This is a genomic window from Aeromonas sp. Y289-2 (assembly GCF_027705925.1).
GTDB classification, from domain to species: Bacteria; Pseudomonadota; Gammaproteobacteria; order Enterobacterales; family Aeromonadaceae; genus Aeromonas; species Aeromonas veronii.
In genome coordinates this window covers 1-57,671 of sequence record NZ_JAPDCH010000003.1, presented here as the reverse complement: position 1 = coordinate 57,671, position 57,671 = coordinate 1, and the positions used below count along the sequence as shown (strand labels likewise).

Annotated in this window: 49 protein-coding genes and 2 rRNA genes (1 of these 51 running past the window's edge); 13 read left to right on the top strand and 38 right to left on the bottom strand. The window is 60.2% G+C overall.

Features of this window, described 5'->3' with window-relative positions; all coding sequences use genetic code 11:
• The 3 genes from OKC43_RS06680 to trhA all read right to left on the bottom strand — a co-directional run.
• Positions 1–5,211 carry the 5' portion of a retention module-containing protein gene (locus OKC43_RS06680; RefSeq protein ID WP_270658873.1) on the bottom strand. The gene continues 2,049 nt to the left of window position 1, outside the view, so only the first 5,211 of its 7,260 coding nucleotides appear in the window; its start codon is at positions 5,209–5,211; the stop codon falls past the left edge of the window.
• A gap of 231 nt (positions 5,212–5,442) precedes the next feature.
• Entirely contained in the window at positions 5,443–7,104 is a 1,662-nt protein-coding gene (locus OKC43_RS06675; protein WP_005335335.1) for a putative transporter, read from the bottom strand.
• 127 nt (positions 7,105–7,231) lie between these two features.
• Positions 7,232–7,867, bottom strand: a complete 636-nt coding sequence (gene trhA / locus OKC43_RS06670; RefSeq protein ID WP_005335337.1) for a PAQR family membrane homeostasis protein TrhA — start codon at positions 7,865–7,867, stop codon at positions 7,232–7,234.
• Positions 7,868–8,042: 175 nt separating this feature from the next.
• On the opposite strand from trhA, the gene OKC43_RS06665 reads away from it, so the two are divergent.
• The 3 genes from OKC43_RS06665 to OKC43_RS06655 all read left to right on the top strand — a co-directional run bounded on the left by OKC43_RS06665 (position 8,043) and on the right by OKC43_RS06655 (position 10,541).
• On the top strand, positions 8,043–9,566 hold the full coding sequence (locus tag OKC43_RS06665; protein WP_236272809.1) for an aminotransferase class V-fold PLP-dependent enzyme: 1,524 nt from the start codon (positions 8,043–8,045) through the stop codon (positions 9,564–9,566).
• A gap of 90 nt (positions 9,567–9,656) precedes the next feature.
• Positions 9,657–10,220, top strand: coding sequence for a septation protein A (locus OKC43_RS06660; protein WP_064335576.1), 564 nt, complete (start codon positions 9,657–9,659; stop codon positions 10,218–10,220).
• Between the two features lie 24 nt (positions 10,221–10,244).
• Positions 10,245–10,541, top strand: coding sequence for a YciI family protein (locus OKC43_RS06655; protein ID WP_219264470.1), 297 nt, complete (start codon positions 10,245–10,247; stop codon positions 10,539–10,541).
• 87 nt (positions 10,542–10,628) lie between these two features.
• On the opposite strand, the gene cysQ is transcribed toward OKC43_RS06655, so the two are convergent.
• From cysQ to rpoE, 11 genes are all read right to left on the bottom strand, one after another.
• Positions 10,629–11,396: a 3'(2'),5'-bisphosphate nucleotidase CysQ gene (gene cysQ, locus OKC43_RS06650; RefSeq protein WP_409010839.1), complete on the bottom strand. Its 768-nt coding sequence runs from the start codon at positions 11,394–11,396 to the stop codon at positions 10,629–10,631.
• Positions 11,397–11,598: 202 nt separating this feature from the next.
• On the bottom strand, positions 11,599–12,336 hold the full coding sequence (gene pdxJ, locus OKC43_RS06645; protein ID WP_236272808.1) for a pyridoxine 5'-phosphate synthase: 738 nt from the start codon (positions 12,334–12,336) through the stop codon (positions 11,599–11,601).
• Between the two features lie 84 nt (positions 12,337–12,420).
• The gene (gene recO / locus OKC43_RS06640; protein WP_236272807.1) at positions 12,421–13,131 is read right to left on the bottom strand and encodes a DNA repair protein RecO; all 711 of its coding nucleotides are present in this window, start codon (positions 13,129–13,131) and stop codon (positions 12,421–12,423) included.
• Positions 13,132–14,031 carry a GTPase Era gene (gene era, locus OKC43_RS06635; protein WP_005335393.1) on the bottom strand — a complete coding sequence of 300 codons (900 nt, stop codon included), beginning with the start codon at positions 14,029–14,031 and terminating at the stop codon, positions 13,132–13,134.
• A complete protein-coding gene (gene rnc / locus OKC43_RS06630; protein ID WP_005335394.1) occupies positions 14,028–14,699 on the bottom strand; it encodes a ribonuclease III in 672 nt (223 codons plus the stop codon). Before rnc ends, era begins: the two co-directional genes overlap by 4 nt.
• Positions 14,700–15,623, bottom strand: a complete 924-nt coding sequence (lepB, locus tag OKC43_RS06625) for a signal peptidase I (RefSeq protein ID WP_005335395.1) — start codon at positions 15,621–15,623, stop codon at positions 14,700–14,702.
• A gap of 3 nt (positions 15,624–15,626) precedes the next feature.
• Positions 15,627–17,420 carry a translation elongation factor 4 gene (gene lepA / locus OKC43_RS06620; protein ID WP_005335396.1) on the bottom strand — a complete coding sequence of 598 codons (1,794 nt, stop codon included), beginning with the start codon at positions 17,418–17,420 and terminating at the stop codon, positions 15,627–15,629.
• A gap of 116 nt (positions 17,421–17,536) precedes the next feature.
• The gene (locus OKC43_RS06615; RefSeq protein WP_236272811.1) at positions 17,537–17,998 is read right to left on the bottom strand and encodes a SoxR reducing system RseC family protein; all 462 of its coding nucleotides are present in this window, start codon (positions 17,996–17,998) and stop codon (positions 17,537–17,539) included.
• Positions 17,999–18,091: 93 nt separating this feature from the next.
• A complete protein-coding gene (locus tag OKC43_RS06610; RefSeq protein ID WP_005335407.1) occupies positions 18,092–19,072 on the bottom strand; it encodes a MucB/RseB C-terminal domain-containing protein in 981 nt (326 codons plus the stop codon).
• A 21-nt stretch (positions 19,073–19,093) separates the two neighbouring features.
• A complete protein-coding gene (locus OKC43_RS06605) occupies positions 19,094–19,696 on the bottom strand; it encodes an RseA family anti-sigma factor (RefSeq protein WP_184237587.1) in 603 nt (200 codons plus the stop codon).
• A gap of 22 nt (positions 19,697–19,718) precedes the next feature.
• Positions 19,719–20,300 carry an RNA polymerase sigma factor RpoE gene (gene rpoE, locus OKC43_RS06600; RefSeq protein WP_005335411.1) on the bottom strand — a complete coding sequence of 194 codons (582 nt, stop codon included), beginning with the start codon at positions 20,298–20,300 and terminating at the stop codon, positions 19,719–19,721.
• 182 nt (positions 20,301–20,482) lie between these two features.
• Between rpoE and nadB the strand changes: the two genes are divergently transcribed.
• Positions 20,483–22,090, top strand: a complete 1,608-nt coding sequence (gene nadB / locus OKC43_RS06595) for an L-aspartate oxidase (protein WP_005335413.1) — start codon at positions 20,483–20,485, stop codon at positions 22,088–22,090.
• A 155-nt stretch (positions 22,091–22,245) separates the two neighbouring features.
• Here the strand turns inward: nadB and OKC43_RS06590 are convergent, their stop codons facing one another.
• Both OKC43_RS06590 and OKC43_RS06585 read right to left on the bottom strand, forming a co-directional pair.
• On the bottom strand, positions 22,246–22,638 hold the full coding sequence (locus tag OKC43_RS06590; RefSeq protein WP_236272795.1) for a protein YgfX: 393 nt from the start codon (positions 22,636–22,638) through the stop codon (positions 22,246–22,248).
• Between the two features lie 19 nt (positions 22,639–22,657).
• Positions 22,658–22,927, bottom strand: a complete 270-nt coding sequence (locus tag OKC43_RS06585) for an FAD assembly factor SdhE (RefSeq protein WP_113739619.1) — start codon at positions 22,925–22,927, stop codon at positions 22,658–22,660.
• Between the two features lie 111 nt (positions 22,928–23,038).
• On the opposite strand from OKC43_RS06585, the gene ygfZ reads away from it, so the two are divergent.
• Complete coding sequence (gene ygfZ / locus OKC43_RS06580; RefSeq protein ID WP_236272794.1) at positions 23,039–23,947, top strand: tRNA-modifying protein YgfZ; 909 nt, start codon at positions 23,039–23,041, stop codon at positions 23,945–23,947.
• 6 nt (positions 23,948–23,953) lie between these two features.
• Here the strand turns inward: ygfZ and OKC43_RS06575 are convergent, their stop codons facing one another.
• Entirely contained in the window at positions 23,954–24,835 is an 882-nt protein-coding gene (locus tag OKC43_RS06575) for a LysR family transcriptional regulator (RefSeq protein WP_236272793.1), read from the bottom strand.
• A 125-nt stretch (positions 24,836–24,960) separates the two neighbouring features.
• Between OKC43_RS06575 and OKC43_RS06570 the strand changes: the two genes are divergently transcribed.
• Positions 24,961–25,407 (top strand): PACE efflux transporter, encoded by a 447-nt coding sequence (locus tag OKC43_RS06570; RefSeq protein WP_160881322.1) that lies wholly within the window; start codon positions 24,961–24,963, stop codon positions 25,405–25,407.
• 162 nt (positions 25,408–25,569) lie between these two features.
• Here the strand turns inward: OKC43_RS06570 and OKC43_RS06565 are convergent, their stop codons facing one another.
• A complete protein-coding gene (locus OKC43_RS06565; protein ID WP_005362699.1) occupies positions 25,570–25,926 on the bottom strand; it encodes a hypothetical protein in 357 nt (118 codons plus the stop codon).
• 244 nt (positions 25,927–26,170) lie between these two features.
• Between OKC43_RS06565 and cutA the strand changes: the two genes are divergently transcribed.
• The 4 genes from cutA (at position 26,171) to OKC43_RS06545 (ending at position 29,249) form a co-directional block, all read left to right on the top strand.
• Entirely contained in the window at positions 26,171–26,488 is a 318-nt protein-coding gene (gene cutA / locus OKC43_RS06560; RefSeq protein WP_236272792.1) for a divalent-cation tolerance protein CutA, read from the top strand.
• The gene (locus tag OKC43_RS06555) at positions 26,485–28,284 is read left to right on the top strand and encodes a protein-disulfide reductase DsbD (protein ID WP_236272791.1); all 1,800 of its coding nucleotides are present in this window, start codon (positions 26,485–26,487) and stop codon (positions 28,282–28,284) included. Before cutA ends, OKC43_RS06555 begins: the two co-directional genes overlap by 4 nt.
• Positions 28,274–28,765 carry a GNAT family N-acetyltransferase gene (locus tag OKC43_RS06550; protein ID WP_236272790.1) on the top strand — a complete coding sequence of 164 codons (492 nt, stop codon included), beginning with the start codon at positions 28,274–28,276 and terminating at the stop codon, positions 28,763–28,765. The genes OKC43_RS06555 and OKC43_RS06550 overlap by 11 nt, the downstream gene beginning before the upstream one ends.
• A 70-nt stretch (positions 28,766–28,835) precedes the next feature.
• The gene (locus tag OKC43_RS06545; RefSeq protein WP_236272789.1) at positions 28,836–29,249 is read left to right on the top strand and encodes a hypothetical protein; all 414 of its coding nucleotides are present in this window, start codon (positions 28,836–28,838) and stop codon (positions 29,247–29,249) included.
• A gap of 54 nt (positions 29,250–29,303) precedes the next feature.
• Here OKC43_RS06545 and OKC43_RS06540 read toward each other — a convergent pair whose 3' ends face one another.
• From OKC43_RS06540 to OKC43_RS06490, 11 genes are all read right to left on the bottom strand, one after another.
• A complete protein-coding gene (locus tag OKC43_RS06540) occupies positions 29,304–29,891 on the bottom strand; it encodes a hypothetical protein (RefSeq protein ID WP_236272788.1) in 588 nt (195 codons plus the stop codon).
• A 239-nt stretch (positions 29,892–30,130) separates the two neighbouring features.
• Complete coding sequence (locus OKC43_RS06535; RefSeq protein WP_236272787.1) at positions 30,131–31,435, bottom strand: NAD(P)/FAD-dependent oxidoreductase; 1,305 nt, start codon at positions 31,433–31,435, stop codon at positions 30,131–30,133.
• Positions 31,436–31,594: 159 nt separating this feature from the next.
• Positions 31,595–32,674 carry a class II fructose-bisphosphate aldolase gene (fbaA, locus tag OKC43_RS06530; RefSeq protein ID WP_236272786.1) on the bottom strand — a complete coding sequence of 360 codons (1,080 nt, stop codon included), beginning with the start codon at positions 32,672–32,674 and terminating at the stop codon, positions 31,595–31,597.
• A 115-nt stretch (positions 32,675–32,789) separates the two neighbouring features.
• Positions 32,790–33,953, bottom strand: a complete 1,164-nt coding sequence (locus OKC43_RS06525; RefSeq protein WP_005340965.1) for a phosphoglycerate kinase — start codon at positions 33,951–33,953, stop codon at positions 32,790–32,792.
• A gap of 61 nt (positions 33,954–34,014) precedes the next feature.
• The gene (gene epd, locus OKC43_RS06520) at positions 34,015–35,025 is read right to left on the bottom strand and encodes an erythrose-4-phosphate dehydrogenase (protein WP_005335438.1); all 1,011 of its coding nucleotides are present in this window, start codon (positions 35,023–35,025) and stop codon (positions 34,015–34,017) included.
• A 60-nt stretch (positions 35,026–35,085) separates the two neighbouring features.
• On the bottom strand, positions 35,086–36,015 hold the full coding sequence (locus OKC43_RS06515; protein WP_236272785.1) for an ROK family protein: 930 nt from the start codon (positions 36,013–36,015) through the stop codon (positions 35,086–35,088).
• Between the two features lie 112 nt (positions 36,016–36,127).
• Complete coding sequence (gene hemE, locus OKC43_RS06510; RefSeq protein ID WP_236272784.1) at positions 36,128–37,195, bottom strand: uroporphyrinogen decarboxylase; 1,068 nt, start codon at positions 37,193–37,195, stop codon at positions 36,128–36,130.
• A gap of 170 nt (positions 37,196–37,365) precedes the next feature.
• Complete coding sequence (gene nudC, locus OKC43_RS06505; RefSeq protein WP_236272783.1) at positions 37,366–38,145, bottom strand: NAD(+) diphosphatase; 780 nt, start codon at positions 38,143–38,145, stop codon at positions 37,366–37,368.
• A 221-nt stretch (positions 38,146–38,366) separates the two neighbouring features.
• A complete protein-coding gene (putA, locus tag OKC43_RS06500; protein WP_216949216.1) occupies positions 38,367–41,531 on the bottom strand; it encodes a bifunctional proline dehydrogenase/L-glutamate gamma-semialdehyde dehydrogenase PutA in 3,165 nt (1,054 codons plus the stop codon).
• 314 nt (positions 41,532–41,845) lie between these two features.
• Complete coding sequence (locus tag OKC43_RS06495; RefSeq protein ID WP_005335443.1) at positions 41,846–42,451, bottom strand: TIGR04211 family SH3 domain-containing protein; 606 nt, start codon at positions 42,449–42,451, stop codon at positions 41,846–41,848.
• Between the two features lie 146 nt (positions 42,452–42,597).
• Positions 42,598–43,350, bottom strand: coding sequence for a potassium channel family protein (locus OKC43_RS06490; protein ID WP_005354446.1), 753 nt, complete (start codon positions 43,348–43,350; stop codon positions 42,598–42,600).
• 101 nt (positions 43,351–43,451) lie between these two features.
• Here OKC43_RS06490 and OKC43_RS06485 point away from each other — a divergent pair, with 101 nt between their 5' ends.
• The 3 genes from OKC43_RS06485 to glnE all read left to right on the top strand — a co-directional run bounded on the left by OKC43_RS06485 (position 43,452) and on the right by glnE (position 48,265).
• A complete protein-coding gene (locus tag OKC43_RS06485; protein ID WP_005335445.1) occupies positions 43,452–44,702 on the top strand; it encodes a methyl-accepting chemotaxis protein in 1,251 nt (416 codons plus the stop codon).
• Between the two features lie 83 nt (positions 44,703–44,785).
• Positions 44,786–45,232 carry a GNAT family N-acetyltransferase gene (locus tag OKC43_RS06480; protein WP_139461845.1) on the top strand — a complete coding sequence of 149 codons (447 nt, stop codon included), beginning with the start codon at positions 44,786–44,788 and terminating at the stop codon, positions 45,230–45,232.
• Positions 45,233–45,391: 159 nt separating this feature from the next.
• Positions 45,392–48,265 (top strand): bifunctional [glutamate--ammonia ligase]-adenylyl-L-tyrosine phosphorylase/[glutamate--ammonia-ligase] adenylyltransferase, encoded by a 2,874-nt coding sequence (glnE, locus tag OKC43_RS06475; protein WP_270658851.1) that lies wholly within the window; start codon positions 45,392–45,394, stop codon positions 48,263–48,265.
• 88 nt (positions 48,266–48,353) lie between these two features.
• Here glnE and OKC43_RS06470 read toward each other — a convergent pair whose 3' ends face one another.
• The 9 genes from OKC43_RS06470 to OKC43_RS06430 all read right to left on the bottom strand — a co-directional run.
• Entirely contained in the window at positions 48,354–48,884 is a 531-nt protein-coding gene (locus OKC43_RS06470) for a GNAT family N-acetyltransferase (protein WP_236272781.1), read from the bottom strand.
• Positions 48,885–48,979: 95 nt separating this feature from the next.
• Positions 48,980–51,181, bottom strand: coding sequence for a glycoside hydrolase (locus OKC43_RS06465; protein ID WP_236272780.1), 2,202 nt, complete (start codon positions 51,179–51,181; stop codon positions 48,980–48,982).
• A 108-nt stretch (positions 51,182–51,289) separates the two neighbouring features.
• Positions 51,290–52,054, bottom strand: a complete 765-nt coding sequence (locus OKC43_RS06460; RefSeq protein WP_236272779.1) for a DUF2861 family protein — start codon at positions 52,052–52,054, stop codon at positions 51,290–51,292.
• An 80-nt stretch (positions 52,055–52,134) separates the two neighbouring features.
• Complete coding sequence (locus OKC43_RS06455) at positions 52,135–52,782, bottom strand: response regulator transcription factor (RefSeq protein ID WP_139409979.1); 648 nt, start codon at positions 52,780–52,782, stop codon at positions 52,135–52,137.
• Entirely contained in the window at positions 52,779–54,161 is a 1,383-nt protein-coding gene (locus OKC43_RS06450; protein ID WP_236272778.1) for an ATP-binding protein, read from the bottom strand. Before OKC43_RS06450 ends, OKC43_RS06455 begins: the two co-directional genes overlap by 4 nt.
• Before the next feature lie 145 nt (positions 54,162–54,306).
• Positions 54,307–56,469: an AsmA family protein gene (locus OKC43_RS06445; RefSeq protein WP_236272777.1), complete on the bottom strand. Its 2,163-nt coding sequence runs from the start codon at positions 56,467–56,469 to the stop codon at positions 54,307–54,309.
• A 132-nt stretch (positions 56,470–56,601) separates the two neighbouring features.
• A complete protein-coding gene (locus OKC43_RS06440; protein ID WP_064341326.1) occupies positions 56,602–57,108 on the bottom strand; it encodes an NUDIX hydrolase in 507 nt (168 codons plus the stop codon).
• A 184-nt stretch (positions 57,109–57,292) separates the two neighbouring features.
• Positions 57,293–57,407, bottom strand: a 5S ribosomal RNA gene (rrf, locus tag OKC43_RS06435).
• 122 nt (positions 57,408–57,529) lie between these two features.
• Positions 57,530–57,671 (bottom strand): 23S ribosomal RNA (locus tag OKC43_RS06430); the annotation flags it as partial.

Genomic DNA, 57,671 nt, shown 5'->3' with positions numbered 1-57,671 from the left:
TTCACTGCCATCGCGATCACTCAGGGAAGCATTCACCTCTATGGGGTAATCAACAACTGTGGGTTGTACCAAGGTCAATTCACCTGTGCCTTGATTGACCTGGTAGATACCATCAGCAAACTGGACATACTCAATGTCGTGAAGTGCCTTGGTCACACCAACGCCATTCTCCTTCACATAAAAATTGAACCAACGATCATTAACCGAGTAACCACTCCCTTTCTGGATTGCGTAGTCAGCACGATTACCTGTCAACACAGCAATATCACTACCTGCGCCGCCATAAAGACCATCATTGCCCAAACCAGACACCAATACATCGTTGCCATCCTCTCCATACAAAGAGTCACCCTGCACCGAGTTATTGCCAACCAGAACGTCATTTCCCCCCTTGCCATACAACATATCTCCACCGCCATGGGAACTGACAATGTAGTCATTGCCTGCACCACCATTGAGACTTTCCTGCTGGGTAGATTTATCACTTTGCGAGTTGGCAATAGACAGCGTTTCCTTGTTAAAGGCACCGGCTTGGAACTGACTTGTCGTAATTGCCAGAGTGGGAAAATCTGGATAAGCGGAAATACCGTTACCCATCAGACTGACGTTGACCATGGGTCTATCTGCCACCGCATCAATATCGATCACCAGCTTGCCACTGTTGCTCAAGTTGGCACCATCGCTAATCTGGTAACCAACGCTGGCGTAATCACCCTGCAAGTTGCCGGTCACGATGCCATTGCCATTACTGGCATTAGCACTCGACTCATTGAGATCAGGTACGAAGCGGAGGTGGCCGCTATCGATCTCGGCGTAGGAAATAAGATCCCCCACCTTCACTGCAGTCCACTGACTGGCTGCGTTGAGGTACTCCAGCTTACCGCTCAACGGCAGGGTGTTGATCAGCACGCTCAGGTCAGAGGCGGCCTGATCATCGCTGGCACCAAACTGAGCCCACTTCAGCACCAGCGGCGTGTCTTCCTTGCCGGCACTGTAGCCACCCGTGGTCACCGGCGTACGATCGTTGTCGATGATGGTACCGGTTCCATTCTTGTCGCCCACTGTCACCAGCAGAGTCTCGTTAGTCTCAACCAGACGATCGTTCACTGTAGGCACAGTAACCGTGAAGCTGGTCACCCCGGCTGGTACGCTCACACTCTTGCCATCGGCGCTCAAAGTCACACCATGGCTAAATGTTGGTCTTCCCCAATCAGCGTTTGTTGCGGCATTCGTTCCTGTGCCGGCAATGGAGAAGCTGTACTGGGTCACCACATTGGTCGCACCGCTCAGGGTCACCACATGTTGCAGACTGGTACCTTCAAGCTCGCTGTCACTTGCTACATTTACCACCGCCGGTCGTACCAGCGGGTTGACCGCAAAGCTCCCTTGCGAGCCATCTTTATCGCGATCATATGCCATGAAGGTAAAGTCAATGTCGCCATCGTCCGGACGCTGCATCTCGGCATACTGGAAGAACTCCCATTTGCCAGTAGCAGGGGTGAACTCCAACTTGAAGACTAACTTGTTACTCTCATCATGCCCCAGCAGTGTATTGCTACCGCTATTGCTGATGGAGATACGAGACCCCGCGGCTGTCAATAAACCACGCTCAAAGTCTGTATCCTTGATGTCTAGCGCCATATGCCCTTTGCCATCCGCCCCCCATTGCGTTGCAACTGTACCCGAACCATAGGCAATCGCCTGCGGGGTAGAGGAGCCAAGGAACTCGATAGACTTGACGGTAAAGTCGCTGTTATCTGAGGTATTGGTGTTGCCGTTGTTAGTAGCCTTGATCACCATGGTGTCAAAACCGCCCTGCTGCACCTGGAAGTTCTGGTTGTACTCTCCACCTACCGCATCCGAGCTAAACTTCAGTGTGGAGATCAGTACTCCTCCGCGGTAAAACTCCACGACACCACTCTCCTTCTCGCCACCAAACATCTGGCTGAACTTGATATTGGCGCCATAGGCCACGGTCCCCGGATCGAGCTTGACGATCAGCTCCTCGGATGCAGACTTTCCATTCCCAAAGAGACGGAAATCCACTTCATTGGCGAGGTTGTGATAAGGACTATCACCACTGGCAACACCAAGCCCAGCCGTTGAAGCATTGACATCTGCAGCAATAAGAGTTGAATCGGTCGCCGACTTGAACCCTTGGGCAGTGATCTTGAACCCGTCCAGATCAAGCTCTCTCTGGTTTGTCGTTGCCGAGTATCGAGTCAAATCAAACAGGCCGGTCAATACATTCGGTATGTCTGTCTTGGCAACGGAGACCACTTCAGCATTCTCGGCAATCGGGGCATCATCTTCGACAGTAATCGTCAAAGGCTTAGTCACAGACAGAGTCCCATCAGAAACAGACACATTTATCTTGAGATCAAGGGTGTCTTCCTGGGTGGTATTAGCATGATCCAACGGCTGCTTCAGGGTCACTTCATAACCCCAGTCACCTTTGCTACTAGCAACTGGCGCTGTCAGCTTAACCTCAAGAACAACGTTGTCCTTGCTGCCGGCGTAGCCAATCAACGTTTTGCTGTCAGCATCCCAACTCCACTCGACCTTAACACCACCAGAATAAACTTGTTTATCACCATCATCGGTTGGCCATCCCAGTGAAACTGTCAAGTTGTTGCTGTCAACATCACCGACAGTAATCACTCCCTTGGCAACGATCTCATCAGTAGCATCTTTCTGGCCATCTTCACCCAATTCATCTTTCAGCCCACCAAGGAGACCTTCTTCGGAGACGACAACATCGTTGGAGATGTTCAGCGTCGGGGCGTCATTGGTGCCGGTGATGATGATGGTCACCGTGTGCGGTGTGCCATCGACACTCTGCACGGTGAAGGTCTCTTGCTTGGTCTCGCCTTTGCCCAGGTACTGCACCAGGCTGTTGTCGACGTTGTAGGTCCAGGTGCCGTCAGCCGTGATGCTCAGGCTGCCCAGTGCATCCGGACTCGCGGTGATGCTGGCCGCGTCGGTCTTGAACGCCACTTCATCCGCGCCGTCCACGTCGCTGATCTTCAGCTGGCCGCTGTCGCTCAGCAGGCCTGTGCTCGAGACGTTCAGGTCTTCGGTCACTTCACCCACAGCATCGCCGCTGATGATCGCCTTGTCGTTGGTGCCGGTGATGGTGATGGTCACGGTGTGCTCGGTGCCATCCACGGACTTGACCACGAAGGTCTCGACCTTGGTCTCACCCTCGCCCAGGTACTCCACCTTGCTGTTGTCAACGTTATAGGTCCAGACACCGCCCTCGGTGATGGTCAGGCTGCCCAGCGGGGCACCCTCGGTCGGGTGCGCCACCGCCGCCACATCGGTGCGGAAGGTGTTGTCGGCATCCTTACCGTCCACGTCCACGGCCGTCAGGGTACCGCTGTCACTCAGCACGATGTTGCCATTACCCTCGGTCACTTCACCCACAGCATCGCCGCTGATGATCGCCTTGTCGTTGGTGCCGGTGATGGTGATGGTCACGGTGTGCTCGGTGCCATCCACGGACTTGACCACGAAGGTCTCGACCTTGGTCTCACCCTCGCCCAGGTACTCCACCTTGCTGTTGTCAACGTTATAGGTCCAGACACCGCCCTCGGTGATGGTCAGGCTGCCCAGCGCGCCTTCGCTCGCCTTGATGCTGGCCGCGTCGGTCTTGAACGCCACCTCGTCAGCACCGTCCACGTCGGTCACGGTCAGCACGCCGGTATCGGTCAGTACATCTGGGCTGGCATCTTCAGTCACAGCGCCGATGTCGTCACCCGCGATGATGGCTGCATCATTAACGGGTGTAACAGTCCCAGTAACCCCACCTGTCGAGCTGTTCACGCCATCGGTAATAGTGTATTCAAAAGAGATATCACCGTTGAAATCAGGGGCCGGGGTAAAGATCAGCTGGCCATTGGCCAAGGTGAGGGAACCATTACTGATCGCTACAGTGCCGCCTTCGGCAATGGCTTGGCCGTTGATAGCAGTAATGGTGAGACGATCACCATCCGCGTCCGTGTCGTTGCCAAGCACATTGATGCTGATAGTACCGTCCTCTTCAACGGTGAACTGATCATCCACTGGCTGAGGCGCTGCATTAACAACACTGTTGTCGCTCCCCTTGGGCGAGGTGTTGCCCACAGGATCTGTCAAGGTAGCATCAACTGTGATCGGGCCATTGACAGGCAGATCCGTGGTGGGAATGGTCAAAGTAACCTGAGTACGGCCGATATCATCGGCTGTCAGAATCTTGCTGGAATCAGGCACTCCATCACCATTCCAGTCAACATCGAGACGATCACCGACCTTGGCATCACCCGGTAAACGGATAATGACACCCACTCCGGTTTCACGCTCATTAGCGGAGATGACATTATCTGCCCCATCCAGGATTTCGACTTGTGGAGCGGAGGGAGCGGTACTGTCAACGCTGCCATTGTCGGTTGCCGTTCCTGTATTCCCCGCAGGATCGGTGACACTGGCTGTGACGGTATAAGAGCCCTCAGCCAAGGGGGTGACCACATCCACGGTGAAGGTGCCAGTGGGTGTGACGATCGCGGTCAGGGTTTGTTGATTACCGTTTGCATCGGTGACCAGCAGGGTCACGGTGCTGCCAACGGGAGCATCCGTGGTTCCGGTCAGGGTCGGAGTGGTGTCATTGGTGTTATCTGGCGCAACGACGGAAATGGTGGGCGGAGTCAGGTCAAATACCTCATCTTCGCCAGCAGCACCCAACGGCGGCTCGCCATTGGTGTTGTAGGTGGTATCGAAAGTGGCTTCAGCAATGGTTGCGGAACCGGTACGGTCGATGGTGACAAAACCGCCGTTGCCACTGGCACCGGCGACGCCCCCAATACCGCCACCACCGGCGGCAGGTGCACCGCCTGCGGCAGAGGCTTCAAAGGCCTGGGTCGGGTCCGCGCCGCCCAAAATGGCCTGTTGTAGGGCACTGATATCATCAGGAGTACCTGCAGCGCCGTTTTGTGCCAGCTGGGGAGCATCCCCCTCTTCGACAGGCTCACTCTGCTCGCTGGCTGGTTGCACATTGAACGACTGTCCACCGCCCATGAAACTGGCGCCATTCGGCGACATGATCACTGCCCCTTTCGGCAGCACATCACCTTCAGCCAACAGCTTCCGGCTGCCATCAGCGGCAACCAGATAAATTTGTCCTTTGAGTTGGGTTACGGTTACGCCCTGTTCCAAGGTAACGGCATTGGTGATCATGTTCTCTCCTGAATCCTGATTTGAATGCAATAAGCCACAGCCTACTTTGCAGACTGAGGGGAAAAATAACCAGCTCGAAAATTCGAAAGGATAGACCGATTTGAGGCTGAACTGTTCAGCCAGACAGAAGTGTATAAAACGAGGTTGCGAGAATGGCAAAAACCAAAATTATCAATAGATTACAGAATGATGACGGGAGCATGACAAGGCATGCTCCCGTCAGGATTAACCCTAGGCTCCCGCCCAGAGGATGATAGCCAGCAGCTGTGGCGAGATGATCCGCAGGAACATCACCAGCGGGTAGACAGTGGCGTATGAGAGCGCACTGGCGCCACTGGTCGGGTGCATGGCGTTGGCAAAGGCCAGCGCGGGAGGATCAGTCATAGAGCCGGCCAGCAAGCCGCAAAGGGTCAGATAGTTCATCTTGCCGTAGAGGCGTGCCAGCACACCGACCACCAGCAGCGGGATCAGGGTGATCGCCATACCGTAGAGCATCCAGGCTGGGCCATCACCGTTGATCAGGGTATCGACGAAACCCGCCCCCGACTTGAAGCCGACCACCGCCAGAAACAGCACGATGCCGATCTCCCGCAGCGCAAGGTTGGCACTGGGGGGCATGAACCAGTAAAGCTTGCCGATGCTGCCGATCCGCGACAGGATCAGCGCCACCACCAGCGGCCCACCCGCCAGACCCAATTTGAGGGCGGCCGGGAAACCGGGCAGATAGAAGGGGATGGAGCCGAGCAATACGCCAAGGCCAATCCCGATAAATACCGGCAACATCTGCACCTGCTGCAGTTTTTGCTGCACGTTGCCGACCACATTGGTCACCGCTTCGATAGCATCGAGGCGCCCCACCAGGTTGAGAATGTCGCCAAACTGCAGGCTGGTCTGGCTGGTCGGTACCAGCTCGATACCAGCCCGATTGAGGCGGGAGATCACCACGTCATAGCGCTGTTTGATATCCAGATCGCGGATCTTCTTTCCAAGAACCTGCTCGTTGGTCACCACGACCCGCTCGACGCGCAGATCGGTGCCGCGGGTCGAGAGCGAGGTCTCCACCTCCTCCCCCAACACCAGCAACACCTTGTGCAGCGCGTGGCGCTCACCCACCAGATGCAGCAAGTCACCCAGTTCGATACGGGATTCCGGCCGTGGCACCATCAGCTCGTCGCCCCGTTTGAGCCGTGAACAGATGACATCAGACTCGTCGAGACTCGGGATCTCGCTCAGCATCAGGCCGTGCATGTTGGGATTGCGCACCGCGATGTTGATGGTCTGCAAGCTCTCTTTGGTTTTACCGGTTTGTAGCTCGAACTGGGCGGCTTCATCGTCGATCTTGATGCGAAAGAAGACCCTGACCAGCCACATGGTGAGCAAAATGCCACAGATACCAAACGGATAGGCAACCGCATAGCCCATCCCCATCAGGCCGGTAGAACCGGGCGCGGCGCCCAGCTCGGCCAAGATCTGCTGGCCCGCACCGAGGGATGGCGTATTGGTGACGGCACCGGAGAAGACCCCCAGAATGACCGGCAACGGCACATCGAAAAATTGATGCAAGCCAGCAGCCACCACGCAGCCAAGGATGACCAGCAAAGCGGCAAAAGCGTTGAGTTTGAGACCTGAACTGCGCAATGACGAGAAGAAACCCGGCCCGACCTGGATGCCGATGGTATAGACAAACAGGATCAGGCCAAACTCTTGAATAAAGTGAAGCGTTTGTGCATCCAGCGCGAGATCGGAGGCGCCTGCAAAGTGACCCACTATGATGCCGCCGAACAGCACCCCCCCTATTCCCAAGCCAACGCCATAGACTCGCCAGTTTCCCAGCCAGAGTCCTAGCACTGCCACCAGCGACAACATGCTGATGGAAAGCGCGATTTCACTCATTTCGTGCATCCTTTGCGAATTGAACTGGCCCTAGCTTGTCAGCAAACGCTGATGCCAACTGTGTGATACCGCACGAATTTATCCTTTTACGCGCTAAAAATACCAATTAAGGGCTAGTTGCAAGACGTTAGGCGACGTAGCCGTAAATGGCCATAAAGTGACAAACGCTGCCACCCAGCACAAAGAGATGCCAGATGGCGTGGTTATAGGGGATCTGCTTGGCCACATAGAAGATGACCCCGAGGCTGTAGATAAGGCCGCCAAGCCCGAGCAGCAGCAGCCCCTCACCCGCCAGATGGATGTAGAGCTGATAGATGACCACCAGCGACAGCCAGCCAAGCATCAGATAGGTGAACAGCGACAACTTCTTGAAGCGGTTGATAAACACCAGCTTGAACACCACGCCAGCCAGCGCCAGGGCCCAGATCACCACCATCAACCCCTTCGCCAGCGGCGTGTCTAACGCGACTAGCAGGAAGGGGGTATAGGTGCCGGCAATCAGCAGATAGATGGCGCAGTGATCAAACACCTTGCACCAGCGTCTGGCCCGCCCTTCCGCCATGCTGTGATAGAGGGTCGAGGCGAGATAGAGCAGCACCAGACTGCCGCCATAAAGGCTGTAACTCACCAGCGCCTGCGTACCCTGCCCCCATCCTTTGATGAGCAACAGCACCAGCCCGACAATCCCCAGCAACAATCCCGCACCGTGACTCAGCCGGTTTGCCAGCTCCTCCCGGGGGGAGTAATCCATCACACCACTCATAACATCGACTCCACAATAACTGTGGCTCACTCTACCCAGCGCCATTTCGGAGTACAAGTGTTCGCTTAAAAAATGGGGTGGCTGTCACCCGCCCACCTTTGGTGTATGCTCTGCCGCCGATGCCCAAGACAAGGGGCATAGACACCTACCCCGGTGACCTGGTCTGGAGAACCTGATGAAGTTGACTGAGCTGTTTGCACAAGCGGATCCCGCCTTTGGCGAGGCGATGAACACCTTGCTGGAGAGCTTCCACCACTCCGACGACAGTCAGGCCCCCTATCAGCGCGACCTGTTCACCCACCAGCTCGATCAATCCCGCATACCTGCAGTCGGCCAACCTATCGAGGAGTATCTGGCGCGGCTGGCTACTCTGGTGCCCGGCGCCTCGCACCTCACCTCGCCACGCTACATGGGCCACATGACGGCGCCCCTACCGGCCTATACCGCCGAGCTATCTCGCCTGCTGGTGATGCTCAACCAGAATCCAATGAAGATGGAGTCCTCCCGCCTGCTCAGCTTTCTGGAGCGGGAGGTGCTGGCCAAGCTGCACCGCCTCATCTATGGCAGGGACGATGCCTTCTACGGCGAGCAGATGCATGCCAAGGATGCCGCCCTCGGCGTCATGACCAGCGGCGGCACCATCGCCAACGTCACGGCACTGTGGCTGGCCCGCAACCGTGCCTGTGGCGACAACCTGTTCGCCCTCTATGAGCAGGGCTATCGCGGCGCCGTTATTCTCGGTTCACGGCTGATGCACTACTCCTTCGACAAGGGGATGGATCTGCTGGGACTGGGCGCTCGCAGCGTCTGGCGCCTCGAGACTGACGAACAGAACCGGCTCACTCTGGCTGCGCTGGAGCAGGCGCTGATCCAGTGCAAAGAGCAGAAATTGAAAGTACTGGCATTGGTCGGCGTGGCAGGCAGTACCGACTTTGGCTCCATCGACCCCCTGCCTGAGCTTGCCGCCATCGCCGAGCGCGAGCAGATCCACTTCCACGTGGATGCCGCCTGGGGCGGCCCGACCCTCTTCTCCCCCCGCTATCAAGGTCTGCTGGCCGGAATAGAGCAGGCCGACACCGTCACCCTCGATGGCCACAAGCAACTGCTGGTGCCGCTTGGTACCGGCATGCTGCTCTGCCGCCAGCCCGACCTGATGATGGCGGTCAAGCGAGAGGCGCCCTACGCCATTCGTGCCACCTCGTTTGATCAGGGTCGCTTTACCCTGGAGGGCACCCGCCCGGCCAACGCCCTCTATCTGGATGCCGTTTTCCAGCTCTTCGGCCAGCAAGGCTATGCTGAGCTTATCGAAGCCAACTACGACCGAGCCCGGCTGATGGCCGAGCTCATCGAAAGCGACCCCGCCTTCGAGCTGATGTCTGCTCCGGTGATGAACCTGCTCTCCTATCGCTGCATCCCGCCCCATCTGCAGGGCAAGGTGCTGGATGAGACGGCCAATGCGCAGATCAACGACTTCAACGTGTCCCTGCAAAAAGCCCAGCGGGCCGAGGGGCACAGCTTTGTCTCCCGCACCCAACGAGCGGTGGTACGCTACGGTGCCCAACCGCTCACCCTGCTGCGCGCCGTGCTGCTCAACCCTCTGATTGAAGAGCGCCATATCCGCGACCTGCTGGCCGATCAGCAGCGACTGGGGATCTCCATTGCACGCCAACTGTTTGGCGACGGCGCGGAACCGGCGTAAAAATGAGCGGTCTTATTCATTTGCCGTTGTCTGCTGTACAGGTAGACTGGGCGAAATTTGCAGGCCATTTTTGAGGACTAGGCGCCAACAATGAAGCAATTTATTGAATTTATTCCACTTATCGTTTTCTTCGCGGTCTACAAGTTCTACGACATCTACATGGCTACCGGCGCACTGGTGGTGGTCACCGGTCTGCAGCTCGCCTATAGCTGGATCCGCTATCGCAAGGTCGAGAAGATGCAGCTCTTTACCTTCCTGCTGGTCGGCTTCTTCGGTGGCCTCACCGTCTTCTTCCACGATGACACCTTCATCAAGTGGAAAGTGACTGTCATCAACGTGCTGTTCGCACTGGGTCTGCTTATCAGCCGCTACGGCTTTGGCAAGAATCTGATCAAACAGATGCTGGCCAAGGAGCTGCAAGCACCCGATAAGGTCTGGGACACAGTCAATCTCGGCTGGGTCGGCTTCTTTACCGTCTGTGGCCTGCTCAACCTCTACGTGGCGTTCAACCTGCCGCAAGAGATGTGGGTAAACTTCAAGGTGTTCGGCCTGCTGGGGATGACGCTGGTCTTTACCCTGCTGAGCGGCGTCTATCTCTATCGCCACATCCCTGCCGAGCAGTTGTCCCAGCAAAAAGACGAACCCAAAAAATAACCCTCATCAGAAAAGGATCCTCTCATGTGGTATCTCATCTACTCCGAAGATGTCCCCGATAGCCTGCCACTGCGCAAGCAAGTTCGCCCTGCCCACTTGGCCCGGCTGCAAGCGCTGCAGGATGAAGGGCGCCTGCTGACCGCCGGTCCCAACCCGGCCATCGATGCCGAGGATCCAGCAGATGCAGGCTTTACCGGCAGCACCGTCATCGCCGAGTTTGCCTCGCAAGCTGACGCCAAAGCCTGGGCTGATACCGACCCTTATGTGACCGCCGGTGTTTACGCCAAGGTCACCATCAAGCCGTTCAAGAAAGTCTTTTAAAACTGCGTCAGATGCAAAGAGGCCGGAACGGGTGTACAACCCGATCCGGCCTCTTTTTATTGCGCGTTGCTCAGCGCACCAACAAGGTCACGCTCTGGCGACAAACCAGGGATTGAGGATATCGGGCTTGTTGTAGGCAAGGGGTGAGCCATCGAGCTGGGTGACGCTGCCACCCGCCCCCTCCAGCACCGCCTGCGCCGCACCGGTGTCCCACTCGCAGGTAGGAGCAAGGCGCGGATAGAGCTCGGCGCCCCCCTCGGCAATGATGCAGAACTTCAGCGAACTGCCCATGGAAACCAGCTCGATCTCGCCAAAAGGAGCCAAGAAATCGAGGGTCTCCTGCGACAGGTGGTTGCGACTGCCCACCACTCGCCACGCCTCGCCTTCACGATGAGGCCGGGTCTGGATAGGCTCGCGCTTGCCATCGGCGATGCGCCAGGCCCCCGCGCCCTTGCCGCCATACCAGAGCTTGTCCAGCACCGGCGCATAGACCAGCCCCCAGCGCGGCGCCCGCTCTTCAATCAGCGCGATATTGACGGTGAACTCGCCGTTGCGGGAGACAAACTCCTTGGTGCCGTCGAGGGGATCCACCAGCCAGTAACGTGACCAGCCGTGGCGCGCCGCCATTACCTCGGGCCCCGACTCCTCGGACAATACAGGGATGTCGGGAGTCAGCCGCGCCAACCCCTGAACGATCACCTCATGAGCCCCCTTGTCGGCCGCGGTCAGCGGACTCTCGTCGCTCTTGTACTCCACCGCGAAGGGCTGGCTGTAGATGGCCATGATGGCCGCTCCCGCCGCACGAGCGACAGGTTCAAGGTCGGTGATATCGGGGTGGTACAAGGGATGATCCATAACAATCTCGTCCAGCTTACAGGGTCAACCAGTGTAACCCTTTTGACATCAATTGCTTATAGCCGATTGTGCTGGGTTATTACTGCGCGGGTGCCGCCAACTCATTAGCCCCGCATTAATAGACCTAAAAACAACAAAGGACGCCGTGGCGTCCCTTGTTATTTCTAGCGGCCGGTCTCAGGCCGCTGACCTATCCAGCGGATCAAATCCACTGACGGGCTTCCTGCATCAGCAGGCGCATATCGCTCACGGCCTTGGCCAGACCATCGAAGGCGGCGCGGCCGATGATGGCGTGGCCGATGTTGAGCTCATAGAGCTCGGGGATAGCTGCGATAGCCTTGACGTTGTGGTAGTGCAGGCCGTGACCGGCATTGACCTTGAGCCCCTTGCCAGCGGCATAGGAGGCACCGGCGGCGATGCGCTTGAACTCGGCATTGCGCTCGGCATCTGTGGTGGCATCGGCGTAACGACCGGTATGGATCTCGATAAAGGGGGCGCCACTCTCGGCAGCCGCATCAATCTGGATGGGATCGGCATCGATAAAGAGCGAAACCTGCGCCCCCACCGCGGAGAGACGGGCAACGGCATCAGTCACCTTGTCCAGCTGACCGGCCACGTCCAGACCGCCTTCAGTGGTCACCTCGGTGCGCTTCTCCGGCACCAGACAGACGAAGTGGGGCTTGATGCGGCAGGCGATGCCGATCATCTCTTCGGTCACTGCCATCTCCAGGTTCATTCTGGTCTGGATAGTCTGGCGCAGGATCTCCACGTCGCGGTCAGTGATGTGGCGGCGATCTTCACGCAGATGCACGGTAATGCCATCAGCCCCGGCCTGCTCGGCCACGAACGCGGCCTGTACCGGATCCGGATACTGGGTGCCACGGGCGTTGCGCAGAGTCGCGATATGGTCGATGTTCACACCCAGATAGATTTCACTCATTGAGAACTCCTTGAAAGGCTTCATCTGTTGACTGCGCGGTCAGCGAATCACCCCGCGCCAATATCCGTATGTCTGTAATCTGTGTCAGCCTTGCATACTGGTTTTGCGTTTTAAAAACAGCTCCCGGCTCTTTAGCTGACGCTTGCCCAGATAGGGTTGCAATGCCAGTCGGCTGAAACGTTTGGCCGCCTGCAGCAAGGGAGGGGTATCGAAACGTCCCTCGGCAAAGGCGAGCAGGTGGGCACCGAGAAACAGGGTACGGGGATCCGGCGCCCGCTCGCAAGCAACAAAGCCCAATTCACGCTCGAAGCCATAGAGCAGGGTCGGCTCGATGGGCGACTCGTCGTCCGCCGTGTATTCGAAATCCACCGCATAACCGAGCGCCTGCAACAGCAGGAACTCGAAGCGACGCAGCGGCAGCTCCGGCGTCTCGCCATCGGCCAGCGCCATGATGGCACGGGCATAGGCATCGAACACTTCGGGGAACGGGGTGTGCGCTTCCAGCAGGTAGTAGAGCAGCTCGTTGAGATAGAGGCCGTAGAAGAGGCGATCGCCGCCGAGACGCAGGGAGTGATCCGGGCATTCGACCTGGGTGAGGTTCTTGAGATCACCCTTGCCGCGCCAGGCGATGGTGAGCAGGGTAAAGGGTTGCAGCAGCCCCTTGAGAGGGGAGCGTGGCCCGCGAGAACCGCGAGCCACCAGGGTAAATCGGCCACTATCCTGGGTGAAGACCTCGACCAGCTGGCTGGTCTCCCGATAGGGCCGACTGTGGATGACGAAAGCCGGGGTCAGCAATCAGTCGTCGCCATACCCGAGGCTGCGCAGGGCGCGCTCATCATCAGCCCAGCCCGACTTGACCTTGACCCACAGCTCGAGGTGCACCTTGTTCTGGAACAGACGTTCCATATCGAGGCGCGCTTCGGTGCCTATAGTCTTGATCTTCTCGCCCTTGTTACCGATGACCATCTTCTTCTGGCCATCGCGCTCGACCAGGATCAGGCCGTGGATGTGGTAGAGGCCGTTCTCTTCCACCTTGAAGCGCTCGATCTCCACCGTCACCGAGTAGGGCAACTCCTCACCGGTGAAGCGCATCAGCTTCTCGCGGATGATTTCAGAGGCCATAAAGCGGGAGGAGCGGTCAGTCACGTAATCTTCCGGGAAGAAATGGACGTTTTCCGGCAGCAGATCCTTGGCCCACTCGCGGATCTTCTCCACGTTGGTGCCCTTTTCGGCACTGATGGGCAGAATATGGGCGAAGTTCATCTGTTGGCCCAGCCACTCGAGGTGCGGCAGCAGATCTTCTTTCTCTTTGACGTTGTCGATCTTGTTGACCGCCAGCACCACCGGGCACTTGAGATTGCGCAGCTTGCCCAGCACCATCTCGTCGTCTTTGGTCCAGTGGGTACCGTCAACCATGAACACCACCATGGCCACATCCCCCAGCGAACTGGTGGCGGCACGGTTCATAAGGCGGTTGATGGCCCGTTTCTCTTCAATGTGCAGACCCGGGGTATCTACATAGATGGTCTGGTAGTTATCCTCGGTGTCGATCCCCAAAATCCGGTGACGGGTGGTCTGGGGTTTCTTCGAGGTAATGCTGACCTTCTGGCCAAGCAGCTTGTTGAGCAGGGTGGACTTGCCCACGTTCGGGCGGCCCACGATGGCGACAAAGCCGCAGTAGGTGGTATCTGTCATGACAGTTTTTCCAATGCTTGCTGCGCCGCGGCCTGTTCGGCCTTGCGACGGCTGGTGCCGACCCCGACGAGGGGACCATCCAGACCTTCCACGTCACACTGGACAGTGAACTCCTGGTTGTGTGCCTCGCCCTTGACGTTGGTCACAGTGTAGGTCGGCAGGGATTTGCGGCTTCCCTGCAAAATTTCTTGCAGACGGGTCTTGGGATCTTTCTGCTCGATGCCCGGCTTGATCTCTTCCAGGCGGCTGGCATACCAGCTCAGCAGCAGTGTCCGCACCGTCTCAAGATTGGTATCCAGATAGACGGCACCGATCACCGCCTCGACCGTGTCGGCCAGAATGGATTCGCGGCGAAAACCGCCGCTCTTGAGTTCGCCGGGACCGAGGATCAGGTGATCCCCGAGGTCAAACTCCCGGCCCAGTTCGGCCAGGGTCTTCTCGCGCACCAGGGTGGCGCGCATCCGGCTGAGATCCCCTTCCGCCGCTTGCGGGAAGCGGTGGAACAGATCGTCGGCAATCACCAGACTCAAAATCGAGTCACCCAGAAATTCCAGTCGCTCATTGTGACGGGAACCGGCGCTGCGGTGAGTCAGCGCACGGGTCAGCAGTTCCAGATCCGCAAAAACATGCCCGAGACGGGACTGCAGTCTGTTCATCTTGATATTCATTTACTTGATTCCGCCAATGCGGTTGAAGCGCACACCTGTCGGTACCCAACTTGGCAGCAGGGAGCCTTCTTCGCGCTCGAATTCAAAACTTATCCAAATAGCGACCGCCTTGCCGACCAGATTCTGCTCGGGCACAAAGCCCCAGAAGCGGCTGTCTGTGCTGTTGTCGCGGTTGTCGCCCATCACGAAATACTGGCCTTCCGGTACCACCCACTCATCGGGGTAGGTGCCGGGCTGGCGATAGTAACGGCCAACCATGTCGGGCATCAGTGGATTGCGCAGGGTCTCGTGGGAGACATCGCCCAACTGCTCGGTATAGCGGTCAAGGGGGATCCCCATCTGGGTAAATTCGCCTCTTTGTTCAAACTTGACGTCGAGCTTCTTGAAGCCCGGGCACGTTTTCCCTTCCTGCTCTTCGCACTTGGGCCGGATCATCAGCTCCTTGTTGCGATAGATGACCCGATCACCCGGCATGCCGACCACCCGCTTGATGTAGTCAACGCGCGGTTCAAGGGGATACTTGAACACCACCACGTCGCCACGCTTGGGCTCGCCAGTCTCGAGGAACTTGGTGTTGGTCACCGGGTCCCGCAGACCATAGGCAAATTTTTCCACCAGGATGAAGTCGCCCACCAGCAGGGTGGGCATCATGGAACCTGACGGGATCTGGAACGGTTCAAAAATGAACGAACGCAGGATCAGCACAAAGGTGATGACCGGGAAGACCCCGGCGGTCTGTTCAATCCAGACCGGTACGGGGGCCACCTTGGCCAGGGTCTTCTCATCCAGATGGGCACCGCCATGGGCACGAGCCACGGCAATCTTGGCGGCGCGCTGCTTGGACCAAATCATCTTGTCCAGACACCAGATAACACCGGTGATCGCACAGACCACCACCAGGATCAGGGAAAACGTGCTTGCCATCTATTAATCCTTTCCGACGTGGAGAATCGCGAGGAAGGCTTCCTGCGGCACGTCGACACGGCCGAGGGACTTCATCCGCTTCTTACCTTCTTTCTGCTTGTTCAACAGTTTCTTCTTACGACTCACGTCACCACCGTAGCACTTGGCGGTTACGTCTTTACGCAGAGCCTTGACGGTGCTGCGTGCGATGATCTGGTTGCCGATAGCCGCCTGAATGGCGATATCGAACATCTGACGCGGGATCAGCTCGCGCATCTTCTCCACCACCTGACGACCGCGATACTGGGCGTTGTCCTTGTGGGTGATGATGGCCAGGGCATCGACGCGCTCACCGTTGATCATGATATCCAGACGGACCATGTCGGAGGTTTCGAAACGCTTGAAGCCGTAGTCCAGCGAGGCGTAACCGCGACTGGTGGATTTCAGACGGTCGAAGAAGTCGAGCACCACTTCCGCCATCGGGATTTCATAGGTCAGCGCCACCTGCTTGCCGTGGTAGACCATGTTGGTCTGCACGCCACGCTTCTCGATACAGAGGGTGATCACGTTGCCCATGTACTCCTGCGGCAGCAGGATATGACACTCGGCGATCGGCTCGCGCATCTCCTTGATGCTGGTGATGGCGGGCATCTGGGCCGGGCTGTCGATATGGATGGTGGAGCCGTCGGTCAGCTCGATCTCGTACACTACGGTCGGCGCCGTGGTGATCAGATCCAGATCGTATTCACGCTCCAGACGCTCCTGAATGATCTCCATGTGCAGCATGCCGAGGAAGCCGCAACGGAAGCCGAAGCCCAGCGCAGTGGAGCTCTCCGGCTCGAAGAACAGGGAGGCATCGTTCAGGGAGAGCTTGTCGAGGGCGTCACGGAACGACTCGTAGTCATCGCTGGAGATGGGGAACAGACCCGCATAAACCTGCGGCTTCACCTTCTTGAAGCCAGCCAGCGCCTTGTCGGCACCATTCTTGGCCTGAGTCAGGGTATCGCCCACCGGCGCGCCGTGGATATCCTTGATACCGCAGACAACCCAACCTACCTCGCCACAGCCCAGACCCTGGGTATCCACCTGCTTGGGCGTGAAGATACCGATACGATCGACACCCCACACCTGACCGGTGCTCATCACCTTGATCTTGTCGTTCTTCTTCAGGGAACCGTTCTTGATCCGCACCAAAGAGACAACGCCCAGATAGGAGTCGAACCAGGAGTCGATGATCAGCGCCTGCAGCGGGGCATCCGGATCACCTTCCGGCGCCGGGATCTTGGCGACGATCTCTTCCAGCACCAGGTCAACACCCAGGCCGGTCTTGGCAGAGCAGCGCACCGCATCGACTGCGTCGATACCGACGATGTCTTCGATCTCCTCGGCAACCCGCTCGGGCTCTGCGGCTGGCAGGTCAATCTTGTTCAGCACCGGCACCACTTCCAAATCCATTTCCATGGCGGTATAGCAGTTGGCCAGAGTCTGTGCCTCAACCCCCTGGCCGGCATCCACCACCAGCAGCGCCCCTTCACAGGCCGCCAAAGAGCGGGAGACCTCGTAGGAGAAATCCACGTGGCCCGGGGTGTCGATAAAGTTCAGCTGGTAGGTGTTACCGTCTTGTGCCTGGTAGTTCAGGGTCACACTCTGTGCTTTGATGGTAATGCCGCGCTCGCGCTCCAGATCCATGGAGTCAAGCACCTGAGCCTGCATCTCGCGGTCGGACAAGCCACCGCAAGTCTGGATCAGACGGTCCGACAGGGTCGATTTACCGTGGTCGATGTGCGCAATAATCGAAAAGTTACGAATGTGTTTCATCGAGCAAGAGTCACTCAAAATTAGTTAAGGTCAGTTATGGAGGCGCGATTTTACTGGATAACCCGGCTGACGGCCATTCTTTAGTCGCCAGCGCCAGTGAAATAGCGCCTGTTCAGTCAGGGGAGGATGCGGACAGGGACCACGACGCCGAGCATCTGCGGGCCGTAGCGCCCCTGATCCAGGCGGTTGGAAAAGTAACGAACCAGTAAAAAGCCCAGCACGCCCCCCAGCAGGCAGCAGAGAATGGTAATTCCCTCCCCGCCCGAGAGCAGCGGTGCCAGCCAGAGCTGCCCCAGCAAGGCGCCGGCCAACAGACAGAAAAGCGGCAGCACATAGACCAGCGCAGCCCCGCGCAGCAGACTCTCTTGCGGGATACCGAGCCTCAGTTGCTGGCCAACCCGCACCTCGGCGGTCAGCCTGACTCGCAAGCGGGGAGCTTTCAGGGGAAACGCCTTGGCCACGGTGCCGGTACCGCAGTTGGATTGCTGCTGACAACCACTGCAGGCGGAGCGACGCTCGCACTCCACCCAGGCATGGTCACCCTCAATGGCCACCACAGTCGCCAGCTCTTCACTCATCTCATTCACGGCAACACCTCGGGTTCACACAATCAGGGGATCTGACCACGACTCGCCACGCTCGGCAAGCGGGGAACAACCCCGCATCCCCCGTTACTGCACCGCTTCGTTGCGGGCCAGCGGCTGGACCGACTCGGCGATGCGCTTGGCGGTTTCGGCAGGCACCTCGCCGACCACGGTGATCTCGACCCCCACCTCGTTGACATAGCTCACCAGGGAGGTCGCCCCCTGGCGGATCAGCTGCTGGCGCACCGCCTGCTTGGGATCGACCCGGGAGACGTAGACCGAGAGATCCACCAGCCCGTCGGAGAGCATCATGTAATCCACCGGCATACTGGTGGTCACCAGCTGGTGCCGGTCTTGCGACAGCACCTTGAAGCCATCGGGCAGCCAGGTGATTTGCCAGTTCAACTGCTGTTGCGGCGCCGGATAGGCATCCTCCAGCGCCAGCGCCGGAGGCTGCTTGCTGTTGGCCAGCTTCACCAGCCAGGGGGCCGGTTTGCTCTGCAGATCCAGTTCGACACCAAGTACCTGCTCCACCAGATTGCCTTCCCGCTCGACCATGTCGATCCGCAGCAGCAAGTGGCTCTGCTCGTCAATCCAGAGCACGAAACCATATTTGTCGGCCTCTTTAGGCACCAGCCTCACCACCTGCGCCACCACACCGGCGACCCGGCTGCGACCGGCCAGCACAGGATCATAGCTCTCCAGCACCTGCGCCAGCGGCATCTTCACCAGGGTCGACCAGATGCCGGGGAAGCGGGCATCCTTCAGGGTGTAGGGATCGTGGCTGTTTTCAAAGAAGGTATATTCATTCTGGCGCTGGAGATACTCGATCGCCTTGCCGTCAAGGTAACTGAGGTGGGCAACTTCCTTGCCGTTGATGACGGCATGGCTGATCCGGATCGGTTCAAGACGCCCCTGACGGGCCTTGACCATGGACAACTCGAAATTCTGTTGCTGCACGGCACTCTGCATCTGCTGCAACAAGGCCTCGGCCGACTTATCGTCGGCCGAGGCCTTGGCACTGATCAGCAGGAGAGAGGCCAGCAAAATACGGCTGGACTGGCGCACGTTTGTATCCCTGACAATTCGTTATTGTTGGATCTGTCTGTCTTGCAACAGGCGCTGCTGCAACTGGTGGTCACGCAGGAAGGCATTGATCCGCTCCCGCTGCTCCTGCATCTGCTGTTCGGTCAGCCCCTGCTGACGGGCACGGGCGCCATCCTGTTGCGGATAGTGAACACTCACAGGCGCCGCACTGCCACCGATTGGAATGGTATTGAGCACCGGATTGGCCGGAACGCCATCCTGTCCCTGATACTGCTGCACCCCGAAGATAACGGCAGCGGCCACGGATGCCGCAATGGCATATTGACCCAGTTGCTGACCGACACGGCGGAACAACGGAACCACATTGGCATCGGTCTTGACCGGCGCAACGGCAGGTTGCAGCACGGGAGCCATCTCGACCGGCTTGGGTGCCAGTATGGTGGGCTCATCCTCCAGCGCAGCCATGATGCTGTCACTGAGATCCAGTTGCAGATTGACCGGCAGGTCACCCCGCATGGCATCGCCGATCAGGTGGTAACGACCCCAGGTATCTTGCAAGTCGGAGTCCATCTCCAGCTCGTTCAGTACCTCTGCGTCACTCAGGTCACCATCCATCAGGGCAGAGATTTGCTCTTTATTTGCCATAAGTTAACCCGTCTTTCCCCAGTTAATTCTCGATCAGAGGTTGCAGCTTTTTATCGATTGCTTCCCTCGCCCGGAAGATACGGGATCTGACCGTACCCACAGGGCAATCCATGATTTCGGCAATCTCTTCGTAGCTCAGCCCTTCCAGTTCGCGAAGGGTGATAGCTGTCCTCAGGTCTTCCGGCAATGCCTCTATGGCTGAAAACACGGTGCGTTTGATCTCGTCAGTCAGCGCCAGGTTTTCGGGGGTTGAGACCTCTTGCAAGGCTTCACCACCACCATAAGACTCCGCTTCGTCAGCCTCCACATCACTGCTGGGCGGCCTGCGCCCCTGGGAGGTGAGATAATTCTTCGCCGTGTTCACGGCAATTCGGTACAACCAGGTGTAAAAAGCACTTTCGCCACGGAATGTCGGCAATGCACGGTAGGCTTTTATAAAGGCCTCTTGCGCCACATCAGGCACATCACCGGGATTGTTGACATACCTGGCAACCAGGTTGACCACCTTATGCTGGTATTTTTTTACCAACAGGTTGAAAGCTGCTTTATCGCCGCGCTGGACCCGTTCAACCAGCTGTTCGTCCAGTAGATTCTGGTCGCTCATCAGAGCCGTAAAACCCCCATCAGGTTATCGTTTTTCTTTTCCGGCCCTTCCTAAGCGCACAAGTTCAGACAGGGTGAATCAGAGAAAGTTCGCTTCAATTGAAAAAAATGTGATGCAGGCTGCATCCTCGCCCTCGCTTGGGCTACCATGGTGCCAGTTCTTAATCCAGGCCAATGATACTTATGAAAGCAAGTGTTGAATACCTTTGCGATGTACTGATCATTGGCAGCGGTGCCGCTGGTTTGTCCCTCGCGTTGCGATTGGCAGACCACGCCAAAGTCCTGGTTCTGAGCAAGGGGCCCATCAGTGAAGGGGCCACTTTCTATGCGCAAGGAGGCATCGCTGCCGTTTTCGACGAAACCGACAGCATCGAATCCCACGTGAGCGACACGCTCAACGCGGGCGCCGGGTTGTGTGACCCGGCAGTGGTCGAGTTCACCGCTCGCCACGCCCGCGAATCCATCCAGTGGCTCATTCAGCAGGGGGTCCCCTTCGATCAGGAGGAGAACGCCGACGGCGAATCCCAGTACCACCTCACCCGCGAAGGTGGCCACAGCCATCGCCGCATCTTCCACGCGGCGGATGCCACCGGCAAGGCGGTGCAGCTCACCCTGATCGATCAGGTCCGTGCTCACCCCAATATCCAGCTGATGGAGCGCTTCAACGCGGTCGACCTCATCACCACCCGCAAGCTCAACCTGCCGGGCAACAAGGTGCTGGGGGCCTACGTCTGGAACCGCAACGCCGAGCAGGTCGAGGTGATCCGTGCCCGTTTCGTGGCGCTGGCCACCGGTGGAGCCTCTAAGGTCTACCAGTACACCTCCAACCCGGATGTGAGCTCTGGCGATGGCATCGCGATGGCATGGCGGGCCGGCTGCCGTGTGGCGAACCTGGAGTTCAACCAGTTCCACCCCACCAGCCTGTTCCACCCGGACGACCCCAACTTCCTGCTGACCGAAGCCCTGCGTGGCGAGGGGGCCTATCTGCGCCGCCCGGACGGCAGCCGCTTTATGCCGGAGTTTGACGAGCGGGCCGAGCTGGCACCGCGCGATATCGTCGCCCGCGCCATCGACCACGAGATGAAGCGGCTCGGGGCGGACTGCATGTATCTGGACATCAGCCACAAACCGGCCGATTTCATCATCAAGCACTTCCCGACCATTTATGAGCGCTGCCTCGCGGTTGGCATCGACATCACCAAGGAGCCGATGCCCATCGTGCCGGCCGCCCACTACACCTGTGGCGGCGTCATGATCGACAACAACGGCCAGACCGATATCCCCGGCCTCTACGCCATAGGTGAAGTGACCTACACCGGTCTGCACGGCGCCAACCGCATGGCCTCCAACTCCCTGCTGGAATGCGTGGTCTATGCCCATCAGGCGGGGGCCGATATTCTGGCCAAGCTGCCGATGAGCGTGGAGCCGCCACGCCTGCCGGTGTGGGACGAGAGCAAGGTGGAAGATTCCGACGAACTGGTGGTGATCCAGCACAACTGGCACGAGCTGCGGTTGATGATGTGGGACTACGTGGGGATAGTGCGTACCAACAAGCGCCTGGCCCGCGCCAAGCGCCGCATCGACCTGCTCAAGCAGGAGGTGCAGGAGTACTACGCCAACTTCCGCGTCTCCAACAACCTGCTGGAGCTGCGCAACCTGCTGCAGGTGGCCGAGCTTATCGTCAACTGCGCCCTGCAGCGCAAGGAGTCGCGCGGCTTGCACTACAACCTGGATCATCCGGATATGCTGCCGGACTCCAAACCGACCGTGCTGACCCCGGAGCGGGATTAATCCCCCTTCCCGCAAAACGTTACAGCAATCAGTGGCCCCGCCCCGGCGGGGTCACTTGTTTTCAACCGCTTTTCAGCCACAAAAAGAGTATCGCCAGCCACATGGCAACAGCTTATCGCGATAAATCAGCGCATGGTCATCACGGGAAAACTGCGTTAGTGCCTGGACGGCAGAAAGTGGATGGCTCGCGCCAGCAGGCGGTAATGTTCGGGGGGAAGGGCATCGGAGAAGAGCCACAGTTGCCGTGGCGACACGGCTCCACTCTCTTGCGGATCGGGACAAAGCGCCAGCCTGAGCACACCGGGCAGAATGCGGCTTTTCTTGTCAAGCTGATAGCGACGACCTTGCCACTGTAGCCACTGGCCATCCCAGACGAGCTCGAACGGGGGCGCGGCGAGCGCACGCCAGCTCAGCCAGAGCGCCGCCAGCCAGACGGGCAGCAACAGTGCCCACTGCAAACCGGCAATCAGGCCAGCCACCGGCCAAAGCAGCAACAGAAAGAGGGCCACCAGCAAACATTGCTGATGGCGGGAGGGGTGAACCATCATGATCACCCGCTCCACGGTATTACCCCTGGCGGTCGTGGCGCGCCTGATTGCGCTCCAGGATCATCGGGATCATGGCGGCAAATGCGGGATCGGCAGGGACACCATGACCCATGCACCATTTGAACAGATCCGGATCGTCGCTCGTCAGCAGGCGGATAAAGGTCTGCTGATCGGCTTCGCTCAGGGAGTCGAACTCGTGTTCGAAAAAGGGCATAAAGATCACATCCAGCTCGAGCATACCGCGACGGCAGGCCCACTTCAGGCGGGATTTTTCAACTGGGCTCAACATGGCACTCTCCTTACAAAGACCGGGGGATGGTACCAGCTGGATTTTCCGGCTGACAAACATTAGTTACGTCTTTACCATGCAGCTCACATACTTTCTCTCTGGAATACCATCGTGAGCCTGCAACCACCTGTTTTTCCTGCCGAGCCGACCCGCTTCCCCCTGACCAAGCTGGCCATCACCCGTATCAGCGGCCAGGATCGCGCCAAATATCTGCAAGGTCAGGTCACCTGTGATGTCAACGCCCTGCAACCGGGGCAACAGACCCCGGGTGGCCACTGTGATCCCAAGGGCAAGCTGTGGAGCAATTTCCGCCTGCTCTGCCTCGACGACAGCCTGCTGCTGCTGACCAGCCCTTCAGTGCTGGAACGTCAGTTGCCGGAGCTGAAGAAATTTGCCGTCTTCTCCAAGGTGGAGATTGCCGCCGACGAACGCCACGCCACCGGTCTGGCTGGCAAGGGCACAGATGCGTGGGTCGCCGCGCAGTTTGGTCTGGAGCAGAGCGGTTTGGTCGCTGGCGGCATGGCGGTGAAGATCGAACAGGATCGCTGGCTGCTGGTGAGCAGTGAGCAAGCCGACGCGCTGCCGGCTGGTGACGAGTCACTCTGGTGGGGGCTCGAGATCAAGGCGGGCCTGCCACACATGGAGGCGGTGCATCAGGGGGAGTTCATCCCGCAGATGCTCAACCTGCAGGCGCTGGACGGTATCAGCTTCAACAAGGGTTGCTACATGGGGCAGGAGACGGTGGCCCGCGCCAAGTATCGCGGCGCCAACAATCGCGCCCTGTTCTTGCTGGCGGGCACCACCGGCGAGCCGGTCGCCAGCGGCGATACCCTTGAGCTGCAACTGGGTGACAACTGGCGCCGTTGCGGCATGGTGCTCAACGCCTGGCAACAGGCCGGGCAGGTGTGGCTCACCGCCGTGCTACCAAAAGATACCGAGGCTGACGCCCAATTCCGCCTCAAGCAGGACGAAGGCTCCCGCCTCACCCTGCAACCCCTGCCTTACGCCCTGACCGAGTAAGGTCGGCTATCGAGGCACCCGCGCCAGCAGTGCCTCCTTCAGCCAGCGCCCCGCCTGCCCCAGCGGGCGGGCGCGATGCCACTGCAACTCCAGCGCCAGCGCGTGGCTGGCGATAAAGTCTGGCTCCAGCACCACCACTTCGCCGCGAGCCAACGGCTGATGCAGCAGAAATTCCGGGATGGCGGACCAGCCAAGGCCCCGCTTGACCAGCTCCAGCACCCCGAGATCCCCCTCGACCCACCACACCTGAGCCGAAATGCGAAAACGCTGACGCTCGCTCCCTTCCCGTCGGCCGGTCACCATCAGCTGACGAGCCCCCTGCAGATCGACCTCCCGCAGCGGCTGCTTGCGAGCCAGCGGATGATCCGGTGACACCACCAGCGGCATGGTCACCTCCCCCAGCGAACGGGCGACAATCTCCCGCTGGGGATGCACCTTCTGATAACTGATGCCGAGCTGGGCCCGACCGGTCACCAGCATCTCGGTCACATCCTCCATCAGCGGGAAGAGCAGCTCCAGCTCCACGGTCGGGTAACGAGTGGCGAACTCCTCCAGCAGGGTGCCGAGCCAGGGGAGGTGGGAGTCATCATCGATGGCCAGAGTGAGGCGCGTCTCCACCCCGGCCGCCAGCTCCCCGGCAATGGATTGCAACCGTTCACTCTGCGCCAGCAGGATCCCCGCCTCCTGCACCATGCGGGCCCCCGCCTCCGTCAGCTGCGGATAGCGGCCGCTGCGGTCAAACAGGGTGAGCGCCAGATCGATCTCCAGATTGGCGATGGTGCTGCTCACCACCGACTGCGCCTTGCCCAGCTTGCGGGCGGCAGCGGAAAACGAGCCGGTTTCGGCGGCCGCCAACAAGATCCTCAGTTGTTCCAGTGATGGCGTCATCTTATGGCCCTCCGGCAAGCCCTCTCATCCATCTATTTTAGCGATGGATACCAACATGAATCTATCGCTAAAGATCTATAGATTAACCAGCAATCCGTGAATAAATCTGATTGAGAGAGTGACTTATGCGTACCCGTAACGATCGCCTGCGCCATGCCATTGGCTTTGAATTCATTGGCCTGCTGATTGCCGCCCCGCTGGCCAGCTGGGTTACCGGGGTCGGACTCAACCATATGGGCCCGCTGGCACTGTTCTTCTCGGTGCTGGCCACCGTCTGGAACTACATCTACAACATCGGGGTCGACAAGCTGCTGCTGCGCTATCAGGGCCATACCCACAAGACCCTGTGGCAACGGGTGCTGCATACCTTCGGCTTTGAGGGCGGTCTGCTGATCGTCGCGCTGCCGGTCATGTCCTGGTGGCTGAGCGTCAGCCTGCTGGAGGCGCTGGTGCTGGATCTGGGCTTCGTCGTCTTCTATCTGATCTATGCCTTCGTCTACAACTGGGGCTATGACAAGGTGTTCCCCATCCCCCGCGAAGTGCCGCACGGCATGCCACAAGAGGCGCGCTAAGGCACGAATCAGTTGGATTGAAACCGAGAAGTGAAGGTCAACAAGGGAAGGCAGCAGAAGAAACGACACGGCCCCACCATGGCAGACATGATGGGGCCGCAACAGGGATCAGCGCTGGCAGGCCGGCTGATTCAGAGGTAAGGATTCAGGCCTGCCCGTCGCTCAAGCCTGGGCCTTGAGCTCTTCGCCGCTCTCGTCGGCAGCGGCAGCCTCTTCAGGCTGGGCCTGAGCGGCCTGCAGCGCTTCCAGCTCGCTCTGATAATCGCTCAGGATCTGCTGGGCAACCGCCATATCTCCCTTGTGTTTGCGCTCGAACAGATGGTGCTGCACCACGCCGTTGAGATACTCCACTGTAATGGGCTGCTCCAGGGTGGCCATCAGCTCCTCTTTCTCCAGCTCGGCATTGATTTCATCGGCGGTCGTGCGCAGCAGCCCGGCCAATTGAACCAACATGCGGCGCTCACCTTCGCGCAGCAGGCTCAACATGCGGTTTCTCTGCTGCTCATTCTGTTGGGTCATACATTTCCTTACGTCAATTGGGAACAAGCCAGCTCATTCTGCCCTGTCCCCATGACAGCGTCTATCTCATGCCCCCCACAAATTTTTGGCGCTGGCTCACAAATGGCTACAGATGCTATTTGAAGCGCCTCTGGGGTATAGTAGCCGCTGATTTTCGGGCGCTTTTTTCACCTTCATCCGCAGACAGGGATGAGACGGCAAGGGCGCCTGCCCGGTTTACCCCAACGAGGTGAAGATCCGCTTTATGACCGACGCCATTGTGGTGCTCTGCACCTGCCCAGATCAAACCAGTGCCGACCTTCTCTGCGAACAGCTGCTGAACCAGCGGCTGGCCGCCTGCATCAATCAACTGCCGGGCATTACCTCCGTCTATCGTTGGCAAGGCAAGGTGGAGCACGCCACCGAGATCCAGCTCATCATCAAATCCCGCCAATCGCGCTTTGCCGAGCTGCAGGCATGTATTCAAGCACATCACCCCTATGAGGTGCCCGAGCTGCTGGCCCTGCCGGTAAGTGCCGGACTACCTGCCTATCTCGACTGGCTCAATGGGGAGACCTCATGACGTTCACCCGCTTGCTCTCTCCCCTGCTGCTGCTCTGTGCCCTGTTGACGACAGCGGTGGGCAGCGCCCCTGCCCACGCCAGCGGCGCCGATCTGCTCAGCTCGCTGGGCATTGAGGCCAATGCCAAACCCAAATTTTTGCAGGTCGATGAGGCCTTTCAGATCGAGAGCGAACAGCGTGGCGATCAGCTGCTGCTGACCCTCCACATCGCCGACAACTACTACCTCTATCGCCACAGCTTGCGCTTCAAGGGGAACAACCTCACCTTCAGCGAGCCGACCCTGCCGGAAGGCACCGAGCACGAGGATGACTTCTTCGGCAAGACCCGGGTCTACTACCAGCAGGTGAGCATCGCGGTGCCGCTAAAGGAGGTGGGGGAAAATGCGACCCTGCGGGTGCGCTATCAGGGCTGTACCGACGGCCTCTGCTACCCGCCGACCGACAAGCTGATCGATGTGGCCCCGCTGGTCACGGCAACCACAGCATCTACTGCTGAAACGGCACAAAGCGTCGCACCGGTTAGCCAGCAGGATCAGCTGGCCGCCGCCCTCGGCCATCAGGGGTTCTGGCTCAGCATCGTCGCCTTCTTCGCGCTGGGGCTGGGGCTCGCCTTCACCCCCTGCGTCTTCCCCATGTACCCAATCCTGACCGGCATCATCGCCGGTGCTGGCCATCGCCTCTCCACCGGCCGCGCCTTCCTGCTCTCCCTGGTCTATGTGCAGGGGATGGCGGTCACCTACACCCTGCTGGGGCTGGTAGTTGCCTCGGCAGGGCTGAAATTCCAGGCGGCGTTGCAACACCCCTATGTGCTGATCGGCCTCTCGGTGATGTTCGTGCTGCTGGCCCTCTCCATGTTCGGACTCTACACCCTGCAACTGCCGAGCAGTTTGCAAACCCAACTCTCCGGCCTCTCCAACCGCCAGCAGGGCGGATCGGTAGTCGGGGTCGCCATCATGGGGATGATCTCCGGGCTGGTCTGCTCCCCCTGCACCACGGCGCCGCTCTCGGGGGCGCTGATCTACGTGGCCCAGAGCGGCGATCTCTGGCTCGGCGGCGCGGCGCTCTATGCACTGTCACTGGGGATGGGGCTGCCGCTGCTGCTGCTCGGCACCTCGGGTGGCAAGCTACTGCCCAAAGCGGGCGCCTGGATGGATGTGATCAAGCAGCTGTTTGGCTTCGCCCTGCTGGCAGTGCCCATCCTGCTGCTGTCACGGCTCTGGAGCGATCAAGTTACTACCCTCGCCTGGCTTGGCTGGGGGCTACTGCTGTGCGGCTATCTCTATCACCACAACCAGCATCAGCCCCACTCGGTGGCCAAAAGCGTGCGCGGCTTCGTGCTGTTGCTGGCGATGATCAGCGCCGTGGTAGTGGGCAAGGATCTGCTGCAACCGGCCCCCCCTGCTGCCATCACGGCGGATGCCAGTCAAACGGCACCGCAGTTTATCCGCATCAAGACGCTGGATGATCTCAAGGTGCAGCTGGCCGCCGCTCGCGGCAAGCCGGTGCTGCTCGACCTCTACGCCGACTGGTGCGTCGCCTGCAAAGAATTCGAGCACAAGACATTCAGTGACCCAACCGTGCGCGAGCGCTTCGGCCAGATGGTGCTGCTGCAGGCGGATGTTACCGCCAACGACGATGCCGATATCGAGCTGCTCAACGGCCTCAATGTGCTGGGGCTGCCGACCCTCATCTTCTTCGACCGCGAGGGCAAGGAGCTGACAGGGCAGCGGGTCACCGGTTTTATGGGGCCTATCCCCTTTGCCAAACATCTCGAGATGGTAAGTGATGCACACTGAGTTGCGTCGGCTGCAGACAAGCGATGCACCTGCCTTGCAGCGGCTGTTCGAGCAGGCCCCCTCCTATCAGGCGGCGGTGAGCGATGACCCTCTCTCTGCACAGACAGGAGAAGAGGAACTTGTCGCCTGCCCACCCGGCCTGCCTCTCTCCGACAAACATCTCATCGGCCGCTGGGAGCAGGGAGAACTCACCGCTGTCATTGATCTGCTGCGCGGCTACCCCAATCCAGACACCGCCTATCTGGGTCTGTTACTGGTGGGGGAACCCTGGCAAGGGAGTGGCCGTGGTCAGTCGCTCTATCTTCACGCCTGCACGCTGGCAAGCTCATGGGGGGCTACCCGGCTTCGCCTCTCAGTGATTGCCAGCAATGAGAGTGCTCTATCCTTCTGGCTGCGCAGAGGCTTCACCGAGTGCTATCGCCGCGAGCTGGCTGGTTATCGGGCCGAGGCCATCGTGCTGGAACGTTCACTGGAACCGTGAGCCGAGGTTTGCCGCCGCGCATTCGCGTGGCACAATCGCCCCTCTCGTTTTGCACTTGTCCGGAGTTTTGATGAAAAAGTGGTTCATCCCCCTGCTAGCCCTCTGGCTTTATGGCTGCAGTGCAGGGCCCGGTGAAGAGGATATCCGCCAGCAGGTCACCGCCAAGCTACTGGCCGAGACAGACGCCAACCTGTTCGATATCAGCGACTTCACCATCCTCGGCAAGGAGGCGCGGATGGAGGGGGTCTATCTGGTCAAGGTGAGTTACCAGCTCCACTTCAAGCAGGGGCTCGATCAGTTGCAGGTGTTGCACGACGAGGACCTGGTCTACGACCGGGTTGGCCCCTTCCAGCAGGAGATGGGGCTGATGGAGCTCGAGCGCAAATATGGCGAGTTCGAGGCGGGCCAGGTGCTGCCACAAGAGGCCGAGGTGTGGATGATGAAGGACGAACAGGGATGGCGGCTGGCGGAACCGGCCCAATAAAGGGCTGCCCGCCCCTTACGCACTACAACGACTGGACTGCCGTTGCCAACCAGCTCAAATCTGGGTATCGACCCGATACCCTTTTCGCTCGGCAGGTTCGCTCGGCAGCTTGCTGGCCAACCCTGATAGCACCTCCTTGAGGGTGACCCCGCTCTCTGCCGCTCCACTGCTCTCCAGCAGCTTGGTCAGCTGGCTCTGCAAGGGGTTGACCGCTTCACGCTCGGCTCCTTGCTCGCTCTCTTTTTCCTGTTCGCCCTGCTGATCCAGCGTCTCCAGCAGGCGCTCCAGATCCCGCTTGAGCGGATTTTCGCTGCTGTCGGCGATGGCGAGTTTGCGCTGTTCCTGCTCTTGCCGCTGTTGTTGCTGCAAGGCCAGCTGTTGCTCCTGCTGCTGTTGCAGGGAGCCCATCATGGTGTTGATGAACGCCTCCAGCGAATCCCTGATTGAAACAGTGCCACCGCCGCTGCTCTCCCCTTGCGGTGACAGCCCCAGCTCATCCAGCACAGCGCCAAGGTCGCGCACCAGACTGTCACTGCCTGTTGATGGTGAAGTTGCAGCCCTCTCTTGTGCCTGCACAGCGGGAGAACCCTGCCGTTGCGCCAGCGGGCTGAGCCCGCCTGACGCGACCACATTTATCTCCATCTTGGCCCTCCTCTCCCCGTCCTCAGCTCTTTCTCGGCAAGTATTCCGGCAAGCAGACACACCCTCGTCCCCTTGGCAGATAACCGCTCTCACACCTAAAAGATAGCGCCAACCGGACGAGATTGGCGCGAATGCATCTTTTGGTCTATCAGGCGGAACGATTGTGCTAACCCGCTATAAACAAGAGGTTGGCAAGGGGACTGGCGTTCAGCCATCACTGCGCAGGCTGACAATGGGGGTCAGAAGATATCCTTCATCCGGTGCCACAGCATACCCAGTGCCAACAGCGGGGAGCGCAGCGCCGGGCCGCCGGGGAAGGTGATATGGGGCACACTGGCAAAGAGATCGAAACCCCGGCTCTCACCGCGGATCGCCTCGGCCACCAGCTTGCCTGCCATGTGGGTAGCATTGAGGCCGTGACCCGAATAGGCCTGGGCGTAGAGCACGTTGGGGTGTTCCTTGAGGCGGCCAATCTGCGGCAGCCGGTTGGCGCCAATCCCGATCATCCCGCCCCACTGGAACTCGATGGCAGTGCCAGCCAGCTCGGGGAAGACTCGCTGCATCTTGGGCAGCATAAAGGCCTTGATATCGCGGGGATCCCTTCCCGAGTAGTTGCAAGCACCACCAAACAGCAGACGGCCATCGGCAGAGAGGCGGTAGTAGTCGAGCGCTACGTTCTGATCGCACACCGCCATGTTTTGCGGCAACAAGCGCTGGCGCAAGCGGCGATCGAGCACTTCGGTGGCAAGGATGTAGGAGCCAGCGGGCAGCACCTTGCCCCCCAGATCGGGATTGAGGTCATTGAGATAGGCGTTGCAGCCGATCACCAGATAATCGGCGGTGACCCGGCCGTGGGCAGTGGTCACCTCGACCTGCTTGCCGTAGTCGATATGGGTCACTCTGGAGTGTTCAAACAGGGAGACCCCGAGGCTGGCTGCGGCGCGCGCCTCGCCCAGCGCCAGATTGAGGGGATGGAGATGGCCGGAGCCCATGTCGATAAGGCCGCCGATATAGCGATCCGACCCCACCACGCTATGGATATCTTCCCGCGGCACCAGTTTGAGTTCGTGCTCATAGCCAAGGCTCGCCAGATGGTCGAGATCCTCCTCGAAACCTGCCAGATGGCGCTGACGGGTGGCCAGATCGCAGTAACCCCAGGTGAGGTCGCAGTCGATATTGAAACGCTCAACCCGCTCGCGCACCAGCTGCACCGCCTCCAGCCCCATCAGGTCGAGTTCGCGCACCCCTTCCTCACCAATCCAGCGGGCGAACTGGCTGGTATCGTGACCGATACCGCGAATAAGCTGGCCGCCGTTGCGCCCGGAGGCGCCCCAGCCGATACGGTTGGCCTCCAGCAAGGCGACCTTGTAACCGGCATCAGCCAGATTGATGGCGGTATTGAGACCGGTAAAGCCGCCGCCGATGATGCAGACGTCAGCCTTGTGCTCCCCCTCCAGCTCGGGCCACTGTTGCGAGTCGTTGCGGGTGGCCGCGTAGTAGGAGGCGACGTGCTCCTGATATCCGTTGTGCTTTCCTGCCTGCATACTCAGCATCCTGCCTTGGTTGCAAATTGTTTAATAAAATAAGCAAAGTTGTTTCGATAATACCCAGTTCCCCCTCCACTCACCAACCGGTGCGGATCACAGAAATGCAAAAGGCGCCCCGAAGGGCGCCTTTTCATGCAATCAAGGTGCGGTAACGAATTACAGTACGTCGATGGCGTTCAGGTCGGAGAATGCTTTCTCCAGACGAGCGATCATGGAAGTCTGACCTTCACGCAGCCATACGCGCGGATCGTAGTACTTCTTGTTCGGCTTGTCGGCGCCTTCCGGGTTGCCCAGCTGGCCTTGCAGGTAAGCTTCGTTCTTCTTGTAGAAGTTCAGCAGACCTTCCCAGGTTGCCCACTGGGTGTCGGTGTCGATGTTCATCTTCACTACGCCGTAGGAGATGGACTCGCGGATCTCTTCCAGAGTGGAACCTGAACCACCGTGGAATACGAAGTCCAGAGACTTGGCTGGAACGCCAAACTTCTCGGAAACGTACTTCTGGGAAGCGTCCAGGATTGACGGGGTCAGCTTGACGTTACCCGGCTTGTATACACCGTGTACGTTACCGAAGGAGGCAGCGATGGTGAAACGCGGGCTGATCTTGGACAGACGCTCGTAAGCGTAAGCAACATCTTCCGGCTGGGTGTACAGAGCGGACTGATCCATGTGGCTGTTGTCGACGCCGTCTTCTTCGCCACCGGTGCAACCCAGTTCCAGCTCCAGAGTCATGTTCATCTTGGCCATGCGGGTCAGGTACTCGCAGCAGATGTCGATGTTCTCTTCCAGAGACTCTTCGGACAGATCCAGCATGTGGGAGGAGAACAGCGGCTTGCCGGTTTCAGCAAAGTGCTTCTCGCCCGCTTCCAGCAGACCGTCGATCCACGGCAGCAGCTTCTTGGCAGCGTGGTCGGTGTGCAGGATTACCGGCACGCCGTAAGCTTCGGCAACAGCGTGAACGTGCTTGGCACCAGAGATGGCACCCAGGATGGCAGCTTTCTGACCTTCCAGCTTCAGACCCTTACCGGCGGTGAACATGGCACCACCGTTGGAGAACTGAACGATAACCGGCGCTTTAACCTTGGCGGCAGCTTCCAGTACGGCGTTCACGGAGTCGGTACCAACGCAGTTTACGGCCGGCAGAGCAAAGCCGTTCTCTTTAGCGATGGCGAACACTTTCTGAACGTCATCACCAGTGATCACGCCGGGTTTTACGAAGTCGAAAATTTTCTTAGACATGTTTAATCGTCCTGTCTCGTATGCCGTTAATAAAAAATGGGGGGTTCATCATGAACCGGCACAGCGGGCACATGATAAACGAAACGGGAGGCTTTTGCCCCCCGTTCCGGGTCAATTAGGCTTTCGCGCGCTGTTCCAGAATCGCAACAGCCGGCAGTACCTTGCCTTCTACGAACTCCAGGAAGGCGCCGCCACCAGTGGAGATGTAGGAGACTTTGTCAGCGATGCCGAACTTGTCGATGGCAGCCAGGGTGTCACCACCGCCAGCGATGGAGAAGGCCGGAGAAGCAGCGATGGCTTCAGCGATAACCTTGGTGCCTTCAGCGAACTGGTCGAACTCGAACACACCAACCGGGCCGTTCCACAGGATGGTCTTGGCGTTCATGATGATGTCAGCCAGGGCCTTGGCAGAATCCGGGCCGATGTCGAAGATCATGTCGCCGTCGGTCACATCGTTAACAGACTTGATGGTGGCCGGAGTGGACTCGGAGAACTCGGCACCTACAACCACGTCGGTGGTCACAGGAATGTTGGTCTCGGCAGCCAGTTTCTTGGCGGTGTCAATCAGGTCGTGCTCGCACAGGGACTTGCCGACGTTGTGACCGGCAGCAGCGATGAAGGTGTTGGCGATGCCACCACCGACAACCAGCTGGTCAGCGATTTTGGAGAGGGATTCCAGAACGGTCAGCTTGGTGGAGACCTTGGAGCCGCCAACGATGGCAACCATCGGGCGCTCGGGCTTCAGCATGGCTTTGCCCAGCGCTTCCAGTTCACCCGCCAGCAGCGGACCGGCACAAGCTACCGGAGCGAACTGGGCAACACCGTAGGTGGAACCTTCGGCGCGGTGAGCAGTACCGAACGCATCCATTACAAAGACGTCACACAGGGCGGCGTATTTTTTGGCCAGCTCTTCGGTGTTCTTCTTCTCGCCTTTGTTGAAGCGGCAGTTTTCCAGCACAACCAGCTCACCGGCAGCGACTTCTACGCCATCCAGGTAATCCTTGGCCAGGCGAACCGGGCAGGACAGAGCGTCTTTCAGATAGTTGACAACCGGAGCCAGGGAGAATTCTTCGTTGTATTCACCCTCGGTCGGACGACCCAGGTGGGAGGTGATCATCAGCTTGGCGCCCTTTTCCAGAGCCAGCTTGATGGTCGGCAGAGTCGCAACGATACGTGCATCGGAGGTGACCTTGCCGTCTTTTACCGGTACGTTCAGGTCAGCACGGATCAGAACGCGTTTACCCGCCAGATCCAGGTCAGTCATCTTGATAACAGACATATTCAGTCCTCTATATTTTCCAGGTAATGTTAAAAACAGTAACCTTTCGCCCGGGGCAGGCTCAGCCTGCGGCCATCATGGCCCGGGTGGTATCCAGCATCCGGTTTGCGAAGCCCCATTCGTTATCGCACCACATCAACATCTTGACGAGGTTGGCATCGCTCACCCGGGTCTGGGTACCATCAATGATGCAGGAGTGTGCATCATGATTGAAGTCTACGGAGACCAGCGGTTCTTCCGTGTAATCCAGAATACCGTGTAATGTACCTCTGGATGCCCGTTGCAGGGCTTGATTTACGTCAGTAACTGTCACTTTTTTACGAACAGTAATACTGAGATCCATCGCTGTTACATTGATGGTCGGCACCCGCACCGCGATCGCCTCGAACTTGCCGGCGAAGTGGGGCAGGATACGCTCCAGCCCCTTTGCCAGCTTGGTGTCCACCGGAATGATGGACTGACTGGCAGCGCGGGTTCGGCGCAAGTCACTGTGGTAGGCATCGATGACTTGCTGATCATGCATGGCCGAATGAATTGTCGTAATAGTACCACAATTTATCTCGAATTCTCGATGCAATGTTTCAATCACCGGCACCACGCAGTTGGTGGTACAGGAGGCGTTGGAGACAATCCGCTCCGCTCCGGTGAGGGTATGATGGTTGACCCCGTAGACCACGGTGGCATCCACATCCGCATCCGCCGGGTGGGAGAAGAGCACCTTGCCCGCCCCCGCCGCCAGATGCAGCTCGGCATCGGCCCGCGAGCCGAACACCCCGGTGCAATCGAGCACCACATCCACCCCCAGCGCCCGCCACGGCAGCTTTGACGGATCCCGCTCGGCAAACAGGGAGATGAGATCCTCCCCCACCAGCATGCTGTTGCCCGCCAGTTGCACCGGATGGTGGAAGCGACCGTGACTGGTATCGTAACGGGTCAGGTGCACCATGGCCTCGGGGGCCGCCAGCTCGTTGATGGCGACGATCTTGATGGTCTTGTCGCGCCCGCTTTCATAGAGGGCTCGCAACACGTTGCGACCGATCCGCCCGTAACCATTGATGGCAATCTTGATCATCGAGAATCCGTTTCCTTGAACCAGCAACAGGGCGGCGCACCGGCCGCCCGGGAGCCCCGGCTACGACAGCAGGGCCTCCTTGAATTCACCACGGGCCAGCAGAGCGGCCCCGAATACCCCGGCACTGTCGCCAAGGGCAGGAGCAATAATGGGGGCTCTGAAGCGGGGATTAAAGAGGAAGGGCAAAATAGTCTGCCGCCCGGCGCTGTAAAGGCTCTGCACATTGCCCACCCCGCCGCCGATGACGATCACATCCGGGTCGAGAATATTGACCACGTTGGCCAGCGCCTGACCAAACAGCAGATGCAACCGGTCGATGGTGAGCTTGGCGATGTGATCGTGGGCGGTGGCAGCCGCGATTTGGGCCAGCGAGAGGCGACGCTTGGCCTTGGCCTCATACCAGGCCTCCAGCGCCGGGCCGCTGATCAGGGTCTCGACGCAGCCGTGCTTGCCACAGTAGCACTCGGGGCCGTCGGGGGAGAGCACATTGTGGCCCCACTCACCGGCAATGCCGTGATGACCATTGAGAATGCGGCCGTTGATGACGATGCCGGAGCCGACCCCGGTACCCATGATGATGCCGAACACCACTTTCGCATCGGGATGGTGCTGGCGCACCGCACCAAGATGGGTTTCTGCCAGCGCAAAGCAGTTGGCATCGTTGGCGATCAGCACCGGCACGCCGAGCCGGCGCTCCAGCTCCTCCTTGAACGGCTTGCCGTTAAGCTCGGTGGTATTGCAGTTCTTCATCAGGCCGGTTTGCGGATCCCGCGCCCCCGGCGTGCCCATGCCGATGACGGTCGGGCGCTGGCCAATCTTCTCGGCGCACTCTGCTACCAGCTTGGCGATCTGGCCGATCATGTGCTCATAACCGCCCGCCCGCTCGGTGGGGATGCGATGGCGCAGCAGCACCTCGTCACCATCCAGCACCACGCATTCACACTTGGTACCGCCAAGATCGATACCCCAATCCAGTGACTTGCTGCTCATCTTGCCTCCTGCACGGCCGCCACGCTCTCGTCATCGCGGCGCCATTTTTTAATATAAAACGGGGCCTGACGGCCCCGGATATCAATCACACTATTCTTCTCTCGCCCCAGCCTTAGCGACCGTGGTACTGGGCAGAGAGCTCGTGTACCGCGTTGACGAACACGCCAGCGTGTTCCGGGTTCACATCCTGATGGATGCCGTGGCCGAGGTTGAATACATGGCCGTTGCCGTGGCCGAAACCGGCCAGAATGGAGGCGACCTCTTCACGGATGCGAGCCGGGGTAGCGTAGAGCATGGAGGGATCCATGTTGCCCTGCAGCGCTACCTTGTCACCGACCCGGCGCTTGGCATCGGCGATGTCGGTGGTCCAGTCCAGACCCAGCGCATCGCAACCGGTGGCGGCGATCTGCTCCAGCCACTGACCACCGTTCTTGGTAAACAGGGTGACCGGCACACGGCGACCGTCGTGCTCGCGGATCAGGCCATCGACAATCTTGTGCATGTACCGCAGGGAGAAGTCGCGGTAATCGCGCGGGGTGAGCACGCCGCCCCAAGTGTCGAACACCATGACCGCCTGGGCACCCGCCTTGATCTGGGCGTTGAGGTAAGCAATCACGCTGTCGGCCAACTTGTCGAGCAGCAGGTGCAGGATTTGCGGCTCTGCGTACATCATCTGCTTGATCTTGGTGAACGCCTTGGAGCTGCCCCCCTCCACCATGTAGGTGGCCAGAGTCCATGGGCTGCCGGAGAAGCCGATGAGCGGCACTTCGCCCTTGAGCTCACGGCGAATGGTGCGCACCGCGTTCATCACATAGCCCAGCTCATCTTCCGGATCCGGAATGGGCAGCGCCTGCACGTCGGCCATGGAGGTGATCGGACGCTCGAAGCGCGGGCCTTCACCCTGCTCGAAGTAGAGACCCAGCCCCATGGCATCGGGCACGGTGAGGATGTCGGAGAAGAGGATGGCGGCATCGAGCGGGTAGCGGCGCAGCGGCTGCAGGGTGACTTCACAGGCCAGCTCGGCATTGCGGCACAGGGACATGAAATCCCCCGCCTGGGCGCGAGTCGCCTTGTATTCCGGCAGATAGCGCCCTGCCTGGCGCATCATCCATACCGGGGTCATGTCTACATCCTGACGCAGCAGGGCGCGCAGGTATCGATCGTTCTTCAGCTCTTTCATCCCAGTTCCTGAGTTCGTATCACGCATAAAATGGCGGCCATAATACCACTTTGCCCAGCCAAGCGGACTGCCCAAAACGTGGCAAATGGGCGCGCGGTTGCAAAGATGTGAAGGGGCGCAAACCAGAGCGCCCCGTTCCAGAAAGAATTGGCGAAAAGATAAGCGCCTCGTTACCCCTCGCCCGCCAGCGAACGCTCGATCAGCCGTCGGGCGATGGTGCCGTGGGGCGGCAAACGCGGCAAGCGGTCGGCGGTAAAGAAATCGGCGGCCACCAGTTCGTCATCCTGCACCCGGATTTCGCCGCTCTCGTAGTCGGCGGTAAAGCCCATCATCAGGCTGTGGGGGAAGGGCCAGGGCTGGCTCGCCACATAGCGCACATTGCGCACCCGGATGCCGCTCTCCTCGAACACCTCCCGCGCCACGCACTGCTCGAGATTCTCCCCCGCCTCCACAAACCCGGCCAGCACGGTATACATGGGATCATCCGCCTGATAGTGACGGCGATGGGCCGCCAAGAGGATCTCCGGCCCCTTGCGCACCGCCACGATAATGCAGGGGGATATACGCGGATAGGCCGTGTGGCCGAGGTGGCACACCTGCGCCCACTCCCCCGCCTTCGGGGTCATGGGGGCGCCGCACTCGCCGCAGAAACGGTGGGTGCGGCGGAAGGTAACGAGCTGCCAGGCACGACCTGCGAGGCGAAAGCCCTCTTCGTCCCCCGCCACCATCAGCTGGCGCAGCGGGCTCATAGCGCTCGTGTCGGCCTCATCACCCAGATCGAGCAGATAGCAGGGCAGCCCCTGCCACTCATCAAAACGCTCGAAACGGGCACCGGCCAGCGCTGCGGGCAGGCACGCTTTACTTCCTTGTGGCACCTCTCCCTGCTGATCGAGCAGTACCAGATGATCGCCCCCCAGCACGAACCAGCGGGCTTGTTCGGTTAATGACATCAGATAAACACTCTCGTTAAAACAGAACCCTGACCACGGCTGGCCGAGCAAGGGGCAAACGCCGCGCGAATGGCTCCCATCTTACGACCAGCACGGGTCGCTGACGACCCCACCATGGCCGATTGTCCCATTCGTAAAAAACGGATGGTGCAAATAAAGGGGCCGCCCGAAGGCGGCCCGTTGTTATCCGGCATCCCGTATCCGGCCTCTATCGACGCGGATCAGGCATCGCCCATCGCCAGCAGGGAGGCATTGCCGCCCACAGCAGTGGTGTTGATGGTACGGGTCTTCTCGGTAACAAACCGCCCGAGATAGTGAGGGCCACCCGCCTTGGGGCCGGTGCCGGAGAGCCCCTGGCCGCCGAACGGCTGCACCCCGACCATGGCGCCGATCTGGTTGCGGTTGATGTAGACGTTGCCGACGTTGATGCGACTCGCCAGCTCTTCAGCGTGAGATTCGTTGCGGCTGTGGATCCCGAGCGTCAGGCCGTAGCCGGTGCCATTGATGTCGCTGATCACCTTGTCCAGATCCCGGGTGGCGTAGCGCACCACGTGCAGGATGGGGCCGAACTGCTCCTTGGCCAGCTCGCGGATGGAGCCGATCTCCAGCGCGGTCGGCTGAACGAAGTGTCCCTCCATGGTCGCGGCGGGCATCGGCGCCTGGGCAATCAGGCGAGCTCGCGGGATCATCCGGGCCAAATGGGCATCCAGCCCCGCCTTGGCATCGGCATCGATCACCGGGCCGACGTCGGTGTTGTGCTCGGCCGGGTTGCCCACTTTCAGCTCCTGCATAGCACCGGTGAGGATCTCCAGCACCCGCTCTGCAATCTCCTCCTGCAGATAGAGCACCCGCAGGGCTGAGCAGCGCTGACCGGCGCTCTGGAAGGCGGCGCTCACCACGTCGCGCACCACCTGCTCCGGCAGGGCGGTGGAGTCAACGATCATGGCGTTCTGGCCGCCGGTTTCGGCGATAAGCGGCAGGATGGCGCCATCGCGCTGGGCCAGAGTCATGTTGATGAGCTTGGCAGTCTCGGTGGAGCCGGTGAAGCAGACGCCGCCGATGCGCGGATCCGCTGTCAACTTGGCGCCAACGGTGGCGCCGTCACCGGGCAGCAGTTGCAACACGTCGCCCGGAATACCAGCCTGATGAGCCAGAGTCACTGCCAGATGGGCGATAAGGCCGGTCTGCTCGGCAGGCTTGGCGATGACGGTGTTGCCGGTGGCCAGCGCCGCGGCGATTTGGCCGAGGAAGATCGCCAGCGGGAAGTTCCACGGGCTGATGCAGACAAACACCCCACGCCCCTGCAGGAACAGCTCGTTCTGCTCGCCGGTGTAGCCGGGCAGCAGGGTCGCCTGTCCCATCAGGCTGCGGGCCTGCACCGCGTAGTAGCGGCAGAAATCGACCGCTTCACGCACCTCGTCGATGCCATCTTGCAGCAGCTTGCCCGCCTCGCGGGTACAGAGGGAGACAAACTGCTCGCGGTTCGCTTCCAGCAGATCCGCCAGCTTCTCCAGCGCGGCGGCACGCTCGCTCACCGGGGTTTCACGCCAGCGCGGGAAGGCAGCGTGGGCAGATGCCAAGGCCTGCTCCACCGCCTGCTCGTCGGCCCAGTGGATCTTGCCGACGGTGAGGCTCACATCCTGCGGGCTCAGCACGGTGCGTGCCTCGCTGCGCTTGAGGGTCTCGCCATCGACGATGGGGCCTGCCAGCCACTGCTTGCTCTCCAGCTCTTTCAAGCGGGCGAAGAAGGGGCGCTGGATGGAGAGGATGTTCATGTTGACGCCGCTGGAGTTCTTGCGGTCGCTGAACAGGTTCACCGGCTGCGGAATGCGGTCGTTGGCAAAGCCGGAGTAGCGCTTGAGGGTCCGCAGCGGATGCTCGGCCAGCGAGTCCACCGGGGTATTGGGATCCACCAGCTTGTGAACGAAGGAGGTGTTGGCCCCGTTCTCCAGCAGGCGGCGCACCAGATAGGGCAGCAAGTCCTTGTGGGCGCCGACCGGGGCGTAGATGCGGCAGTGCAGGCCGGGATTGTCGTTCAGCACGGCGTTGTGCAGCTCCTCGCCCATGCCGTGCAGACGCTGGAATTCAAACTGGCGATCACCGGCCATCTCCAGAATGCTGACCACGGTATTGGCGTTGTGGGTGGCAAACTGGGGGGCGATAAAGCCGCGGGTCGGCTCGCTCAGCAGGTAACGGGCGCAGGCGAGGTAGGAGATATCGGTGCCCGCCTTGCGGGTAAACAGCGGATAGCCGGGCAGGCCCGCCTGCTGGGCATATTTCAGTTCGCTATCCCAGTAGGCGCCTTTTACCAAGCGAACCGGAATGAGATCACCCTGCTCGCGGGCCAGTGCGGTGAGCCAGCAGAGTACCGGCAGGGCGCGTTTGGAGTAAGCCTGCACCACCATGCCGAGCTTGCCCCAGCCACGGTTGGCGTCGGAGCGGTAGAGCTGTTCGAACAAGTCCAGCGACAGCTCGAGGCGGTCCATCTCCTCGGCGTCGATGCTGATGGCAACATCCTTGTCGCGGGCCAGACGCACCAACCCCACCAGCCGCTCGCACATCTCGCCGAGCACCCGCTCGCGGTTGGCCACGTCATAGCGCGGATGGAGCGCCGACAGCTTGATGGAGATCGAGGGGGCCGGGCCGCCGTCGCTGATCCGCTCGTTGCCCACCGCCTCGATGGCGTTGCGGTAATCGGTCAGATATTTATCGGCATCCTGCATGGTCAGCGCCGACTCACCCAGCATGTCGTAGGTGTGGGTGTAACCCAGCTCGCGGGATTTGCGGCTCGCCTTGAGCGCCTCTTTCATGTCGCGCCCCAGCACGAACTGCTTGCCCATGATCTTCATGGCGGCATACATGGCGGAGCGCACAACCGGCTCCCCCAGCTTGTTGACCATGCGCCCCAGCAGGTTGGCCGGGTTGCCGTCGAGCTTTTTGTCGAGCTTGATGATCTTGCCGGTCAGCATCAGCCCCCAGGTGGAGGCGTTGACCAGAGTAGAGTCGCTCTTGCGGAAATGGGAAGACCAGTTGGCGCCGGAGAGCTTGTCCTTGATCAGGGCATCGGCGGTCTCGGCATCGGGAATGCGCAGCAGCGCCTCGGCCAGACACATCAGGATGATCCCCTCCTGGGTATCCAGGCTGTACTCCTGCAGGAAGGCGTCGATACCGTCACCGGAGCCGCTCTCCTTGCGCACCTTGGTCACCAGAGTACGGGCACGCTGGGTCACCTGCTCCAGCGAGGCGCCATCCCCCGGCAGCATGGCCGACAGTTCGGCCAGATAGGCATTTTCATCCACCACGTAGTTTTGGGTGATGGCTTCGCGCAGGGCGGCCAGATCAGAGGGGATATAGTCAGCGGCAAGCACTTGAGTAGCTTTGAACATATGGGGTCTTCCTGTACGCCCTAGGGCTGATATCGACAAAGGCGGACGCGCCGCCGAAACGCCGATAATGTATACAATGTTGCACCCTATATGAAATGAATTTGTTGCCACTCTTTAACAAAGATCGCTCATTCACCCCATGAATTCCCTTTTGAAGCCAATACGCCAGCAAGCGTGAGGGTCATCTGACTTCATTTTGTATACGATCTGCCGCCACTCTATCGCAAAGCAGCCACGCATTCCGCCCAATACGCCCCAAAAAAAGAAGGGCCGCCACGGCGACCCTTCTCAGCAATTCATTCAGCCAGATGCTGTCAGTTCATCCAGCGATCGCCGCGGCTGCGACGACGGGGCAGCATGGGCAGCAGGATGCCAAGCAGAATACCGGCACCCACCATGGCACCACCACGGATAAACCAGTCCATCTGCATGTCGTGCTCCTGGTTGTCGTAGCTCTGGGTCAGGGCATCATTCTGCTCTTTGAGATTGCTCATCTCCTCACCCTGACTGACCAGCTGGGCCTTGAGAGCGGCGATCTCCTTGCTCTGGGCAGCGATCTGGCCATCCTTCTCGGTGAAGCGTTTCTCGTTGTCACCGTTAAGGTTCTGCAAGCGATCTTTAAGCTCATCGCGCTCTTTTTCCACCTGGGGCAGACGCTCGCGCAGGCTGATCTGGCTCTGCAGTTCGCTGTTTTTGATCCACCCCTCGCGGCCACGACCGTCCACCACCTGGGTGAAACCGGCCTCGCTGTTCACCGCCTTTACCTCCAGCGGTTCACCAGCCTTGACGCTGCCAAGGATCCGGTACTGGGTACCCGGGCCATTGTGGATATAGGTAAAGATGTTGTCTGAAACATAACGGGTATCGGCCAGTGCCTGTTGGGCACACAAGCAGATCAAAATCCCGAGAAGGGCGCGCATGGTCGATCGATTCTCTTTTTCAGGTTTGGACAAGAGGTTGAATGTTAAGCCGCCAGCAGGTTAAAGGACAAGCAAAGAAAAAGCACCTCCCCCGGATTAAAGAGCGCAGAGTTGCGAGTCACCTCGCAACTTGCCCGTCCGCGGCCTCACTTGTTTTTCAGCTCCTGCACCTCGCTGCGCAGGGCGCGGATCTCCCGCAGCAGCTCCTCTTGCTGGTTGTTGTAGTGATGACGCCACTTGTCGGTCTCGCCATCCCCCTTGTTGGGCTGCAAAAACAGGCTGGCCATAAAACCGCTGATGGCACCAAACAGACCGACCCCGAACAGGATCAGCAGGCTGGCGACAAACCGCCCCTCCTCTGTCTTGGGCACCAGATCCCCGTAACCCACTGTCGATAGGGTCACCAGCGTCCACCAGAACGCGTCATAGGGTGTCTCAATCTGGCTGCCGGGCTGGCCTGACTCAATCCAGTACATGACGCCGGAGCCCACCCCCAGCAGCAGGAAGAACAGAAACAGGATGCCGGAGAGGGTGGTCTCGTTGCGCTCGCGACGGAACATGGCCCAGAGATCCGGGTGCTCCTTGAATAGCTGATAGACCCGCCACAGCTGGATCAACCGCGCCCAGCGCAGTTGCTCCGCCATCGGCAGGCTACCCGGCAGATAGATCCAGTTGGCCTTGAAATAGGCCTTGCGATCGGAGGCCCGGATCCAGCCATAAGCAAAGTGCGCGAGGAAGAAGTAGCAGATCAGACTGTCGAGGTCATAGAAGAGCTGCAGGGTCTGTGGTGTCAGGCTCTCATGGCCCCACCAGCGAGCCGTCACCAGCACAACCGAGATAATCGACAGAAATGCCATCAGCAGATCCATCGCCCGCAGATGAGTTAAGTGATGTCGCATACATTTTCCAACTTTAAGCACAGTGCAAATTAATAAAAGAGAAGATAATGCCGATAGTCCTGAGGGCAAAGGAAAAAACGGCTTTTAAAAGGAGAATGACAATGCAGCTGAACCTGCTGGAGAAAAGAATGAGCAACATCCGGTTGGTACCCAAAGTGGTGCTGCTGATGGTGTTCAGTACCCTCCTGCTACTGACAAAACTCTGGTTTGACGCCAACAATCTGGAAGCGACCCTGCTCAGCGAAGGGCTCGATCCCGCCAAAGCGGATGCGATCTCCAATCGCCTGCTCTGGACCGGTCTGATGGAGACCGCCATCATGGGGCTGCTGTTCGTGATCCTGCTGCTCACCGGCTCCCGCCTGATGGTCAAGCAGGTGCACTATCTGGTGGGCCTGCTGGAGCGCTTCGCCAAGCGGGACCTCAGCCACAAGGTACTGCTCAAGTCTCGTGACGAATTCGGTGACATCGCCAAGGCGGTCTCCCACTCGCAGGAGAACCTCAAAGAGGTGTTTGGCAACCAGCGCGCCGCCTGCAAGGAGCTCAACGACATCGCCTCCCAGGTGACCCTTTGCATGGAAGAGGCCAACGAAGCGATCAACGAAGAGTTCACCCAGATCGAACAGCTGGCCAGCGCCATGAGCCAGATGGTCGGTGCCATTCGCGAAGTGGCCGCCCATGCGGATCAGGCCTCTCATGCCACCGCCGAAACCAGCCAGCTGGCGGAAGAGGGGAGCCGCTGCGTCGCCGACACCGTCAGCACCATAGACACCCTCTCCGGCAACATCCAGCGCTCCGCCACCGTGGTCAACGAGGTGGAGCAGGGGGTCGAGCGCATTGGCTCGGTAGTCGACACCATTCGCGGCATCTCGGAACAGACCAACCTGCTGGCCCTGAACGCGGCCATCGAAGCGGCTCGCGCCGGTGAAGCGGGTCGTGGCTTTGCCGTGGTGGCCTCCGAAGTGCGTGAACTGGCCAACCGGGCTCAGGCCGCCACCGTCGAGATCCAGAAGATGATCGAACAGCTGCAGGGCAATGCCCATCAGGCTGGCGAGCTGATGGCCCAAAGCGTACAGCAGGCCGACAAGGGTGTGGAACAGGTGACCCAGGCCGGTACCCAGCTCGCCACCATAGTGCAGCGGGTACAGGGTGTCGCCGACATGAACCGCCACATCGCCGCCGCCTCCGAGCAACAGAGCTCGGTCGCCGAAGAGATGCGCGGCAATCTGGAACAGGTCAAGCAGATCGCCGAAGGCTCCGTCGTGGTGCTGCGTGAACTGCAAGAGGCCTCCGAACTGGTCGAGCAGCACAGCAAGGAGCTCGACAGCCAGATCCAGTCCTTCAAACTCGTCTGACTGTTTTCATGCCCCAATCCGGTTAGACTGGAAGGCCCCTTGAGGGGGCCTTTCTCATTTCCAGCGCACGGCAAGGAGCCAATATGCAGCAGAATGCAACGCACTCACCACTCGAGCTCAGTGACGACAAGGGGCGGCTCGATGTGCCGCTGATCCACCGTTTTCTCTCCGAAGAGGCTTACTGGTGCCGTGGTATTCCCCACAGCACTGTGGTGCGGGCTATCAACCACTCCCTCTGCGTTGGCGGCTATGTCGATGGTCAGCAGGTTGCCTTCGCCCGGGTCATCACCGACAAGGCCACCTTTGGCTATCTGGCCGATGTCTTCGTGCTGCCTGAGTACCGCGGCCGGGGTTACAGCAAGGCACTGGTGGCAACCATTGTCGACCATCCCGAGTTGCAGGGATTACGTCGTCTCGCTCTCGCCACCTCTGATGCTCACGGCCTCTATGCCGGTTTTGGCTTTGCGCCCCCAGCAAGTCCAGACAGCCTGATGGAGATCTACAACCCTGCCATCTACCAGCGCACCTGATTGACTGGCGGCCAATAATTCCCACCGGATCATGCTTCTCGCCCCTGCGCTGTGACGCGGGGGCCTGACAGTGCTAGATTGGCAGCCACCATTTTGAACCGGCAGCGTTGTTAACCTCGTGTCGTTAACCCGCTGTCGTGAACCACAAGGACGGCAACCGTGGCCCAGCACTCTCCCTCTTTCTCCGCCCTCTCCCCCCTGCTGCAAGAACAGGCCGAGCGCCAATGGCAGCGACTGGTCGAGCTAGCCCCCGACTATGGCTCGCTGCCCGAGCCCGTTCGCCAGACCCTGCAGACCCTGCTCGGCCTCTCCGATTTTGTCGCCGACTCCCTCTTCAAACAGCCGGAGTTGCTGACCGAGCTGCTCGCCTACGGAGATCTGGAGCGCTCCGAACGCTGGCCCGCCTACCAGAGCGATCTGACCGCCCTGCTCGCCGAGGTGAGTGATGAAGAGGCGCTCAAGCGCATCCTGCGCCAGTTCCGCCGCAGCCGCATGCTGGTGATCGCCTGGCGCGAGCTGCTGGGCCACGCTGAAGTAGAAGAGAGCTTTATCCACCTCACCAAGCTGGCAGATACGCTGATCTGCTCTGCCCGCGACTGGCTCTACGCCAAACAGTGCGGCGAGCTGGGCACCCCGATGGATGGCAATGGCAACCCGCAACCGCTGCTGATCCTCGGTATGGGCAAGCTGGGGGGCGGCGAGCTGAACTTCTCCTCGGACATCGACCTTATCTTCACCTTCCCCGAGAACGGCTACACGGTTGGCGGACGACGCGAGCTCGCCAACCAGCAGTTCTTTATCAAGCTGGGTCAGCGCATCATCAACGCCCTTCACCAGCCCACCCAGGATGGTCAGGTGTTCCGGGTCGACATGCGGCTGCGCCCCTTTGGCGATGCGGGGCCACTGGCCATCTCCTTTGCTGCCATGGAGGATTACTACCAGCACCACGGCCGCAACTGGGAGCGCTACGCCATGGTCAAGGCGCGGGTACTGGGGCCCCAGTGCGAGCACGCCGTGGAGCTCGCCGAGATGCTGCGCCCCTTCGTGTTTCGCCGCTATATCGACTTTGGCGTCATCGACGGTCTGCGCCAGATGAAGGCGATGATCGCCGCCGAGGTGCGCCGCAAGGGGCTGGAGGGCAACATCAAGCTGGGGGCTGGCGGCATTCGCGAGGTGGAGTTTATCGCCCAGGCGCTGCAACTTATTCGCGGCGGGCGCGAACCGGCGCTGCGGGTGCGCCACCTGCCCGAAGCGCTGGCTGCCATCGCCCAATGTGGCGCCCTCGAATCCGCCCATTGCGATCGCTTGCTGACGGCCTATCGCTTCCTGCGCCGGGTCGAGAACATATTGCAGGAGATCGGCGATCAACAGACCCAGACCCTGCCCACCGAGGAGCGGGATCGCCAGCGGCTGATCGCCGCCCTCGGTTTTACGGACTGGGCAGCCTTTATGGCTCATCTCGATGAGGAGATGGCCGCCGTCCATCAGGAGTTCGCCGCCGTGGTGGGGGAAGAGAAGGAGGCGCCAGCTCATCTGGAGCAGCTCTGGCTCGATCTCTGGCGCACCGAGCTCGACGCCGCCGAGCTGGAAAAACTGCTGACCGCGCAGGGGGTGGCCGAACCCGCCCCGCTCTGCACCGCCCTGCTACGTTTCAAGGAGGAGTACAAGCGCCGTCAAGTGGGGCCGCAGGGGCGCATCGCGCTGGACTGGCTGATGCCGGAGCTGCTGCGACTGGTGGTGGCCAGCGAGCAACCCGCCCGCCTGTTCGAGCGGGTGTGTGAGCTGCTGACCCGCATCTTCACCCGCAGCGCCTATCTGCAGCTGCTGGCGGAAAACCCGGGCGCCCTGCGCCAGCTGGTGCGGCTGTGCGACGCCAGCCATCTGGTGAGCGAGCAGCTGGCCCGCTACCCCATTTTGCTGGACGAGCTGCTCGATCCCCAGCACCTCTATCACCCCACCCCGCTCGATCAGTACAAACCCCAGCTGCGCCAGTTCCTGCTGCGCATCCCCGAAGAGGATGTGGAGCAGCAGATGGAGGCGCTGCGCCAGTTCAAGCAGGTGCAGCTGCTGCGCATCGTGGCGGCCGACATCGCCGGCGCCCTGCCGCTGATGAAGGTGAGCGACCACCTCACCTGGCTGGCGGAGGCGATCACCGAGGAGGTGGTCAATCAGGCATGGGTCCAGATGAGCGAGCGCTACGGGGTACCGCCCGAAGTGGCGGTGAGCGGCCAGCGCGGCTTTGCGGTGGTAGCCTATGGCAAGCTGGGCGGCATCGAGCTCGGTTACGGCTCGGATCTCGATCTGGTGTTCCTGCACGGTGGCGACCCCAACAGCTACACCGACGGGCGCAAGCCCATCGACAGCCGCCAGTTCTACCTGCGTCTCGCCCAGCGGATCCTGCACCTGTTCAGCACCCGCACCCCGTCCGGCATTCTCTACGAGATCGATATGCGGCTGCGCCCCTCCGGTGACTCCGGCCTGCTGGTGTCGTCCCTCTCGGCCTACGAGCAGTACCAGCAAAACGAGGCGTGGACCTGGGAGCATCAGGCGCTGGTGCGGGCCCGCCCCATCTATGGCGATGACACCATCGTTGCCGAGTTTGCCCGCATCCGCCGCGATGTGCTGGCCAAGGAACGGGAGCTGCCGACTCTGGCCCGCGAGGTGCGCGAGATGCGCCACAAGATGCGGGATCACCTGCTCAAAGCCGGTGCCGGCGAGTTCGACCTCAAGCAGTCCCCCGGCGGCATGGTGGATATCGAGTTTATCGCCCAGTATCTGGTGCTGGCCCACGCCTGCGGCGAGCCCGATGCCCTCACCCGCTGGTCCGATAACGTGCGCATCTTCGACGAGTGCGTCATGGCGGGGGTGCTGACGCTGGAGCAGGCGGAGGGGCTGAAACAGGCCTATCTGGAGATCCGCAACCTAGGCCATCGCCTCAACCTCTCGGAGATCTCCCACAAGGTGAGCGACGATCAGCTGCAGAGTGAACGCAGCCATGTACTCGCCGTCTGGCGAACCCTGCTGGGGGAGTAATTACCGCCAGCGGCAATGAAAAAGGGCCCGCCTGAATTGCTTCAGGCGGGCCCTTCTCTTATCGGTAAAACAGCATTCTTGCGGCTGCTCAGCCGTGATCCATCACCGTCTCCACCAGCATGCTGTTGAAACGCTGATAGGCCTCTTCCTCAAGAAGCCCCGGATAGCTCAACACCCGCAGGGCATGACCTTGATAGTCAGGATGATAGGGCGGGTGGAGATGGGCATAGTCGTTGAGACAAAAGCCCAGCCCCTGATAGAAGCGCAGACGGCGAATGGCAATCTCATCCTCTGGCGGATCGATCTCGAGAATGACGGTTTTGCCTGCCCGCTCGCAAAATTCGGCCAGCAGGCGGCTGCCGTAGTTGCGGCCGCGCAGCGCCGGATTAATGGCCAGATGTTCGATATAGATCTGCTCGTCGCACGCCCACCAGAAGATAAAACCGAGCAGCAGGCCGTCCTGATAAAAGATTTGGCAGTGATAGCGAGGATCCTGCATCTTCTGTGGCTGATGCTGTGACTGGCGCTGCTCGTAGCGGGGAAAACTCTCGCCATAGATCTGCCAGACCAGCGGCCACGCCGGATGGTTTACCTCTCTAATCACTTCACTCTCAATCATCAGAACTACCTCTCATCTATTTTGCAGAACGTTCATCTATACATGAAAAGTTCTGCCACAGCATCCTCTGATGAAATAAAAGCCAGAACACCCGATTAGCGGGCGCCATCCGGTTGCGAAACAAACTGCTGCTGGCTGCCATCGGGCAGCAGCGCCAGCACGCTTTGAGCGGCCAGTTTTATCCCTGCCAGCTCGGTGGCCGGGCCGAAGTTGGCTATCAGTCGAGTGCCATCGGCAAACTCGCTCTGCTGCACCACTCCTCGTTTGTCGAGCCAGCGAAAACCGGTGAGTGGCTGGTTGTAGAGCCGCTCATGCAGCGGGCGGAAGAAGGTATCGAGCCCCTTGAGATAGGGAATGCGCACGCTGGCACTATCCAGACTGAGGCTGAGCAGCGGCGGCACGTTGTAGAGCTGCTGCAACAGTTCGGTCACCTGACGGCTCTCCCTGAATTTGAGGCTGTCCATCGTCCAGTGGTGGGTGGTCACTATGCTGTCGTGAAAGACGCTCTGGAACAGCGGCAACCGCAGCGCCGGATCGAAGTAGAGCCCCTGATACTCAGGTTTTAGATGGCTCTGGCGAAAGAAGAACGCGGGCTGATAGTCGGGATACCAGGCTCCCAGATAGTAGGGAGAGCGCTTGTTGCGGCGCATATCGGGATCCTGCCAGCCAAAACCGCTGGTCTGGGGGCCGTGGGCAAAGGCCGCGGTGCGGTTGGCAACCGCGCCGCCCTCCTCGGAGCCCACCAGCACCCCCTGACTCCTGGCAATCCACGCCATCCCAGCCATCCGGTTTTGCGCATCCTGCGCCTGACTGGTCGGCTTGGCCGGGTCAAAGTCATCAAACACCATACCGGTCGCCGCCACATCGAGGAACCAGCTGTTGTAGTGGCTCGCCTGCTGCAATTTGGGCACTCGCTGCTCCATCACCGGGCGCACGCAGGCCTGATTGGTGTAAACGCCGCTCTTTTGAAAGCCGCTCTTGCGCCGGCCGTTCTCCTGCATGATGCCGCAGCGCAGGTAAATATCCTGCCCCATCTGGGCGGTGAGCCAGCTCTGCTGGCGATTCCCCTCCGGCAGCGCGGTATCGTAGGAGTCGTAAGGGGCGATGAGATAGCCCGCCTGTTTGGCAAATTCAATCCCCTCTGGCGCAGCAAAACCGGCGGTCCACTGGGGCAGCCCCAGCCAGAGTCTGGGTAGTCCAGCCTGCTTGAGAGCGGCGATCATCTTGGCCGAGCTGCCATCACCCCAACTCTGCGGCTCGTTGAGCGCAGCCCCCAGTTGCGTGGCCGCCAGCTCACGCCGGGCAGCGAAATCGGCCGGTTGCTGACCCGGATGGCGCAGCACGAGCGCCTGCTCAACTCCGGCCAGCACCCGGTTTTGCAGGTAGCGGTTTCGCTCAAGATCGGGCGCTTGCAGCTCACGCTTGCTCTCCCCCTTGAGCCAGTCAACAGGGATCAGGCGGCGCAGCGCGGGCCAACTCTTCACATCCTGTGGCACCAGCAGTCGCTCGCCCCAGAGGTAGAGGTGAGAGGCACCGATCAGCCGTTTGCCATCCTTTACTGCCGCCAGCTTGCTTTCGAGCGAGACCAGCTCGCCCCGCTCCTGCAACCAGCTGCGATAGGCCTTGGCCGCCGCCAGCCAGTCGTTGCCCGGTTGCAACGACACTGCCACCTCATAGGGGTCAGCCAGATTGAGGCGATTGACGCTGTGGGTCGCGGTGAGGGCAATGCCATCTTTCTTCGGAGCAAAGGTGAGCCGGTTGTTGAAAGGGTTGGCAAAGAGGATCGCCAGCTGCTGATCGCCGTGATCCAGCCCAACCACCGGCAGGGTGAGATTTTCGGTGGTGTTGATCCCCTGATACTCCTGCGCCAGCGCCTTGCGCCACGCAGTGTGCGTAGCCGGAATGCGAAATCCCTCGTGGATCGGCAGTATCAGCGCCTGCACACCTGCCGGTACCCGCGGCCACACCAGCTCGCCAGCACTCGCACGGCTCAGGGTGAGGATCAGACGGTTACCCTCAAGGCGAGCCAAGGCCCGCATCTCGCCATCGGCACGGGTCAGCCAGCTGGCACGCTCCCCCTCCTGCTGCAGCGCGGTGACCGGCTGACGCGGGCCGGGAGAAGAGATGAGAAGGTGCTTGCCCGATGGCAGCACAGCCTCGGCCGCCAGGGTGGCGGGATCCAGCTCGATACGCCACTGATCGTTGGCCAGGGTCAGCGCCTCGGCAGGCAGGGAGAACAGCGGCGCCAACAGTAGCAGCGGGCGGATCCGGCTCGTTAGCACGGGAAGAAAAGTCATGGTCGGTGATTCCTGATAACACACGGGAATCGCCATTTCAGCAGATTAGCCGCCTACGATTGTCAGGCCAATGTCAGGATTGCGGTGACCTGACCATCACGACATCCATTAGTCCACCGGCCCCGCCTGACTGTGGCTTAGCTGCAACACCAGCTGGCCGCGCTGGCTGGTCTGCACCAGCGAAAGGGTACGCCAGCTGTCGGGCGTAGCGGTTGGCCAGTTAACCGGCTCATCGGGCGCAATGCGGTGCCACCAGAGCAGGGAGAATTGCGGGCGGGCCAGTACCGCCTGATCGAGCCAGAGCGGCGTACAGGAAGCGGGATTGGCGGGGGGATTGGCCACCGCCTGCGGCGAGCGGGAGAGCCAGTCCAGATCCTGCACCGCAGGCAGTGGCAGCGCCACCTGCCAACGCTGGCCCGCCACCGTCAGCCGCAGCTGATAGAGCCCGGCTGGCAAAGGCGTCGGTAGATCGGACCCGACAACCCTGATTCCGGAGTTCTCTTCCGCCTCCCACTGGGCACCTGCCAGTCGGTCACGGCCAGCGGGATCGATAAGTTCAGCTGCGGTGATGGGCCCCTCCCCGGTCAGCTGCACCCGATAGTCCCGCAACAGTGGCGCATCGCGCTGGATTAGCTCAAGGCGCAGCTCGCTCACCCCATCAGGCAGAGTGAGCGGGAAATCCTTGCCGCAGTGCTGGGCACTCAGCGCGGCCAGCATCCCCTGCCAACTACGGCGCTCGGCATCGCTGTTAAGGACAGGCCAAGCCTGCTGCAAAGATTGCCAGGCGTGCCGGTTATCCCCCTGCAACAGCGCCAACGTAGCCGGTTGCAGCGGGTCGGCGCGATCGGCTTCCAGGAGGCGTTCGGTTGCCATCACGCTGCTTACGTTTAGAAGGCCCAGGTTCAGAAGGCCGACGCTTAGAGCCAACAGCAGAGCAGCCAGCGTTGCGCGCTTCACGCTGTCACCTCCAGCCGGTAGCCGATGCCGCGCACCGTCTCGATGGCCAACCCGGGCAGCTTCTGGCGCAGTTGCAGAATATGGGTATCAACGGTGCGGGTGGAGGGAAACGCCTGATAGCCCCATACCCGGTTGAGGATCTCCTCCCTGCTCAGCACCCGCCCCGCCATCCGCACCAGCAGAGTGAGCAGGGCAAACTCGGTGGGGGTAAAGCTCACCTCCGCATCCTGCCAGCTCGCCTGCATCCGGGCAGGATGAAGCTGCAAGCCGCCCACTGCCTGAGTGCCATCCCCCAGCTGACGCAACTGGGCCCGGATCCGCGCCAGCAGCTCGTCATGGGAGAAGGGTTTGGTCAGGTAGTCGCGCGCCCCCGCATCGAGCCCGGCCACCCGATCGCTCACCTCCACCCTTGCGGTGAGCACGATCACCGGCAGCGCCTTGCGCGCCAGCCACTGGGGTAGCCAGTCGAGGGCATCCCCCTCCGGCATGGTGCGATCCAGCAGCACCAGATCCGCCGCCAGCCACTGCTGCTCCGCCGCAGCCAGGGTGTCGCACCAGAGACAGCGATACCCCTCGCGGGTCAGATAGCGTTGCAGGTTCTCCGCCAGCAATGCCTCGTCTTCGACAAGCAAGATGGTCTTCATGATTCGGGGTTGCTCCAGAGTTGGCAGGGCAGCGTCAGGGTGAAGGTGGTGGGCGGGCCGGATAAGGCGAGGCTCCCGCCAAGACGGCGCAGCAGATGGCGCACGATGGCAAGCCCCAGCCCCAGACCATCGGCACGGGCCCCACGGCGCAGCAGGGTGGCGAGCCGGTAACCCGGCAGCTCGCCGCCATCGCTGACCGCGAGGATCAAGTGCCCAGCCTGCCAGCGGGCACTGACTCGAACCGGCGCACGGCCATGCTGGCTGGCGTTGCGCAGCAAGTTGTCGAGGGCCAGATCGAGCCAGTAGAAGGGGAGCGCCAGAGTCATCTCCCGCTCAAGGCAGAAGGTGGCGTCATGCCGCTTGCAAACCAGGGTGAGCCACTCGGTGAGACTGACCGCCACCCGCTCATCTTCGAGAGTCTCAGCCGCCAGATAGTGGCGACTGGCCTGCGCCAGCTGATGCAGGCGGGCGACACTGCCCAGCAGCTGACCCACGCTCTGCTGGGCGGAAGGGGGAAGCCGGTCGAAATCGTGGCGCAGCTCCTCGCTGATGCCGGAGAGCGCCATGATGGGGGTACGCAGCTCGTGGGTCAGCATCTGCAACGCGACGCGCCGCTCCCGTAGCAGGCGCCAGCGCTGCCAACTGGCCCACCCCAACAACAGGATAAAGCCAAACGTGCTGGCCAGCGCCAGCCACTGCCAGCCAAGCGTGGGGCGAGTATTGAAGCAAATCGCTCCGACTAGCTCTTCACAAGTACCATCGGTACGGCTATCCAGCGTCACGCCAAGCCGATCGGCCAGCGGCTGCCACTGCCCCGCGCCATAACGGCGCCACTGCTGTTCTGCGAGCAGCCAGAGGTGACCGGATTGCAGCAGCCAGCGCTCGCCCCGCAGCAGGGCGTCGAGGTTGTCATCATCAAGCTCGCCAAGCTGCCCCAACCGATCGCGCCGCTCCCGCACATGGAGCAGAGCGTTGAGCCCGGCCGCCGGATGACCAGCCTGCCAGCGAGCCACGCTGGAGCCGCCCAGCGGATAGATGGGGTGAGCGGCAAACCAACTGGCCGAGGGCGCAGCCCCTTGGCCGCAAAGCGCCCGAAGCAGCGGCAGCCACTCGGCGGGCAACTCATTATCTGTCCCGCACTCCTGCTGGTAGCGATTGATGGCCTGCAACTGGCGCAGCGGATAGCTCTGCCAGGCGGGATAGAGGGAGTCGGGAGCAATCAGGCGACGATCGAGCCGCTGCACCTCGTCAAGAGGCAGCGCCTGTTCGGGAGCCTGCTCGGCCAGCGCGCCCGCCAGACGATCTGCCAGCGGCCCGGCCAGCACGGGAGAAGCCATGCCGCAGCAGATCAGGGAGCAGAGCAGCAGGATCAGGCGCATGAGTTCAACTCGAGATGACTCCGGATCAAGGCGCAGCAGATCACTGCGCCATAAAAAATGTCAGCGCCATTTTTCAATGGCGCTGACATCCGGTCAACCGCTAACGGCATTGGCGCGGCTCCCGCCAGCCCATATGAACCGTCACCTATTTGAACAGTCCCTTGAGCAGCTGGTCGGCTACCCCTTTGACGGCTTCATTGTCGGCCTTGTCACCCAGCAGCTTCTTGAGGCCGCGTTCGGCCTCCTTGCGCGCCTTATCCTCCAGAAGCTTGTTGTTGCTGAGCAGCGCCTTCACATCGAGCTGGTAGCTGGGAGCTTGCCAGTGACCGCCGATCCGCACCGGAATGGTGATCTCCTTGAGCTCATCCACATCCTTCCCTCCCTGCCCCTTGCTGCTCTCGACGATGGAGGTAAGGAACAGGAAGTCGAGGCTCTCCGGCACCAACGCCGTCTGCCCCTCGCCCTTGACGCGCAAGGCGGGAGCAAAGAGCTGGATGTCGTTGCTGCGGGCGATGCCGTTGGCAATCTGGAAGCTGGCGGTCAGGGCGCTGAAGTCGGTCTTGCGCGCCTCCTTCACCTGCTCGGCCCCCTTGCCGGTGAGGGTAGCCCGCGCCTCGCGGATCATCTCCGGCAGGTTGATGCCATGCAGGGCACCGTCGCTCAGTTTCAAGGTAACCTTGCCCTGCATCCCGTTGCGCAGTGCCAGCGCGGAGAGACCACGCCCCTGCACCTGCACATCGAGATCGCCCTTGCCCTCCAGCAGATCACTCTGAGCCAGAGTCTGCAACAAGGGGCGAATGTTCACTCCGGCCACCTGCTTGTGCACCTTGTAGGTGGCGGGCTGCTGGCGTGCGTCGAGTACCCCGTTCGCGCTTACCTGACCGCCAGCCACGGTCGCGCTGAACTGTTTGAGCGTGAGCAGTCCCTTGGCCAGAGCCACCTGCAGATCGACAGCACCGAGATCCAGCCCTTTCAGGCGCAGGCTGCCAAGTTGCAACCGACCATCCAGATCCACCCCTTTGAGCGCGCCCAGATCCGGTTCAACCGCGGAGAGGGCTTCGCTCTTGCCGGTGACCGCTTTATTGTCACTTGCAGCGGTATTGGAAGCACCGGCCGCCGGTTTGTCCTCTTTCGCCTGCGCAGGTGTGGTCGGTACCGATTTGGCGAGCCATTTGTCGAGATCCAGCTTCTCCCCCTTGAGATCGAAGCTGATTGCGGGAACGGCGCCAAGCTGCACGGTTCCATCACCACTCAGCAGCGCCTCATCAGCACTCATCACCAGCTTGCTCAGGGTAATCAACTGCTTGTCGAGCTCGGCACGGGCAAACCCGGCCAGTTTCAGCTTCATCTGCGGGCGTGGCAGCGCATCACCTTCCAGCGCTGCCGTCAGCAGCACATCGGAGAGCTCGGCCAGCTTCATCTCTTTATCGAGCCTTCCCTTGAGTGTTCCATCCAGCGAGCCAGCCAGTGAAGCTTGCTGCCCCTCTACCTTGGCACCCTTCAGCGCCAACGTGAGGTTGCTCCACTCACCCAGGGCCAGTCGGTCTCCCTTGATGGAAAAACTGTCGAGTTGCAGGGACGGATCACTCAGGCTGCCACTGAGGCTCAAGTCTTTCAGTTCACTGGCCATCACCTCCTGCGCCAGCTTGATCTGGGTCTGCCCTTTAACATCGAAAGCGAGCTTGTCGGCACTCCCCTTGGCGGCCAGCGTCACGGGTACCCACTGACCGGTGGCCAGCTGCCCCATATCGAGATCGAGGCGATCCAGTCGCAGCGAGGTGCCGCTGCGATCATCCTGTACCAGCGCACTGGCCTGGGAGAGCGCGACACCCTGCAAGCTGATCTGCCAGGGCTTGCTATCAGCGGTTGGCGCAGGGGTTGCGGGGACGACCGGTGCGCTTGCATCAGCAGTGGCATCTTTGATCAGTCCGCTCAGATTGGAGCTGCCATCCGCCTTGGTCTGGATAAAGAGATGGGCGCCACTCAGGGTCACCTTGCCAATCTCCAGACGATGGGAGAGCAGCGGCAACAGGGCCACCGAGGCCTCACCCTGTTCGAAACGAATCAGATCCGGCTCGGCAAAGCCAGCCGGATTGCGCAGAGCAACCTTCTCCAGCGAGAGGCCGAGACTCGGCCAGAAACGCCAGTCAATCTCTCCCGCCATCACCAGTTCCCGGCCTGTGCTCTTGCGCACCTGTTCAGCCAGTTGGGGCTTGAATTGATTGGGGTCGATAAGGCTTATCAGCGTCACTATGGCCAGCAAGACCGCCACAGCGATGCCGAGCAAGATGAGAACTATCTTCTTCACGATATGCTCCTTGAGTCCGGATCCACTGCTGACTATACCACTCACCGTCTGACGAATGGCGCCTGCGGGACAAAAGCGGACAAGGATGAGACAGGGATGGTCGCTGCCAATCCCCATCGTCATCAGCAGGGATCAGGCCTGCAAAGGGGATTGCTGCAACCGCGCCATAGCTGTGCGCGTCGATTCGAAAGCAAAGCGGGGCAAGGGGATATCGCTGATCTTCAGCCACTGACAGGCGGCCACATCGTCAGCCGGCTGGATGACAGGTTTTTCACTCAGCCTGATGGCGAAAAAGGTGTCACAGGTGTGATAGGTGATGCCATCGTAGGGATAGATATTGGGGAAGGAACCGAGATAGCTAAAAGGTTGGGCGCTAACATCGAGCCCCAGCTCCTCCTGCAACTCGCGCACCAACGCCCCCTCCAGCGACTCGCCGGGATCGACAAATCCGCCCGGCAGATCCAGCAAACCCTTGCTAGGATTGCGGGCACGCACCGCAACCAGCACCTCGTCCTGCCAGCAAAGCGCCACCATCACCGCCGTCGCCACATTCTGGAAAAAATGAAAACCGCAGCCACAGCGAAACTCTTTGGGGCTGACGCTCTGCAGGGGTTGACCACCACATTTTGGACAAAACATGGGCTATCTCCGACCAGATAAAGAGCTATTTTACGCCGTTGGGGTCAATTTCTATGAGTAAAACAGACAGGGAGGATAAGGTGTTCAGGTTAAAGAGGGGTAAAGAAGGTCAATTATCAGACGATTTGCTGAATTGCAGGCAATAAAAAACCCCGCTCGATGAGCGGGGTTTCTTGTATTGGGTGCCTGGCAGTGTCCTACTCTCGCATGGCGAATGCCACACTACCATCGGCGCTACCGCGTTTCACTTCTGAGTTCGGCATGGGATCAGGTGGTTCCACGGCGCTATGGCCGCCAGGCAAATTCTTAATCTAGAAAGCTGACGTGAGTAGTGATGTTGCGCTTGGCTTGTCACTATCACTGAATTTGAGTAGTTCGCTTGGTATCTGTTACAAGCCTTAGAACACTTCTTGGGTGTTGTATGGTTAAGCCTCACGGGTAATTAGTATGGGTTAGCTCAACACGTCGCCGCGCTTACACACCCCACCTATCAACGTTGTGGTCTCCAACGGCCCTTTAGGACCCTCAAGGGGTCAGGGATGACTCATCTCAGGGCTCGCTTC

Coding starts and splice junctions, on each gene's coding strand:
- OKC43_RS06675 (WP_005335335.1), bottom strand. CDS start 7,104: ATGAGTGAAATCGCGCTTTCCATCAGCATGTTGTCGCTGGTGGCAGTG.
- trhA (WP_005335337.1), bottom strand. CDS start 7,867: ATGAGTGGTGTGATGGATTACTCCCCCCGGGAGGAGCTGGCAAACCGG.
- OKC43_RS06665 (WP_236272809.1), top strand. CDS start 8,043: ATGAAGTTGACTGAGCTGTTTGCACAAGCGGATCCCGCCTTTGGCGAG.
- OKC43_RS06660 (WP_064335576.1), top strand. CDS start 9,657: ATGAAGCAATTTATTGAATTTATTCCACTTATCGTTTTCTTCGCGGTC.
- OKC43_RS06655 (WP_219264470.1), top strand. CDS start 10,245: ATGTGGTATCTCATCTACTCCGAAGATGTCCCCGATAGCCTGCCACTG.
- cysQ (WP_409010839.1), bottom strand. CDS start 11,396: ATGGATCATCCCTTGTACCACCCCGATATCACCGACCTTGAACCTGTC.
- pdxJ (WP_236272808.1), bottom strand. CDS start 12,336: ATGAGTGAAATCTATCTGGGTGTGAACATCGACCATATCGCGACTCTG.
- era (WP_005335393.1), bottom strand. CDS start 14,031: ATGACAGATACCACCTACTGCGGCTTTGTCGCCATCGTGGGCCGCCCG.
- rnc (WP_005335394.1), bottom strand. CDS start 14,699: ATGAATATCAAGATGAACAGACTGCAGTCCCGTCTCGGGCATGTTTTT.
- lepB (WP_005335395.1), bottom strand. CDS start 15,623: ATGGCAAGCACGTTTTCCCTGATCCTGGTGGTGGTCTGTGCGATCACC.
- lepA (WP_005335396.1), bottom strand. CDS start 17,420: ATGAAACACATTCGTAACTTTTCGATTATTGCGCACATCGACCACGGT.
- OKC43_RS06615 (WP_236272811.1), bottom strand. CDS start 17,998: ATGAGTGAAGAGCTGGCGACTGTGGTGGCCATTGAGGGTGACCATGCC.
- OKC43_RS06605 (WP_184237587.1), bottom strand. CDS start 19,696: ATGGCAAATAAAGAGCAAATCTCTGCCCTGATGGATGGTGACCTGAGT.
- rpoE (WP_005335411.1), bottom strand. CDS start 20,300: ATGAGCGACCAGAATCTACTGGACGAACAGCTGGTTGAACGGGTCCAG.
- nadB (WP_005335413.1), top strand. CDS start 20,483: ATGAAAGCAAGTGTTGAATACCTTTGCGATGTACTGATCATTGGCAGC.
- OKC43_RS06590 (WP_236272795.1), bottom strand. CDS start 22,638: ATGATGGTTCACCCCTCCCGCCATCAGCAATGTTTGCTGGTGGCCCTC.
- OKC43_RS06585 (WP_113739619.1), bottom strand. CDS start 22,927: ATGTTGAGCCCAGTTGAAAAATCCCGCCTGAAGTGGGCCTGCCGTCGC.
- OKC43_RS06575 (WP_236272793.1), bottom strand. CDS start 24,835: ATGACGCCATCACTGGAACAACTGAGGATCTTGTTGGCGGCCGCCGAA.
- OKC43_RS06570 (WP_160881322.1), top strand. CDS start 24,961: ATGCGTACCCGTAACGATCGCCTGCGCCATGCCATTGGCTTTGAATTC.
- OKC43_RS06565 (WP_005362699.1), bottom strand. CDS start 25,926: ATGACCCAACAGAATGAGCAGCAGAGAAACCGCATGTTGAGCCTGCTG.
- cutA (WP_236272792.1), top strand. CDS start 26,171: ATGACCGACGCCATTGTGGTGCTCTGCACCTGCCCAGATCAAACCAGT.
- OKC43_RS06555 (WP_236272791.1), top strand. CDS start 26,485: ATGACGTTCACCCGCTTGCTCTCTCCCCTGCTGCTGCTCTGTGCCCTG.
- OKC43_RS06550 (WP_236272790.1), top strand. CDS start 28,274: ATGCACACTGAGTTGCGTCGGCTGCAGACAAGCGATGCACCTGCCTTG.
- OKC43_RS06545 (WP_236272789.1), top strand. CDS start 28,836: ATGAAAAAGTGGTTCATCCCCCTGCTAGCCCTCTGGCTTTATGGCTGC.
- OKC43_RS06540 (WP_236272788.1), bottom strand. CDS start 29,891: ATGGAGATAAATGTGGTCGCGTCAGGCGGGCTCAGCCCGCTGGCGCAA.
- OKC43_RS06535 (WP_236272787.1), bottom strand. CDS start 31,435: ATGCAGGCAGGAAAGCACAACGGATATCAGGAGCACGTCGCCTCCTAC.
- fbaA (WP_236272786.1), bottom strand. CDS start 32,674: ATGTCTAAGAAAATTTTCGACTTCGTAAAACCCGGCGTGATCACTGGT.
- OKC43_RS06525 (WP_005340965.1), bottom strand. CDS start 33,953: ATGTCTGTTATCAAGATGACTGACCTGGATCTGGCGGGTAAACGCGTT.
- epd (WP_005335438.1), bottom strand. CDS start 35,025: ATGATCAAGATTGCCATCAATGGTTACGGGCGGATCGGTCGCAACGTG.
- OKC43_RS06515 (WP_236272785.1), bottom strand. CDS start 36,015: ATGAGCAGCAAGTCACTGGATTGGGGTATCGATCTTGGCGGTACCAAG.
- hemE (WP_236272784.1), bottom strand. CDS start 37,195: ATGAAAGAGCTGAAGAACGATCGATACCTGCGCGCCCTGCTGCGTCAG.
- nudC (WP_236272783.1), bottom strand. CDS start 38,145: ATGTCATTAACCGAACAAGCCCGCTGGTTCGTGCTGGGGGGCGATCAT.
- putA (WP_216949216.1), bottom strand. CDS start 41,531: ATGTTCAAAGCTACTCAAGTGCTTGCCGCTGACTATATCCCCTCTGAT.
- OKC43_RS06495 (WP_005335443.1), bottom strand. CDS start 42,451: ATGCGCGCCCTTCTCGGGATTTTGATCTGCTTGTGTGCCCAACAGGCA.
- OKC43_RS06490 (WP_005354446.1), bottom strand. CDS start 43,350: ATGCGACATCACTTAACTCATCTGCGGGCGATGGATCTGCTGATGGCA.
- OKC43_RS06485 (WP_005335445.1), top strand. CDS start 43,452: ATGCAGCTGAACCTGCTGGAGAAAAGAATGAGCAACATCCGGTTGGTA.
- OKC43_RS06480 (WP_139461845.1), top strand. CDS start 44,786: ATGCAGCAGAATGCAACGCACTCACCACTCGAGCTCAGTGACGACAAG.
- OKC43_RS06470 (WP_236272781.1), bottom strand. CDS start 48,884: ATGATTGAGAGTGAAGTGATTAGAGAGGTAAACCATCCGGCGTGGCCG.
- OKC43_RS06465 (WP_236272780.1), bottom strand. CDS start 51,181: ATGACTTTTCTTCCCGTGCTAACGAGCCGGATCCGCCCGCTGCTACTG.
- OKC43_RS06460 (WP_236272779.1), bottom strand. CDS start 52,054: ATGGCAACCGAACGCCTCCTGGAAGCCGATCGCGCCGACCCGCTGCAA.
- OKC43_RS06455 (WP_139409979.1), bottom strand. CDS start 52,782: ATGAAGACCATCTTGCTTGTCGAAGACGAGGCATTGCTGGCGGAGAAC.
- OKC43_RS06450 (WP_236272778.1), bottom strand. CDS start 54,161: ATGCGCCTGATCCTGCTGCTCTGCTCCCTGATCTGCTGCGGCATGGCT.
- OKC43_RS06440 (WP_064341326.1), bottom strand. CDS start 57,108: ATGTTTTGTCCAAAATGTGGTGGTCAACCCCTGCAGAGCGTCAGCCCC.